Annotated in this window: 51 protein-coding genes (1 of these 51 running past the window's edge); 24 read left to right on the top strand and 27 right to left on the bottom strand. The window is 62.7% G+C overall.

Annotated elements, in window-relative coordinates:
- The 3 genes from G5V57_RS32725 to G5V57_RS32715 form a co-directional block, all read left to right on the top strand.
- Nucleotides 1-343, top strand: the 3' portion of a protein-coding gene (locus tag G5V57_RS32725) for a hypothetical protein (RefSeq protein ID WP_165173280.1). 95 nt of this gene lie to the left of the window's left edge; only the last 343 of its 438 coding nucleotides appear in the window; its start codon lies beyond the left edge, outside the window; the stop codon is at nt 341-343.
- Nucleotides 344-358: 15 nt separating this feature from the next.
- Nucleotides 359-1,303: a carbohydrate kinase family protein gene (locus tag G5V57_RS32720; RefSeq protein ID WP_165173278.1), complete on the top strand. Its 945-nt coding sequence runs from the start codon at nt 359-361 to the stop codon at nt 1,301-1,303.
- Nucleotides 1,304-1,413: 110 nt separating this feature from the next.
- Nucleotides 1,414-2,460: an IS5 family transposase gene (locus tag G5V57_RS32715; RefSeq protein WP_165167114.1), complete on the top strand. Its 1,047-nt coding sequence runs from the start codon at nt 1,414-1,416 to the stop codon at nt 2,458-2,460.
- Between the two features lie 295 nt (nt 2,461-2,755).
- Here the strand turns inward: G5V57_RS32715 and G5V57_RS32710 are convergent, their stop codons facing one another.
- On the bottom strand, nt 2,756-3,508 hold the full coding sequence (locus tag G5V57_RS32710) for a DJ-1/PfpI family protein (RefSeq protein WP_165173276.1): 753 nt from the start codon (nt 3,506-3,508) through the stop codon (nt 2,756-2,758).
- Nucleotides 3,509-3,638: 130 nt separating this feature from the next.
- On the opposite strand from G5V57_RS32710, the gene G5V57_RS32705 reads away from it, so the two are divergent.
- Nucleotides 3,639-4,388, top strand: a complete 750-nt coding sequence (locus G5V57_RS32705; protein ID WP_165173274.1) for an SDR family NAD(P)-dependent oxidoreductase — start codon at nt 3,639-3,641, stop codon at nt 4,386-4,388.
- 147 nt (nt 4,389-4,535) lie between these two features.
- Here the strand turns inward: G5V57_RS32705 and G5V57_RS32700 are convergent, their stop codons facing one another.
- Nucleotides 4,536-5,765, bottom strand: coding sequence for a hypothetical protein (locus G5V57_RS32700; RefSeq protein ID WP_165173272.1), 1,230 nt, complete (start codon nt 5,763-5,765; stop codon nt 4,536-4,538).
- A gap of 220 nt (nt 5,766-5,985) precedes the next feature.
- Here G5V57_RS32700 and G5V57_RS32695 point away from each other — a divergent pair, with 220 nt between their 5' ends.
- On the top strand, nt 5,986-6,810 hold the full coding sequence (locus G5V57_RS32695) for an alpha/beta fold hydrolase (protein ID WP_165173270.1): 825 nt from the start codon (nt 5,986-5,988) through the stop codon (nt 6,808-6,810).
- A gap of 155 nt (nt 6,811-6,965) precedes the next feature.
- Here G5V57_RS32695 and G5V57_RS32690 read toward each other — a convergent pair whose 3' ends face one another.
- Complete coding sequence (locus G5V57_RS32690) at nt 6,966-7,250, bottom strand: hypothetical protein (RefSeq protein WP_165173268.1); 285 nt, start codon at nt 7,248-7,250, stop codon at nt 6,966-6,968.
- Between the two features lies 1 nt (nt 7,251).
- Nucleotides 7,252-8,121 (bottom strand): NAD(P)-dependent oxidoreductase, encoded by an 870-nt coding sequence (locus G5V57_RS32685; RefSeq protein ID WP_165173266.1) that lies wholly within the window; start codon nt 8,119-8,121, stop codon nt 7,252-7,254.
- 505 nt (nt 8,122-8,626) lie between these two features.
- Here G5V57_RS32685 and G5V57_RS32680 point away from each other — a divergent pair.
- Nucleotides 8,627-9,013 carry a hypothetical protein gene (locus G5V57_RS32680; RefSeq protein WP_165173264.1) on the top strand — a complete coding sequence of 129 codons (387 nt, stop codon included), beginning with the start codon at nt 8,627-8,629 and terminating at the stop codon, nt 9,011-9,013.
- Nucleotides 9,014-9,108: 95 nt separating this feature from the next.
- Nucleotides 9,109-9,687, top strand: a complete 579-nt coding sequence (locus G5V57_RS32675; RefSeq protein ID WP_165165513.1) for a hypothetical protein — start codon at nt 9,109-9,111, stop codon at nt 9,685-9,687.
- A gap of 114 nt (nt 9,688-9,801) precedes the next feature.
- On the opposite strand, the gene G5V57_RS32670 is transcribed toward G5V57_RS32675, so the two are convergent.
- From G5V57_RS32670 to G5V57_RS32635, 8 genes are all read right to left on the bottom strand, one after another.
- Nucleotides 9,802-10,452, bottom strand: coding sequence for a response regulator transcription factor (locus G5V57_RS32670; RefSeq protein ID WP_165173262.1), 651 nt, complete (start codon nt 10,450-10,452; stop codon nt 9,802-9,804).
- Nucleotides 10,445-11,803 (bottom strand): sensor histidine kinase, encoded by a 1,359-nt coding sequence (locus G5V57_RS32665; protein ID WP_165173260.1) that lies wholly within the window; start codon nt 11,801-11,803, stop codon nt 10,445-10,447. The genes G5V57_RS32670 and G5V57_RS32665 overlap by 8 nt, the downstream gene beginning before the upstream one ends.
- Before the next feature lie 140 nt (nt 11,804-11,943).
- A complete protein-coding gene (locus G5V57_RS32660; RefSeq protein ID WP_165173258.1) occupies nt 11,944-12,588 on the bottom strand; it encodes a TetR/AcrR family transcriptional regulator in 645 nt (214 codons plus the stop codon).
- Nucleotides 12,589-12,654: 66 nt separating this feature from the next.
- Nucleotides 12,655-13,179 carry a hypothetical protein gene (locus tag G5V57_RS32655; RefSeq protein WP_165173256.1) on the bottom strand — a complete coding sequence of 175 codons (525 nt, stop codon included), beginning with the start codon at nt 13,177-13,179 and terminating at the stop codon, nt 12,655-12,657.
- The gene (locus G5V57_RS32650; protein ID WP_165173254.1) at nt 13,172-16,045 is read right to left on the bottom strand and encodes a sarcosine oxidase subunit alpha family protein; all 2,874 of its coding nucleotides are present in this window, start codon (nt 16,043-16,045) and stop codon (nt 13,172-13,174) included. Before G5V57_RS32650 ends, G5V57_RS32655 begins: the two co-directional genes overlap by 8 nt.
- Entirely contained in the window at nt 16,042-16,311 is a 270-nt protein-coding gene (locus G5V57_RS32645) for a sarcosine oxidase subunit delta (protein WP_165173252.1), read from the bottom strand. The genes G5V57_RS32650 and G5V57_RS32645 overlap by 4 nt, the downstream gene beginning before the upstream one ends.
- Nucleotides 16,312-16,324: 13 nt before the next feature.
- A complete protein-coding gene (locus G5V57_RS32640; protein WP_165173250.1) occupies nt 16,325-17,578 on the bottom strand; it encodes a sarcosine oxidase subunit beta family protein in 1,254 nt (417 codons plus the stop codon).
- 19 nt (nt 17,579-17,597) lie between these two features.
- On the bottom strand, nt 17,598-20,012 hold the full coding sequence (locus G5V57_RS32635) for an FAD-dependent oxidoreductase (protein WP_165173248.1): 2,415 nt from the start codon (nt 20,010-20,012) through the stop codon (nt 17,598-17,600).
- 188 nt (nt 20,013-20,200) lie between these two features.
- On the opposite strand from G5V57_RS32635, the gene G5V57_RS32630 reads away from it, so the two are divergent.
- From G5V57_RS32630 to G5V57_RS32610, 5 genes are read left to right on the top strand one after another with little or no spacing between them, the layout of a single operon-like run.
- Entirely contained in the window at nt 20,201-21,886 is a 1,686-nt protein-coding gene (locus G5V57_RS32630; protein WP_165173246.1) for a peptide ABC transporter substrate-binding protein, read from the top strand.
- Nucleotides 21,887-21,918: 32 nt separating this feature from the next.
- On the top strand, nt 21,919-22,875 hold the full coding sequence (locus tag G5V57_RS32625; protein WP_165173244.1) for an ABC transporter permease: 957 nt from the start codon (nt 21,919-21,921) through the stop codon (nt 22,873-22,875).
- Nucleotides 22,865-23,749 (top strand): ABC transporter permease, encoded by an 885-nt coding sequence (locus tag G5V57_RS32620; protein ID WP_165173242.1) that lies wholly within the window; start codon nt 22,865-22,867, stop codon nt 23,747-23,749. Before G5V57_RS32625 ends, G5V57_RS32620 begins: the two co-directional genes overlap by 11 nt.
- A complete protein-coding gene (locus G5V57_RS32615; protein ID WP_165173240.1) occupies nt 23,746-24,702 on the top strand; it encodes an ABC transporter ATP-binding protein in 957 nt (318 codons plus the stop codon). Before G5V57_RS32620 ends, G5V57_RS32615 begins: the two co-directional genes overlap by 4 nt.
- A complete protein-coding gene (locus tag G5V57_RS32610; RefSeq protein WP_165173238.1) occupies nt 24,699-25,655 on the top strand; it encodes an oligopeptide/dipeptide ABC transporter ATP-binding protein in 957 nt (318 codons plus the stop codon). Before G5V57_RS32615 ends, G5V57_RS32610 begins: the two co-directional genes overlap by 4 nt.
- Before the next feature lie 325 nt (nt 25,656-25,980).
- On the opposite strand, the gene G5V57_RS32605 is transcribed toward G5V57_RS32610, so the two are convergent.
- The 8 genes from G5V57_RS32605 to G5V57_RS32570 form a co-directional block, all read right to left on the bottom strand.
- Entirely contained in the window at nt 25,981-26,982 is a 1,002-nt protein-coding gene (locus G5V57_RS32605; protein WP_165173226.1) for a Gfo/Idh/MocA family protein, read from the bottom strand.
- 21 nt (nt 26,983-27,003) lie between these two features.
- A complete protein-coding gene (locus G5V57_RS32600) occupies nt 27,004-27,774 on the bottom strand; it encodes an SDR family NAD(P)-dependent oxidoreductase (protein ID WP_165173224.1) in 771 nt (256 codons plus the stop codon).
- Nucleotides 27,767-28,735, bottom strand: a complete 969-nt coding sequence (locus G5V57_RS32595; RefSeq protein ID WP_165173222.1) for a branched-chain amino acid ABC transporter permease — start codon at nt 28,733-28,735, stop codon at nt 27,767-27,769. The genes G5V57_RS32600 and G5V57_RS32595 overlap by 8 nt, the downstream gene beginning before the upstream one ends.
- Nucleotides 28,735-29,625 carry a branched-chain amino acid ABC transporter permease gene (locus tag G5V57_RS32590; protein ID WP_165173220.1) on the bottom strand — a complete coding sequence of 297 codons (891 nt, stop codon included), beginning with the start codon at nt 29,623-29,625 and terminating at the stop codon, nt 28,735-28,737. Before G5V57_RS32590 ends, G5V57_RS32595 begins: the two co-directional genes overlap by 1 nt.
- A gap of 334 nt (nt 29,626-29,959) precedes the next feature.
- Nucleotides 29,960-30,682 carry an ABC transporter ATP-binding protein gene (locus G5V57_RS32585; protein WP_165173218.1) on the bottom strand — a complete coding sequence of 241 codons (723 nt, stop codon included), beginning with the start codon at nt 30,680-30,682 and terminating at the stop codon, nt 29,960-29,962.
- Complete coding sequence (locus G5V57_RS32580) at nt 30,679-31,452, bottom strand: ABC transporter ATP-binding protein (RefSeq protein ID WP_165173216.1); 774 nt, start codon at nt 31,450-31,452, stop codon at nt 30,679-30,681. The genes G5V57_RS32585 and G5V57_RS32580 overlap by 4 nt, the downstream gene beginning before the upstream one ends.
- Before the next feature lie 177 nt (nt 31,453-31,629).
- Entirely contained in the window at nt 31,630-32,832 is a 1,203-nt protein-coding gene (locus G5V57_RS32575; RefSeq protein ID WP_165173214.1) for an ABC transporter substrate-binding protein, read from the bottom strand.
- Nucleotides 32,833-32,893: 61 nt separating this feature from the next.
- On the bottom strand, nt 32,894-33,982 hold the full coding sequence (locus tag G5V57_RS32570) for a histidinol-phosphate transaminase (protein WP_165173212.1): 1,089 nt from the start codon (nt 33,980-33,982) through the stop codon (nt 32,894-32,896).
- A gap of 432 nt (nt 33,983-34,414) precedes the next feature.
- Here G5V57_RS32570 and G5V57_RS32565 point away from each other — a divergent pair, with 432 nt between their 5' ends.
- From G5V57_RS32565 to G5V57_RS32540, 6 genes are all read left to right on the top strand, one after another.
- Entirely contained in the window at nt 34,415-35,467 is a 1,053-nt protein-coding gene (locus tag G5V57_RS32565) for an AraC family transcriptional regulator (RefSeq protein ID WP_165173210.1), read from the top strand.
- Nucleotides 35,468-35,760: 293 nt separating this feature from the next.
- On the top strand, nt 35,761-36,762 hold the full coding sequence (locus G5V57_RS32560; protein ID WP_165173208.1) for a UDP-glucuronic acid decarboxylase family protein: 1,002 nt from the start codon (nt 35,761-35,763) through the stop codon (nt 36,760-36,762).
- On the top strand, nt 36,762-37,748 hold the full coding sequence (galE, locus tag G5V57_RS32555; RefSeq protein ID WP_165173206.1) for a UDP-glucose 4-epimerase GalE: 987 nt from the start codon (nt 36,762-36,764) through the stop codon (nt 37,746-37,748). The genes G5V57_RS32560 and galE overlap by 1 nt, the downstream gene beginning before the upstream one ends.
- Entirely contained in the window at nt 37,745-39,586 is a 1,842-nt protein-coding gene (locus tag G5V57_RS32550) for a glycosyltransferase family 2 protein (RefSeq protein ID WP_165173204.1), read from the top strand. Before galE ends, G5V57_RS32550 begins: the two co-directional genes overlap by 4 nt.
- 30 nt (nt 39,587-39,616) lie before the next feature.
- Nucleotides 39,617-40,219, top strand: coding sequence for a DUF995 domain-containing protein (locus G5V57_RS32545; RefSeq protein WP_165173202.1), 603 nt, complete (start codon nt 39,617-39,619; stop codon nt 40,217-40,219).
- A complete protein-coding gene (locus G5V57_RS32540) occupies nt 40,216-41,181 on the top strand; it encodes a glycoside hydrolase family 26 protein (RefSeq protein WP_371744694.1) in 966 nt (321 codons plus the stop codon). The genes G5V57_RS32545 and G5V57_RS32540 overlap by 4 nt, the downstream gene beginning before the upstream one ends.
- Before the next feature lie 427 nt (nt 41,182-41,608).
- On the opposite strand, the gene G5V57_RS32535 is transcribed toward G5V57_RS32540, so the two are convergent.
- The 3 genes from G5V57_RS32535 to G5V57_RS32525 form a co-directional block, all read right to left on the bottom strand.
- Complete coding sequence (locus G5V57_RS32535; RefSeq protein ID WP_165173200.1) at nt 41,609-42,052, bottom strand: DoxX family protein; 444 nt, start codon at nt 42,050-42,052, stop codon at nt 41,609-41,611.
- 62 nt (nt 42,053-42,114) lie between these two features.
- Nucleotides 42,115-42,579: a tetratricopeptide repeat protein gene (locus G5V57_RS32530; protein WP_246737755.1), complete on the bottom strand. Its 465-nt coding sequence runs from the start codon at nt 42,577-42,579 to the stop codon at nt 42,115-42,117.
- 28 nt (nt 42,580-42,607) lie between these two features.
- Nucleotides 42,608-43,582: an MBL fold metallo-hydrolase gene (locus G5V57_RS32525; RefSeq protein ID WP_165173196.1), complete on the bottom strand. Its 975-nt coding sequence runs from the start codon at nt 43,580-43,582 to the stop codon at nt 42,608-42,610.
- A 311-nt stretch (nt 43,583-43,893) separates the two neighbouring features.
- On the opposite strand from G5V57_RS32525, the gene G5V57_RS32520 reads away from it, so the two are divergent.
- Both G5V57_RS32520 and G5V57_RS32515 read left to right on the top strand, forming a co-directional pair.
- Nucleotides 43,894-44,643 carry a sigma-70 family RNA polymerase sigma factor gene (locus G5V57_RS32520; protein WP_165173194.1) on the top strand — a complete coding sequence of 250 codons (750 nt, stop codon included), beginning with the start codon at nt 43,894-43,896 and terminating at the stop codon, nt 44,641-44,643.
- Nucleotides 44,640-45,446 carry an anti-sigma factor gene (locus G5V57_RS32515; protein ID WP_165173192.1) on the top strand — a complete coding sequence of 269 codons (807 nt, stop codon included), beginning with the start codon at nt 44,640-44,642 and terminating at the stop codon, nt 45,444-45,446. The genes G5V57_RS32520 and G5V57_RS32515 overlap by 4 nt, the downstream gene beginning before the upstream one ends.
- A 93-nt stretch (nt 45,447-45,539) precedes the next feature.
- Here G5V57_RS32515 and G5V57_RS32510 read toward each other — a convergent pair whose 3' ends face one another.
- Together G5V57_RS32510 and G5V57_RS34700 are read right to left on the bottom strand one after the other, a co-directional pair.
- On the bottom strand, nt 45,540-46,631 hold the full coding sequence (locus G5V57_RS32510; protein ID WP_246737453.1) for an LLM class flavin-dependent oxidoreductase: 1,092 nt from the start codon (nt 46,629-46,631) through the stop codon (nt 45,540-45,542).
- A complete protein-coding gene (locus G5V57_RS34700; RefSeq protein WP_165173188.1) occupies nt 46,628-47,869 on the bottom strand; it encodes a kynureninase in 1,242 nt (413 codons plus the stop codon). Before G5V57_RS34700 ends, G5V57_RS32510 begins: the two co-directional genes overlap by 4 nt.
- Nucleotides 47,870-47,952: 83 nt before the next feature.
- Here G5V57_RS34700 and G5V57_RS32500 point away from each other — a divergent pair, with 83 nt between their 5' ends.
- From G5V57_RS32500 to G5V57_RS32490, 3 genes are read left to right on the top strand one after another with little or no spacing between them, the layout of a single operon-like run.
- Nucleotides 47,953-50,046 (top strand): hydantoinase/oxoprolinase family protein, encoded by a 2,094-nt coding sequence (locus G5V57_RS32500; RefSeq protein WP_165173186.1) that lies wholly within the window; start codon nt 47,953-47,955, stop codon nt 50,044-50,046.
- Nucleotides 50,046-51,716, top strand: a complete 1,671-nt coding sequence (locus G5V57_RS32495) for a hydantoinase B/oxoprolinase family protein (protein ID WP_165173184.1) — start codon at nt 50,046-50,048, stop codon at nt 51,714-51,716. Before G5V57_RS32500 ends, G5V57_RS32495 begins: the two co-directional genes overlap by 1 nt.
- The gene (locus tag G5V57_RS32490) at nt 51,713-52,147 is read left to right on the top strand and encodes an SRPBCC family protein (protein WP_165173182.1); all 435 of its coding nucleotides are present in this window, start codon (nt 51,713-51,715) and stop codon (nt 52,145-52,147) included. The genes G5V57_RS32495 and G5V57_RS32490 overlap by 4 nt, the downstream gene beginning before the upstream one ends.
- Before the next feature lie 576 nt (nt 52,148-52,723).
- On the opposite strand, the gene G5V57_RS32485 is transcribed toward G5V57_RS32490, so the two are convergent.
- The gene (locus G5V57_RS32485) at nt 52,724-53,749 is read right to left on the bottom strand and encodes an aldo/keto reductase (protein WP_165173180.1); all 1,026 of its coding nucleotides are present in this window, start codon (nt 53,747-53,749) and stop codon (nt 52,724-52,726) included.
- 131 nt (nt 53,750-53,880) lie between these two features.
- Entirely contained in the window at nt 53,881-54,597 is a 717-nt protein-coding gene (locus tag G5V57_RS32480; protein WP_165173178.1) for a GntR family transcriptional regulator, read from the bottom strand.
- Between the two features lie 79 nt (nt 54,598-54,676).
- On the opposite strand from G5V57_RS32480, the gene G5V57_RS32475 reads away from it, so the two are divergent.
- Nucleotides 54,677-56,215: a UxaA family hydrolase gene (locus G5V57_RS32475; RefSeq protein ID WP_165173176.1), complete on the top strand. Its 1,539-nt coding sequence runs from the start codon at nt 54,677-54,679 to the stop codon at nt 56,213-56,215.
- Nucleotides 56,216-56,540: the final 325 nt, after the last annotated feature.

Genomic DNA, 56,540 nt, shown 5'->3' with positions numbered 1-56,540 from the left:
CTTCCAGCCCTTCAGCCTGACGCTCTTCGCCATCGGCTCCGGCCTCGTGGTGCTGGCCGGCCTCATCAACAATCTGCTGCCGCTCGCCAAACCCGGCGTGAATATCCGCAGCATCGTGACGGTGGCGCTCGTGGTGGCGATGATCTTTTGCTGCGTACTCCTGATTTCGATCACCGCCGCACATTTCTATGGCGTCTTCTTCCTCAAGCCGCCCGATCCCGCCACCACGGCCGGCAAGGTGCAGCTCGCAACGCCGCCTTTCTATATGCAGCCGCTGGTGTGGGCGCTCGCGATCGCGGCGGCCGGCTTCGCGGCGGCCGTCACCTATCTCTCCAAAAAATAAGTCAGAAGCCCATTCATGCGTTACGATGTCTCCGTCATCGGCCTCTATATCCTTGACGTGCTGGGCCGGCCCGTCACCCGCATTCCAGATCGCGGCAATGTCGATTTCATCGAGGAAATCAGGCTCACCGTCGCCGGCACCGCCGGCGGCACGGTGGTCGACACGGCGAAGCTCGGCCTCAGGAGCCTCGCCGTCGGCGCGATCGGCGATGACGAGAAAGCCGACTGGGTTCTGCTCACGCTCGAGAAGCACGGCATCGACACTTCGGCGATGCAGCGCCTCAAGGGTGTGCCGACGTCCGCCACCATTCTCAATGTCAGGCCGAATGGCGACCGGCCGGCGCTGCATGTGCGGGGCGCCTCCGATCATTTCGACGTGCCGGCGTCGGCTTATGACCAGGTGTTCGACGCGCCGATCATCCATCTGGGCGGCACCGGCCTCCTCAAGCGGCTCGACGGGCCGGCGAGCGCGACCCTGCTCAAGGAGGCGAAGAAGCGCGGCCGCACCGTCACCTTCGATCTGATCGCCGCCAGCGCCGAGACGCTCGGCATCGTCGAGCCGCTTCTGCCCCATATCGATTACTTCATGCCGTCGATCGAGGAAGCGCGCGACATGTCGGGTCAGTCCAGCCCCGAGGATTGCGCCCGCTTCTATCTTGACCGTGGCGCGGCCTGCTGCGTGTTCACGCTGGGCGGCGAGGGCGCCTTCTATGCGCATGGTAACGGCACGCGGCTCACGTCGCCGGCCTATGACGTGAAGGTCGTAGACACGACTGGCTGCGGTGATGCCTTCGATGGGGGCTTCATCGCGGCACTTCACCACAAGATGGATGTCGAGACGGGCTTGCGTTTCGCTCAGGCGTCAGCCGGGCTTGTCGCCACCGGTCTGGGCTCGGATGCAGGGATCGTGTCTTTCGAGCACACGCTGCAGGTGATGAAGGAGTGGAAGATCAAGGGGTAGGGCGGAGCCGCTCGGAAACGCTATCCTTCATTCCCCCTCTCCCGCTTGCGAGACCTTTGCAGAAGTGGGGCATCTGTGATTCTCTGGGGAGAGGAACAGGGGGTCGACGCATGCCGACACGCGTGACTGGTCAGTTTAGCCTGGCTGATGCTCTGGCGAAGCAGCCGAGCCGCTCGGGCGAGACACTTGATCGGGTGCAGAGCCTGATCGATTGGGGCCAGATCGACACCTTGCTCGCGCCGATGCGCGGCTCGCCCTATGGCGCGCCCGGCTACCCGCCACTGCTGATGCTGAAGGCTCTTTTGCTGCAGCAATGGTATTCGCTGTCGGATCCAGGCCTTGAGGAAGCGCTGATCGATAGATTGTCGTTCCGCCGCTTTGTCGGCTTGGCTTTGGGTGAAGACACGCCGGATCACTCGACGATCAGCCGGTTTCGCACGGAGCTGGCGACGAGGGGCCTGAGCGAGGCGGTGTTTGAAGTTGTGAACCTTCAGATTGATGCCAAGGGACTGCTGCTGCGCCAGGGCACGATCATCGATGCGACGCTGGTCGAAGCCCATGTGAAGCGGCCCGAGAAGCCGAAGGAAGACAAGACACCGGCGCCGGCACCCGCCAGCGATCAAGCCCCGCAGCAGGACAAGGCCGGGCCCAAAGGCGAACGGCCGGCAAGCAAACTCATCCTCAGCCCGACCGATCCTGAGGCGAGCTGGGCCAAGAAGGGCCACAAGCGCTACTTTGGCTACAAAGGCCATGTGGCGGTCGACCTGGGCTCGGGCATCATCCGTCGCTGTGTTCTCACCACCGCCTCGGTGGCTGATACGACTATGGGTGATGCGCTGATCATGGGCGATGAGCGGGCGCTCTACGCCGACAAGGGCTATGACACCAAGGCACGCCGCGCGGCCCTCAAGGCTGCCGGGGCCAATGATCGCATTGCTCACCGTCCCAACAGGCACCATCCGCTGAGCAAGCGCCAAGTTCAACGCAACAAGGGCATCTCGCGTCGTCGTAGCGCTGTCGAGCGGGTCTTCGCCATTGCCAAGCGTCTGATGGGATGGCGGCGGGTGCGCTACATCGGGCTTGTGAGGAACGCTGGTCACTTCGCGATGCTGTGTACCGCGATCAATCTCAAGCGCCTGGCGGTGCTCAGTGCATGACCCCGGCAACCAAAATACCTCATACGGGGCATCTCCCGCCGGGCATTGCAAGTTCCCACCGCCCAATCGGGCGCGCGAAAAAACTCCATTCCCCTCTCCAGCCGCAATCCGACCACTTCCGCAAAGGTCTCGCTTGCGGGAGAGGGTGCCCGATAGGGCGGGTGAGGGTGTTCGCTCAGGAAAAAGGACACTCTCTGAATTTCGATATTCATTTCACGAAGGACACCCTCATCCGGCCTTCGGCCACCTTCTCCCGCAAGCGGGAGAAGGGGAAACAACTGATAGGTTGGCGAAACTACTTCACCAGCTGCTTGACCAGCGCCTCGATCATGCGCGGGAGGTCATAAGGGAAGCGTGCGGTGATGAGATTGCCGTCGACCACCACCGGCTCGTCGATCACGGTAGCCCCGGCATTCTCCAGATCGATATGGATGTTCCATACCGCTGTCGCCTTTCTGCCCTTGAGCAATCTGGCGCTGATCAGCACCCAGGGGCCGTGGCAGATGCCGCAAACGGGCTTCCCAGCCTTGTTCATCTCCTGCACGAAAGCGATGGCGTTCTTGTCGGCGCGCAGGAAATCCGGATTCCAGCAGCCGCCCGGCAGGATAATGGCGTCATAGTCGGACGCCTTGGCGGTTTCGACATACTGGTCGATCTTGAGCCAGCCGCCATTTTCCATGAGGCGGATAGCCAGCACATGGGTTTCGGCGATGGGCGGCATTCGGACACCGTAAGAGGGCGGCAGCGGGCCGGCCTTGGGGGCCACGATGTGGACGGTCGCGCCGTGCTCGCTCAGCCAGCGGTGGGCGCCCAGGATCTCCACCTCTTCCACGCCATTGGTGCAGCAGATGGCGATCTTCCTGCCCTTGAGCAGGTCAGGGTCGGAAGGCGGGTCGAACAGAAAGCTGTTGAGCTCGCGGTTGAGGTCGCCCTCGGCGGTGGCGAGCAACTGAGTCGACAGCGAAGGCACACCCGCCGGGCTTTCGAATTGCTGGATGCGGACGACGCCGGCATCGCCCGCGGGGGCCGGATGGACGGGTTTATTCATGTGGTCCTCCCAATTGTCATACTTTTCAGCAGTTTCTCATATTCCGAAATGGCGGTCACGCGTTTAATCACTTGCACTAACCGCCGACGCATGAAATGTTCCGGCCACTTTTAACGGGACAGAGGATGCTATGCAGTTTGCCGGAAGATTCAAGGGACGCGTCGCGGTGGTCACCGGGGGAGCCTCGGGGATCGGCTTCGCCGTCGCCGAGCGCGTCATCGCGGAAGGCGGCTCCGCCGCGATCTGGGACGTCGATGCGGGGGCGGGGGCCGCGGCGGCGGGCAAGCTCGGCCAGGCGGCGTTCAGTGTCGCCGTGGATGTCAGCAAGGAAGAGAGTGTTGCGGCCGCCGTCGCCGAGACGGTGAAGAAATTCGGCCGCATCGATGTGCTGGTGACGAGTGCCGCCATCACCGGACCAAATGCCACGACCTGGGACTACCCGTCCGACAAATGGCGCCAGGTCATCGACATCAATGTTAACGGCGTCTTCTATTGCTGCCGCAACGTCGTGCCGGTCATGCAGAAGAACGACTACGGCCGCATCGTCAACATCGCCTCGATCGCCGGCAAGGAGGGAAATCCGAACGCGCCCGCCTATTCGACCTCCAAGGCCGCCGTGATCGGCCTCACCAAATCGCTCGGCAAGGAACTGGCGAAGACGAAGGTCACCGTCAATTGCGTGACGCCGGCAGCGGTCAAGACGCCGATCTTCGACCAGATGACGCAGGCCCATATCGATTTCATGCTGTCGAAGATCCCGATGGGACGCTTCGGCACGGTCGATGAGGTGGCGAGCCTCGTCACCTGGCTCGCCAGCGAGGAATGTTCCTTCTCGACCGGCGCCGTATTCGACGTGTCGGGCGGGCGCGCGACATATTGATCAGGAGTCCGCGGGCAGCGCGTTACAGCGTGATGGCTTAGGACGGGTCGCCATCACGCTCTATTTTCTTGATTGCGCATGATCTTTTCGGAAAACCGCTTCGCATGGTCGGGTCAAGCCCGACCACAAGCTTTTCGGTCCGATGCTCTAGACAACCATGGCCCAGACAGCGATCGCGCTGTTGACGCTCGTCCAGTAGCCATAGGTCTCGTAATACCAGACGGCCCAATGGGCCTGCATGTCGAGGTTGCGGCGCAGCTGGGGATCGACGCCCGGCGTATCGCGGTTCGGCAGCGTGCCGTTGATCTGCGGATCGGAGGCATTGCGGATCACCAGCCAGTTGGGCGCGGCGAGTCCGGCAGCCTTCATTTCCTCGACAACCAAACCGAGCACGGCATCGCCCATCTCGACGCCTGCTCCTTCCCGCTCGAGCTTGTTCGTCGATGTCCCGAATTCGAAGAAGTCGGTGGTCAGGATCGGATGGAACTCGGGGAAATCACGCCCGTCGATCTTGAGGTCTGGGGCATTCTTCAGGCCGGGGATGGGTTTGCGTTTGGGCCACGCGTAACCCGTATGCGGCGGACCGAATGCCGGCTCGGCGAGCTTGGAGGCGTTGACCTTCAAGAGCTTGGCCGCCGCGGCGAGCCGGCTCTGCGGAATTTTGAAACTCCGGCATCGGTAGTTCTTCCTGGCGAAGGGCTCCTTGCGAAACTCCTGTGACAAGCGGAATTTGGCGCTACGCGTAATGACAACATCGCCAAGCTGGTGCGGCGAGCACTGGATTCCCTTCAGGTACGTCTTGGCGCCGGGTGGAAAGGTGGCCCCGGCGGTGCCGACCGTTATCACCAATGCCGGCTTCACCTCATCGATGAGCTGACGGAACAGATCCTTGACGGGAAGCGTGGCGGTGCCCTCTCCGGTCCTGATACCGTCCTGATTGAGATGCAACTCCGACTTGAAGCAGATCAGTGTCTTGTCGGCGACCTTGCCGGCGCACCACGAGCCCAGACGGCCGGCCTGCAGCGCCGGCGCGCCATAGCGGATCAATGGGCGGTAGTGATCTTCGAATCTGCGGCGATACGGCGCCCAGGTCCGCGATGAAACGCCGGGGGTCATCACATCCGCCAGCGCCTGATGCTCTGCAAACGTCCAGGTCACCACGAGCACATCGCCTTTAGGCAACGGATTGTCGGGGTGCACATCGTCGGGGAAGGGAATGGGCGATGGCCTGGTTCCCTCGGGAAAGTTGAGGCCCAAATCTGCGGCGGCGAGAGGCTGCGCATCGGCGGCCATGGCCTCGCGGCCGGTCGGCTCGTCGTCTTGGGCGCCGTACTCGATGATATAGCGGGCGAGCGCTACGCGATCGGTCTCAGGCATGATCGGCTCCAACGAGACAGGTTCAGGATTGCCGGGTCCCTGCGGAGGCCGGCGGGACTACCTCGACATTGTATCATAGCTCATCGCCGCGAGGACCGCCGCGACCTGCGATCGGGGACAGGCCAGGATGGCTATCCCGGTCAGTTTTTCCCGGTCGACATGGTCAATGTTGCCCTGAATAATGTCAGTTCAGCCTCACAGCAGCGAAAGGATGCTCACCATGCCTACTGTCACAACCAAGGACGGCGTCGAGATCTTCTATAAGGACTGGGGCAAAGGGCAGCCAATCGTGTTCAGCCATGGCTGGCCGCTTTCGTCCGACGACTGGGACACCCAGATGAGCTTCTTCCTCGACAAGGGTTTCCGCGTGATCGCGCATGACCGGCGCGGCCATGGCCGTTCCACCCAGACGGCAGACGGCCATGACATGGACCACTATGCCGACGACCTCGCCGCCCTGACGGCGCATCTCGATCTCAAGGATGCGGTCCATGTCGGCCATTCGACCGGAGGCGGCGAGGTGGTGCACTATATCGCGCGCCATGGCGAGGCCCGCGTGGCCAAGGCGGCGATCATCGCCGCGGTGCCGCCCTTGATGGTCAAGACGCCGGCCAATCCGGGCGGTCTGCCCAAGGACGTCTTCGACGGACTCCAGGTGCAGGTCGCCACCAATCGCGCCCAGTTCTATTACGACCTGCCGGCGGGGCCGTTCTATGGCTACAACCGGCCGGGTGCCAAGCCGCAGCAAGGCATCATCTGGAACTGGTGGCGGCAGGGCATGATGGGTGGTGCCAAGGCGCATTATGACGGCATCGTCGCCTTTTCGCAGACCGACTTCACCGAGGACCTGAAGAAGATCAACGTGCCGGTGCTGGTGATGCATGGCGATGACGACCAGATCGTGCCCTATGCCGATTCTGGTCCGCTGTCGGCGAAGCTCCTGAAGAACGGGACGCTCAAGACCTATAAGGGCTTTCCGCATGGCATGCCGACGACGGAAGCGGCCACGATCAATGCCGATCTCCTGAGCTTCATCAAGGGGTAAGACGTAATGATTGCGGCTTCCTAGCGCGGGATGCGAAAAAGTGGGCACCGGTTTTTCGCAAAAATCCCGCGCTAACATATAAAAATCGATCACGTTTATGAGTTTGGATTGATTCAATCCAAACTCATCGTGATCTAGCGGGAGCCGCAATCGATCTAGTCGAGCGCCCGCACCAAGGCCTCCCACTCCTCGTCAAAAGTCCCGACGAATGGGCTCGCGCCGGCGCGGCGATACCAATAGCCGGCATTCGACGCATCGCCCTCCTTGCGATGAAGATAGGCATGAACGCGCATGCCGTCCTGATCATCGCGCTCCTGCGCGCATGCATGCGCCTTGTCCCAATCGCCCTTGGCGTCCCACCACAGCGCCTGCAATGCGAGGCTCGTGCCCTCGGGTGGATCGGGTTTCGCCAGCGACTTCCTGAAGGATGCAATGTCCATCTCACGTCGCCTTGCGCCAGTCATGTTGCGGCCTGTAACCCAGCATGCGCTGCGCCTTCTCGATCGAGATCAGCGATTCATGCGGCTTGAGCGGGCGCTTGCGCTTGGTGTCGGGGAATACGTCATCGAGCAACTCGTCGTTGGATGTCGTCATCACCGAGTCGCTGTTGGCGATGCCGAAAACATGGGCGCCGGTGATGCTCGCCTCGAGCGACAGGCGGATCGCCTGTGCGGCGTCGCGGGCGTCGATATAGGTCCACAGGTTGAAATGGCGTGCGCGCGGATCCTTCTGATAATCCGGGAAATTTGCATAGTCCTGCGGTTCCTGAACATTGGAGAAACGCAGGCCGATGATCTTCGTCCCGGCATCCCAGCGGGCGAACTGCTCGGCCATCTTCTCGCCCATAAGCTTGGAGAGCGAATAGGACCATTGCGGCAGCTCGATCTCCTCATCGACCGGCACATATAGGGGACCGCCTGGATAGGGGATGCCATAGACCGTCTCGCTCGACGCCCAGACGATATTGCGGATCTGAAGCCGGCGCGCCGCGTCGAAGACATTGTAGGTCGAGATCGTGTTGACCTCGAAGATCACATGATCGGCGGCTTCGCCCGGCGCCGCGATGGCGCCCAGATGGACGATGCCCGTCACGCCTGCCTCGACGCGCCCATTGATGCCCGACAGCGCCGCCATGACTTCGCCGAAGTCGGTGATGTCGGCACGCGTGAAATTAACGTCCGTCGGTTTCGGCGGATTAGACAGACCGGCCGGCCGGACCATGTCGATGGAAGCGACCTTGTAGCCATGCTCCATGAGATCCTTGACGCAGGCGCGCCCGACTTTGCCGCTGCCGCCCGTGACGATGATCATGCGACCTCCCCGACAGGTGATGAAGGAAGCGATCAATCTAGCGGCTTGCGCATGGGGAAATCAATTGCGCGGCGGAGACGTTCTTCATGGCGTCGGCAGTGGCGGCTGCGGGCTGGGCAAGGGGTCACTGGGTGGCGCCGGCCTCGGCAACGGGCCGGGCGGTTGCGGATCGGGAGGAGGCGGAGGATCGGGCGTCGGAACGGGTGTCATGGGTGAGCAACGCCCGCGCAAGGCTGATGGTTCCGTTGTTTCTTGGGCGAGCCGCCCCGCGCGCCATAGAGCCTTTCCCGTTTTGATCGAACCAATTAATTCGATCAAAACGGGATAAAATGGCTCGATTACATATATCTGGAGCGCTTCCTTGTCTCGAAAGTCGAGCAACTTTCGCGGGAAGCGCTCTAGGTCTTAGGTCTGATCGCCAAGGGCATTGGTCTCGGCCGGATAGGCAAAGCGGCCGCGTGGGGATTCAATGGCGGCGTTGAGTTTCAATGGAAGGAGAAAGCTCATGACTGTTCTTCACAAGGCAATTCTCTCCGCCAGCGCTGCCGGCTTCGCTCTCGTACTCGTACTGGGCGCGCCGCTGGTGTTGCCCAGCAAGTTCTTCGGCGCAAGCCTGGCGGAAGCACATGGCGGGAACAGCGGGCCTGGCGGAGGAGGCGGTTCCGGCGGTAGCGGCCATGGCGGGCGTGGGGGCGATGACGGTGGTCATAGCAACAGTGGACGTGGCAGCGCTCATAGCGGGCACGGCGCGGATGACCGCGGAAATGATGATGGAGCTGGCGGTGTCGATGACGATGATGGCACGCCAGACCAGGGGCACGGCGACAATCCTCCGGTCGTGGTACCGGGCGATGATGACGGGACGCCCGATCAGGGGCCCGGCGACAATTGATGACATAACCCGTCCGGGAACGCGCCACGCATGCGAAGGCGGCGCGATCCCGGATGAGGTGAAGGGCGCGGCCGTCGCAAGACTTGGCGCGGGAGATGATATATAACGCCTGGATGCAATGGGCTGTGCGTTTCATGCCGAGACCGGAGATCACCTTTCGCAAATCCTTGTTGATGGCCGGCGCGCTCGCCTTTGTGTTTCTCACAGTGGCCATCGATCTTCAGGCCATGCGCGGTTCGGCCCATGCCAGCGAAGGCGGCGGAAATTCCGGACCTGGCGGGGGAGGTAATTCCGGGCCTGGCGGTGGAGGCAATTCCGGCCCCGGCGGGGGAGGTAATTCCGGCCCCGGCGGTGGAGGCAATTCCGGTCCCGGTGGCGGCGGCAATTCGGGCCCAGGGGGAGGCGATGATAACGGCAAGAACGACGACGGTGCCCGGGCCGGCAGCGCCACCGAGCGCGAGGGGCTCAAACGTTATCTCGAGGCTTTGAAACGCCACGGGAAGGTCAGCACCACCTCAAGCTCGAAATCGTCCATCAGCGTGAGCTATACCGACGGCTGGCGCGAAACGATCGCGAATGAAAGGTATCAGCTGTTCGACAATCTGGGCCGCCGGGTCGTCGATCGCAAGGCACGGCAGAGCGACTATGCGCGACTGCGTGCCGCCGCGCACTAGATCACGATCACTTCAGATCGGTTCGGTCTGAAGTGATAAACGTGATCGATTCCTTTATGTTTGCGCGGGATTCTCGCGAATAACCGGTTTCCACTTTTTCGCATCCCACGCTGATCACCCGTTTCGCTCAAAATAGGCCCGGGCCTTGATCGCGACCTCGACCCGGTTGCGGGCGGGCAGTTTCTGCAAAAGCTGCGTCATATAATGCTTGATCGTCTTTTCCTGAAGGTCGAGTGATCTGGCGATTTCCTTGTTGCTCAAGCCGCGCGTCAGGAGAAGTGCAATTTCCATTTCGCGCGTCGATAACGATTTGAATACCTGATCCGCCTTGCTTTCGGGATGGCCGCCGGCATTGCGCAGAAGCCGGCCAGCGAGGGTGGGGGCCACATAGGACCCGCCCTCGACGATCGTGTGGATCAGCGAGGCGAGGTCGTTGCCGCCAATGCCTTTCAGCGCATAGGCGGCCGCGCCGGCCTCCAGCGCCTTCAAAACAGCGCTTTCGTCTTCCGATGCGGTGAGGATGATGATCCTGCACGGCGCGTTCCCGCTCTTGATGTCAGCGGCCGCCTGCAAGCCGCCGCCGGGCATCGAAATATCCAGCAAGGCGATGTCAGGAGAAAGTTCGTGCACCAGATTCACAGCGTCTTTTGCCGATGTCCCTTCGCCGACTACCTCGATGTCCGCGAAGTCCCGAAGCGTCGAGACAACGCCTGAACGATAAAGCGGGTGGTCGTCCACCACGATAACGCGAATGGGTTCAGTCATCAGCATGTTCCGACATCAGGTTCAAACGCATTTCAAGCACCGCCTGCTTAGCCCCGATCACGAAGGAGAAGCTACCGCCCAGGCTCTGCACGCGGTCGCGCAAGCCTGGCAATCCCATCTTCTCGCGCGGCGTTCCCGGTGGTGTGACAGCCTTTACGACCTCGTTCGTGACGCGGAGAACCAGGCTGTCATCCTCCATCGTGGCGGTCACGGCCTGTCCCCTTCCCGCGGCGTGGCGAAAGGCATTGTTCAAGCCTTCCTGGATAAAGCGATAGGCGCAAATTTTCACCGCTTCCGGCGCGTCGCGTTTCGCCAGGTCCAGCATGCGGCCTACCGTCGTGTGGGTGCGCGCCTCATGCGCGGCGACGGCGCGCTCGATAACATCCACAAGTGCCAGGTCGCGCAGTTCCGGCAGCACGAGGCCACGGCTGATCTGGCGCAGCTCCGACAGGGCCGTCTGGAGCGTATTCGAAATTTCCTCATAGGCGGCATGTTGCGCCTTGCCCGACAGCCGCCGCCATGCATCGAGGCGCAAGGCGACGAGGCCGATAAGCTGGGCCGGGCCGTCGTGGAGATCGGCGCCGACGCGGCGCAGATTCGCCTCCGACAGTTCGCTGAGGCGTCGTGACGCCCGCTCGACCTGGCGGCGCAGCTCCAGATTCTGGCTGGCGACGGTTTCGACTTCAGCGAGCCTGGCGGCAAGGGCCTCACGTTGCCGCGCGATAGTCCGGCTGCCGCGACGCACTATGCCGAACAGCGACAGGCAAATCAGCGATGTGACGGCAGCGGTGACCAGCCATCCCTGCAGGCGCGCGCGCTCGAGCTGGTCAGAGAGTTCGGTCGCATTCTCATAGAATTCCGCGACCCCGATAATGTCCCCCGACCAATCGGCGCGGATCGGGCTATAGACCTCGAGCAGCGGAATGCCGCTGCTCTGCTCGTCCCGGCTCTCAGCCTCATCGAGTTCGTTCAGCTCAGCGATCGTCTTTCCGGCAAGCGCCCCTTGAAGCCCGGCAGATAGTGGAAAGCTGCGGCCGATCAGATCGACATCGCGGGCATAGGCGATACGGCCGGAGGGCTTCCAGATCTTCACCGACACCACGCGGTCGCGCAGCTCGGGACCATCCAGAATCTCGTCCAGCGCACGAATGGGGCCGATCGAAAACGTGTCCGCCGATTTGAGTTCCTGCGCCAGTGGCGCGATGAAACTGTCCATGAAGCGCGCCGTGTTGGCGGCTTCGTTGGCGATTGCATCGTTGCGAACCCGGCTCACGACCCAACTTCCGATGGCCAGCATGGAGAGGAGGGCGACCAATCCTCCAGCCATCATGAACTGCCGGGAAAGGTCCATTTCATGGAACCTCCAGCTGACCCCGGTCATCCATCCGGTCAAGACTCCAGGCCGCATGAACGGAGACTAGGGTGATTTCCGTCAGCATCCAAATGTCCATAAGTAAGGCGCCGATCAGACTTAGGTCTTATCAGCCTGATTCAGGAACCCGTCGCCTCGAGATAGCGCGCAAAGGCTTCGACCTCGCCCTCCAAAGGTTCGCGACCGGTGAAGCCGCGCAAATAGGCCGGGACCAGCGACAGCCGACTGGCCATGGGTTCGACGATCTCCAGGGAGTAATAGCCGATCTGCATGAAATAAAGGACGCGGGCCCTGACGAAGGCGTCCTCCTCGCTGTACCCATAACGGGCGAACATATCGCGCAAGGCCGCGATACGTTCATTGTCGGCGCCGTCTATGATCTTACGAACGGCCGACGAACTTCTTGCCCAGGCGCGAATGGCGAAATCGAGCCTCGGACTGTACAGGTTCTCGTCGACCCAGCACTCGAAGACATTGAGCACGGCCTGCGTCACCGAGTGAGCCGGTCGCTTGGCCCGTTCGATAATGAAGCGGGTATTCTTGTCGCGCCAATATTCCAGAAGCTGATCGAGAAGATCCTGACGGCTCTCGAAATACCAGTAGAAGCTCGATCGCGACACGCCGAGCTTGTGTCCGAGCGCCAGGATGCGCACGCCCTCCACGCCGTCGGAAATAAGGGTTTCGAGCGCGAGGTCAAGCCAGTCCTCGCGGGTCACCTTGATATTGCCGGCAGGGCCGGCACGCTGGGCTTCCGATTTCCTCATGCGATCCGCTGAAGGTTTAGGGGCCGTCCGGGCACGGGTTCGGCGAATGATTCTGGCCATAGGCTCTTACAACAAAACCGTCCGTTCAAGCCATCTCCAGAGATAGGGCGCCAGCGCGCGATCAATATGGAGCCGCAGCCGGTCACCATGGCCGTGGCGACAGCACAGAACGGCGGTGCCGGCAAAAAGCAGGCCGGCGCTTGCCGTCGCGCCTTCGGGGTCAAGGGTGGTCGCGCGCGCGAACAGAGACGGCGTGGCGGGCCCCTCGATATCGAACATGTGCAGACCGGCGTCGAAGGCGGTCACCGCAAAGCCTTGTTCGTGCCAGCCCGGCTCGATAGCGAGCACCGAGGTCGATACCACCAGAATGCGGTCGCGGGCGACGCGCAATGCGTAAGGGTCGCCCTGGACGATCGTAAGGGCTCCAGCCGCCGCGCCGTCCAAGCCCGCTTGCTCGTACCAGGCGCCGAGATTGCCGCTTATGAGATACTGGCTGAAGCCGGCGAGCGAGCGGATGGCGAGACCGGGTGCAGTGATGGTGGCGGTTCGCCAATCGGGCGCCGGTGACCATTTTTCGGCGAGATCACGCATTGAGCCGCTCTCCAGAAGGATCGAAGGCGCACGGGGCGGCAATCGTCGCACGCCGCCTTTGCCCCATATGCTGGAAGTCGATCGTCTCGCCATGACGCGCAGCACCGCGCTCGATGAGACTCAAGGCGATCGGCCGCCCCAGGGTCGGGCTGTTGTAACTCGAGGTCACGAAGCCCTGGCTGCGGACAGCGCCGTTGACGTGTTTGATGCCATGGGCACCCACCGCGAGCAGCGGCTCTCCGTCCGCCACGGCGAGACCCACCAGCTGCAGACGATCGTCTCTTCGCGCGACATCGGTGAAGAGCGAGCGGCGTCCGACATATTCGCTCCGGCGCTTCATGCGCGGGCCGTCGATGCCCAGATCATGCGGCAGCGTCGTGCCGTCGGTATCCTTGCCGATGACGATATAGCCTTTCTCGGCGCGCAGGATCATCAAGGCTTCGAGGCCGATCGTGACGGCGTCGAAGGCCTTGCCGGCCTCCTGCAAGCGCTCCCAAAGCGTTCCCGCCCGGTCGGCGCGGATCGATAGTTCATAGCTGCGATCGCCGGTGAAGCTGACGCGCGCGACCCGCAGCCGATCTTTGCCGAACCTCGCCTCCTTGACCGCCATGTGCGGCAGATCGGCGTCGTCGAGCGCGAGATCGAGGCCGAGCGAGGCGATGAGATGGCGCGCGGCGGGCCCCGATACGGTGAGCGTCGCCATTTCGGAAGTGGCGTTGTGGATATAGACCGCCCGGCGCCCGAAACGGTCCTGCCGCCATTCCTCCAGACGCGCATGCACGGCGGCGACATGCGAGGTGGAGCAGGAGACGATGAAGCGATGTTCGTCGAGGCGGACAAGAATGCCGTCATCGAAGACGACGCCGTTTTCCGACAGCATGAAGCCGTAGCGGCAGCGTCCGGGTACGAGTGTCGACATGGTGTTGTAGTAGATGAAGTCGACAAAGGCTGCAGCCTCAGGGCCGATAACTTCGATCTTGCCGAGGGTGGAGCCGTCGAACAGGGCCACTGAAAGGCGGGCGCGCCGCGCCTCGTCCTGGATCGCGCCATCGGCGTCCGCGCCGCCATAGTGAGCCGGACGCAGCCAGCCGCCATATTCCTGGAACACCGCACCGCTGGCGCGATGCAGGTTTTCAAGGGGCAGGCGGCGCACCGGCGCCATCAGCTCGCCGCCCCGCAGGCCGGCAAAACTCGTCAAGGGCACCGGCGTGAAGGGTGGACGGTAGGTCGTGGTGCCGGTTTCGGCGATCGGGCGGCCGGCGATGTCGGCCATCAGGGCCAGGCCGGCGAGATTCGAGGTCTTGCCCTGATCGGTCGCCATGCCGAGCGTGGTGTAGCGCTTGAGATGTTCGACCGAAACGAAGTTCTCCCGCGCTGCAAGCTCGACATCCTTGGCCGTCACATCACTCTGATAGTCGATCCATACGCGCCCTTTCGATCCCGGAGCGGGCCATGCCGCTACGATGCCGCCGGTCGTCTCGCGGCCGGTGCTGACGGGAGCTGGAGATTTGGCTTCACCGAGCGTTGCCGTTGCCCGCGCGGCATCGGCGAAGACTTCGGAAAGCGAGACTGTTCCATTGGCGGCACCCGCGACCCAAATCCCCTCTATCGGATCCCCCGGCAGAAAGGCCGAGCGTGTCTCGCTCCAGACAAGCTTGCCGCGCGCCTGGCAGAACAGATGGATGGTCGGCGTCCAGCCGCCGGAAACCAGGACGCTGTCGGCGGCAAGCGATATGCCGTCGTCGAGCGTGACACCGGTGACGCGCAACTTGCCTTGAGCAACAGCGATCTGACGTCCGACGAGACGCTTAACGCCCGCCGGGGTGGTCGGGGATCCCTCCTTGCGCATATCGACCAGCGTGACCTCGGCACCCGCCTCAGTCAGCGCGCCTGCCACCTCATAGGCGCTGTCATTGCTGGTGGCGACGATCACCCGGCGCCCGACACGCACGCCGTAGTGGCGCAAATAAACGAGCGCCGCATCGGCCGACATGATGCAAGGAAGGTCGTTGTTGGCGAAAGCCAATGGCCGCTCGATGGCACCGGTCGCGAGTATGATCCGGCGCGGCCTGACCCGCCATAGCGTGTCCGGCCGTCCATCATGATGGCGCTGGTTGAGGGCGACGAGATGGTGATCATAGATGCCGAAGGCGGTGGTCGAGGGGAGGACGATATGGCCGGCCCCGCTGAGCGCCGCGACCGTGGCCTCGGCCCAACGGGGGCCAGGTTCGCCGTCGACTGCGCCGTCGCGATGGCCAAGCGAGCCGCCGGGCACAAATTGCTCGTCGACAAGCATGACCGATCGGCCGGCGCCTGCCGCCAAACGTGCAGCGGCGAGACCCGCCGGCCCGGCACCGATGATCAGCACATCGCAGTGATGATTGATCTGGTCCGCCGGCCTGGGCTCCGCCCAGGCCGGATCGATCGTGCCGAGCCCCGCCATGGCGCGGATACCGGGCTCGAAGCGATGCCAGTCCGGCCACATGAAGGTCTTGTAGTAGAAGGCGGCCGGAATGAAGCGCGCGAAGCGGTCGAGGAACACGCGGCGATCACGGGCGGCATCGGGCGAGGCATTGACGCTGCGCACGATGATCTCGTGCCGGGCGGGCTCCGTCGTGGCGCGCATATTGGGGCCGCGGCCGGCGATATCGACGAGAGCATTGGGCTCCTCGACGCCGGAGCTCCATATGCCGCGTGGCCGGTGATACTTGAAGCTGCGGCCGACAATCGCGACGTCGCTGGCGAGGAGTGCCGAGGCGATCGTGTCGCCGGCGAAGGCTTCGAGCTCGCGCCCGTCGAAGCTGAAGGAGATCGGGCGCGAACGGTCGATGGCGCTGCCACCGGATGAAAGGCGTTCGGCGCTCATTCGGGGTGCTTTCCATCTGTGAGCGCGTGCGTCGCGGTGACGGTGTGGCCGACGCTGTCACGCTCCATCACGAAGAATTCGCCGCAAGCCATGTGGACCCAGACCTCGCGGGCGGCACCCTTCGGATTATTGCGCATGTAAAGGTAGTCCCCCCAGCGTTCGGCCGGCACATCGGCGCCTTCGGGGCGCGCATTGCCGGCATCGCCGCCATAGTGGAATTCGCTTTCCTCGCGCGGGCCACAGAAGGGACAAATGAATATCTGCATGGTCTGTCCTGCCTTAATGCGCGATGCCGGAGCCGGCCGCCTCGTCGATGAGCTTTCCGGTGACGAAGCGGTCGAGATCGAAGGGGCGGCTTATGTCATTGTGCCGGCCGGTGGCGAGAAGATGCGCGAGCAGCGTGCCGCCGGCCGGAATGGCCTTGAAGCCGCCGGTGCCCCAGCCGCAATTGAGGAACAGGCCCGGCAAGGGCGATTCGCCGATGATCGGCGAGGAGTCGGGCACCACATCGACAATGCCGGCCCATTGCCGCATCAGCTTGAGCTGGCCGAAAGCGGGAAACATCTCGAGGAGGCCCGCGATCACGCCTTCGAGCGTGGGCAGATTGCCGCGCTGGCCGTAAGAGGGAATGCGGTCGAGCGCGCCGCCGATGACGATCTCGCCCTTGTCCGATTGGCTGACATAGACGCCGGTGCCGGGCGAGAGAACGACGGTGTCGAGGATCGGCTTGACCGGCTCCGACACGCAGGCCTGCAAGGCATAGGAATTGATCGGCAGGCGAAAACCGGCTTTGGCGGCGAGTACCGAGGAGTGCCCGGCGACGGCCATACCGATGCGCTCGGCACGCATCTCGCCCCGTGTGGTCTCGACACCGCGGCAACGCCCGCCTGCGACGATGAAATCCGTGACTTCGCAATTCTGGATGATGTCGACGCCAAGGCTATTCGCGGCGCGCGCATAGCCCCAAGCCACCGCGTCATGGCGCGCTGTGCCCGCTCGACCCTGCCAAACGCCCCCAAACACCGGAAAGCGCGCCGCAGGCGAAAAATTGAAGATCGGCGCCACCCGGCGCACATCCTCCACCGAATAAAGCTCCGCATCGGTGCCGTTGATCTGCATGGCGTTGACCGTGCGCGCGGCGATTTCCATCTCGATCATGCTGTGGCAGAGCGAGATCATGCCGCGCTGCGAGAGCATAATGTTGTAGTTCAGCTCCTTCGCCAGGCCCTCATAGAGCCGGTGCGCCAAGCCGTAGAGCGCCACGCTTTCGGGATAATAGTAGTTGGAGCGCACGACGGTGGTGTTGCGCCCGGTATTGCCGCCGCCGATCCAGCCCTTTTCCAGAACCGCGACATTGGCGATGCCATGCGTCCTGGCGAGGTAATAGGCCGTGGCGAGGCCGTGGCCGCCGCCGCCGATGATGATCGCATCATAGGTCTTGCGGGGGGCAGGCGACCGCCAGGCGGGTTCCCATCCCGTCTGGCCGGCCAATCCCTCCTTGAAAAGTGAGAAGGCGGAATAGCGGCGGGTCATCTGGCGGGTGTCCTGGCGCTCATGCGCGCAACTTCCTTCCTTCCGGATCATAGGGGGAGGCGGGAATGACACGCGCGGCCCGTTCGACGCCGACGATATGGGTGGACAGCCCTCGGCCGATTTCGGCCGCCTCCTGCTCGACCAGCGCCATCGCCAGGCTCTTGCGGACGGTATGGCCATAGCCGCCCGAGGTGATGAAGCCGACCCGGTGTCCCTTGTCCCAGACCGGCTCATAGCCACCGGCGTCGGCATCCTCGGCATCGATCTCCAGCGTGACGAGCGTCCGCCGCGGCTTGCCGTCCTCTCTTTCCTTCAGAGCGGCGTCGCGGCCGATGAATTCCCCCTTCTCGAAAGCGATCCAGCGGTCCATGCCGGTTTCAGCGGCCGTATAGCCTTGGGTGAATTCACGCGACCAGATGCCGAAACTCTTTTCGAGCCGCAAGGCATTGACGGCGCCGAAGCCATATTCGACGACGCCAAGATCGTGGCCGGCTTCGAGAAGCGTCCGCCTCAGTGTCGCATGCTCGTTGGCCCGGCAGCTGATCTCGTAGCCAAGCTCGCCGACGACCGAGAGCCGGCCGACCTTGGCGCGGATCAGCCCGACATCGAGGGTGCGGCAGGCGAGGAAGCCGAAAGCCTTGTGCGAGACATCCTCATGCGTCACGCGTTCGAGCACCTGGCGCGCGGCGGGACCTGCCAGCGAGAAACCTACTACATCGTCGGAAATGTCGCGCACGGCGACGCCGTCGGCCAGATGCTGCTCGAACCAGCGCATATGCCATTGCCGGAGATAATAGGAGCCCATGATCCACCAGGTGCCGTCGCCCCAGTTGAAGACGGTCAGATCACCCTTGAGCCTGCCGTTCTCGCCCAGCATCGGCGCCAGCCGGGCGCGACCGGGCTTGGGCAGTTTGCACGCAAGGAGGCGGTCGAGCCAGCGCGCGGCACCGGGGCCCGTCACTTCGTAGCGGGAGAAGGCCGTGATATCGAGAAGGCCTACGCCGGAGCGGACTTTGCGGCATTCCTCGCCGACAAGATCGAAAGCGGCGGAGCGCTTGAGGGTCGGTGGCTCCTCGAAATCCCTGGGCGCGAAATAAAGGGGCACTTCCATGCCCCAGGAATTGCCCCAGCGGGCGCCCGCGGCGGTCATCGCGTCATGCGCGCCCGCCGTCTTCAGCGGCCGGCCAGCCGGCAGCTGCTCATTGGGATAACTCATGACGAAGCGGCGCGAGTAGAACTGGCCGGTCGTCTGGCGGATATAGTCGCGGTTCGCGGCGAAGTCGCCATAGCGGGCGACGTCCATGCCGAAGACATCGGCCTCCGGCTCGCCATGGATCATCCATTCGGCCAGCGACTTGCCGACGCCGCCGCCTTGCAGGAAGCCGGCCATGACGCCGCAGGCGACCCAGTAATTCGGCACGCCGCGCACCGGCCCGACCAGCGGGTTGCCGTCCGGCGAGAAGGTGAAGGCGCCATTCACCCAGCGCTTGATTCCCGCCGTCTCAAGACAGGGATAGCGGCTGAAACCCAAAGCCAGCTCATCGGCAATGCGGTCCTTGTCCTCCTGGATCAATTCGATGCCATAGTCCCATGGCGCACCGTCCATGTTCCAGTGCTTGTGATTGATCTCGTAAATGCCGAGCAGCATGCCTTTCTGCTCCTGGCGCATATAGGTGAAGCCTTCGAGGTCGACGATCAGCGGCAGCTCTTCGTCGAGCGCCTTGATCTCGGGGAGGGCCTCGGTAACAAGATAGTGGTGCTCCATCGGCGAGACAGGCAGTTCGATGCCTGCCATGCGTCCAACCCGCTTGGCCCACAGGCCGGCGGCGTTGACGACATGCTCGGCGACAATCGTTCCCTGTTCCGTCACCACGTCCCAATGGCCGTCGGGCCTGAGCTTGAGCTCGATTACACGATTGTGCTCGATCACCGTTGCGCCACGACGGCGCGCGGCCTTAGCATAGGCATGCACGGTTCCGGACGGATCGATATGGCCTTCCCTTGCCGCATAAAGCCCGCCCAGCACGCCTTCCGTGTTGAGGATGGGGCAGCGCTTGCGGATCTCGTCGACGCCGACGAGATGGACGTCGTCGATCCCCATGGTCTGGAAGATGCGGTAGGAAGCCTTGAGCCACTCCCAGCGTGCAGGCGCGGAGGCAATGGAAATACCGCCCGTCATGTGCATGCCGATGTCCTGGCCGGATTCCTTCTCGACTTCCGAGAGGAGGTCGATCGTATAGGCCTGGAGTGCTGCGATATTGGGATCGGCGTTCAAAGCATGAAAGCCACCGGCGGCATGCCAGCTCGAGCCGGCGGTCAGCACCTCACGCTCGACCAGGACCACATCGGTCCAGCCGAATTTCGCCATGTGATAGAGGACGGATGCTCCCACCACGCCGCCGCCGATCACCACTGCCCGATAATGCGATTTCATGCCGTATCTCCTTCACCGGAGCGGCAGGCTAGGCTTAGTAGACACATATGTCTAGTACTCTGCTTAGCACCTGCAATATGCTGCGCCGCAACTGAAGGAGTTAGTGTACATGCTTGTCTAGTTATGTTTGATGAGTTAGCTTTGGGGTTTACCTACGGTCGGCAAGACCGCAAAACAAAGGGAGTGAAATGATGAGTGACGTCGCCGATGAACTGCCAGTCGCTTCGCTCAACCGCCGGGAACTTTTGCGCTCCGGCAGCCTGCTTGGCCTGACGCTGCCTTTCGCCGGCGGCCTCGGTGCCGCGGCTTTGTCTGGTCTTGGCGCGCAGCCCGCAAATGCCGCGGCAGCCGGTCAGTTGGTGATCGGCGTCACCCAGGAAGCAGTGAATTTCAACCCGCTGCTCTATGTGAATACCGGGGTCGAGACCTCGGTCGAATTCATCGTCTTCGATGCGCTATGGAAATTCGACCCCGAAGGCAAGCTCATCGCCAATCTTGCCGCCGAGATTCCGACCCAGGAGAATGGCGGCCTGTCCGCCGACGGCCTGACCTGGACGATCAAGCTGCGCCCCGATGTCAAATGGCATGATGGCAAGCCCTTCACGGCCGCCGACGTGATCTTCACGCTCGACGTCATCCGCGATCCGAAGGTGGTGGTGCGCAGCCGCAACGGCCATGAGCATGCCGAAAGCTACGAAGCGGTCGACGACCACACCGTGCGCGTCAAGCTCAAGGAGAGCTATGCCCCCTATGTGGTGTCGTGGCAAAAGACGAGCATCATTCCGAAGCACATATTGAGCGGCATCGACATCAACACGGCGCCGTTCAATACTTCGCCGATTGGCACGGGGCCGTTCAAGTTCAAGAACCGGGTCGCCGGCAGCCATATCGAGTTCGAGCCCAATCCCGATTATCACGGTGGCGCGCCGAAGCTCACCTCGCTGATCCAGAAATATGTGCCGGACCAGCAGACGCTCTATGCCCAGTTCCAGACCGGCGAGGTCGATATTTATGAGCTGCAGGGCATTCCGCCCTTGCTCTACGCCAAGGCCAAGACGCTGCCCAACTGCAAGGTCTCGCCGAGCGCGTCGCCCTTCGTCGAGTTCATCTATTTCAACTGCGGCAAGCCGCAATTCGCGGACAAACGCGTGCGCAAGGCGATCTATATGGCGATCGACAAGAAGGGCTGGATCGACGCCGTTTATTACGGCGTGCCTATTCCGACGCTGAGCTATCTGCCGACTACCCACTGGGCTTACAACAACAAGCTGGTTGATCCAGGCTTCGACCCCGCCAAAGCCGCGGCCCTTCTCGATGAGGCGGGCTGGAAGGTTGCAGATGACGGGGTCAGGGCCAAGGACGGGGTGCGCCTCTCCTTCACCATGTCGACCACAGCCGGCAACAAGGCACGCGAGCAGGCCCAGCAACTGGTCCAGCAGAACCTGAAAAAGGTCAATGTCGAGATGACCATCAAAAATATGCCGGCTTCGGTGGTCTGGGGCGATTACACAGTGAAGAGCGAGTTCGACACGCTCATGGTCGGCTGGGATACCTTGCTTTATCCCGATCCCGATTACGGCGATCGCATCATCTCGACGTCGATCCCGGCCAAGGGCGGCAGCGGCTCCAATTATGTCCAGTACCAGAATCCAGAGATCGACGGGCTCTGCGCCAAGGGAGCGGCGACGGTCAAACAGGACGACCGCAAGCCTATCTATGACCGCATCCAGGAAATCCTTCTGGACGAAATGCCCTTCGCGCCGATCTTCGCCTATCAGACCATCGTCGGGGTGAGAGACCGCGTCGGCGGTTATGTTCTCAATCCCTATACGCCGATCAACACCTGGAATCCGGCGGACTGGACCGCGAGTTGACCTGAGCTGAACGAAGCCAGATTATCCGGGGAATGGCCCGTTTCCTGATCAACCGGCTCATCCAGTCGGCGGTCCTCCTGCTTGGCGTCTCGATCGTCGGCTTCGCGCTGATGCATCTGGCGCCGGGAGGGCCGCTGGCCGTCTATACGCTGAACCCCACGGTCACCGCCCAGGATATCGAGCGGGTCAAGGTGCTGTTCGGCCTCGATAAGCCGGTCTATGTCCAATATCTCAAATGGGCAGGGGGGCTCGTCACCGGCAACTGGGGGTACAGCTTCTTCGGCGGCCAGCAGGTGCGCGAGATCGTTCTGGACCGCCTGCCGGCCACTTTCCTGCTGATGGGGTCGAGCCTGGCATTGGCGCTGGTGATCGGCGTCGCCGCTGGCACGCTGGCGGCGGTGCGCCGCAATTCGGTCTTCGACTATGCGACCGCCATTGGCGCCATGATCGCTTTGTCGCTGCCGACCTTCTGGTTCGGGCTGCTCGCCATCTTCTTTTTCGCGCAGACGCTTGGCTGGTTTCCGGCAGGCGGCATGATGAGCATGAGCGGCGGCGGCTTCCTAGATCTGCTGCACCATATGGTGCTGCCGGTCGCCGTCCTGGCCCTGGTGCTTGTCGCGCAATGGAGCCGCTATACGCGCTCCTCTATGATCGACATCCTCGACCAGGATTTCGTGCGCACCGCGCGCGCCAAAGGGCTCAAATCCTCGCGCGTCCTGGTGAATCACGGGCTCAGGGCAGCGCTGGTGCCGCTGGTGGCGCTGGCCGGCCTGCAATTGCCGCTCCTCGTCGGCGGCGCGCTCGTCACGGAAACAGTGTTCAGCTGGCCCGGCATGGGGCTGCTGTTCATCTCGGCGTTGAGCACCCGCGACTATCCGGTCCTCATGGCGATCCTGATGGTCGGCGCCGTCGTCGTCGTGCTGGGCAATCTGCTCGCTGACATTGTGGTCGCCTTCGTCGATCCCCGGGTGAAGCTCCATGACGACTGACGCCGTCCTCGAAACCCAGGCTCTGGCACCGCCGCGCCGCGTCAGCGCGTTGCGGCGTCTGCTGCGCCATCGTCTGGCGCTGCTGGCGCTGGTGATCCTGGCTATTCTGGTGATCGGGTCGGCGGGCGCGCCCTGGCTCGCGCCGCATGATCCCGAAGAGCTCGACATCGCCAACCGCTATGCGCCGCCTTTGACGGAGGGCCACATACTTGGCAGCGACGATCTCGGACGCGACGTGCTGACCCGGCTTATGTATGCGGGCCAGATCTCGCTTTCGGTAGGGATCGCCGCGATGCTGGTCACGGTCATTGTCGGTTTTTCGGTCGGCGCCTTCGCCGCCTATTACGGTGGTTGGATCGGTGTGCTGCTGATGCGGCTCACCGACATCATGCTGTGTTTTCCGAGCGTGTTCCTGCTTCTGTTCGTGGCCGCTTTCGTAACCCCGAGTCTCGCTTCAATGGCGCTGATGATCGGTCTCACCTGCTGGATGGAGATCGCGCGCATCGTCTATTCGCAGATCCTGGTGCTGAAATCGGCCGACTTCATCGCCGCTGCACGCATGATCGGCACGCCGTCCTGGCGCATCATCCTGCGCCAGATCCTGCCCAATACGCTCGCACCCGTCCTGGTCGCGGCGACCCTCAATACGGCGAATGCCATCCTGCTCGAAAGCTATATCAGCTTCCTGGGCTACGGCATCCAGCCGCCCGAGGCGAGCTGGGGCAACATGCTGACCAATGCGCAGAGCGATTTCCAGGTCGATCCCTGGCTCGCCGTCTTCCCCGGCCTGGCCATCACGCTGGCGGTGACGAGTTTCAACTTCCTCGGCGACGGCCTGCGCGATGCGCTCGATCCGCGGATCCGCGACCGATGACGGGCGAGGGGCCCATCCCATTGCTCAGGGTCGAGAATCTCCTCGTCGCCTTTGGCCGATCGAACGCCGTCGACGGTATTTCTTTCGATGTCGCGCAAGGCGAGATGCTGGGCCTCGTCGGTGAATCGGGCTGCGGCAAGTCGACGACGGCGTTGGCGCTGATGCGGCTCCTGCGCGATGCGCAGCTCGGTGGCGCCGCCTTTCTGGAGGGCGTCGACCTTCTGAGCCTCGACGAGGCGGCGATGCGGGCGCGGCGCGGCGCCGACATCGCCATGATCTTCCAAGATCCGGCAACGGCCCTGCATCCGATGATCCGGGTCGGCGACCAGATCGTCGAGGCCCTGATGGCGCATCTGGAAATATCTCGTCACGAGGCGCGCGGGCGTGCCATCGATCTGCTGCGCAAGGTCGGCATCGCCGCGCCCGAGGAGCGCTTTTCGGTCTATCCGCATGAGATGTCGGGCGGGATGTGCCAGCGCGTGGTGATCGCCATGGCGATGGCCTGTGCACCGCGCCTGCTTCTGGCGGACGAACCAACCACGGCGCTCGATGTCACCGTGCAGGCGCAGATCCTCGAATTGTTGCGCGGCCTCGCCCGCGAGGCTGGCATGGGCGTCATCCTGATCACCCATGATCTGGGCGTTGTCGCCGGCATGACCGACCGCGTTGCGGTCATGTATGCGGGGGCGATCGTGGAAATGGCGGCCACGGAGGAGCTGTTCGCTAACCCGGCGCATCCCTACACGCATGGACTGCTGCGCTCCATTCCGCAGCTCGACAGCGGCTGGGACGAGCCGGTGCCAACCATTCGCGGTAGCGTCGAGGGAGCGGAGTACCAGACGGGCTGCCGCTTCGCGCCGCGCTGTACGAACGCGAACGAAGCCTGCCTGGTTCCGCCGTCGCTGCGGCAGATTGGCGAGGGCCATTTCGTCTCCTGCTGGAATGCGCCATGACGGACATGCTGATCCAAGCGAAGAATCTCGTGCGCCATTACCCGCTCGGCCGGCATCGTATCCTGCATGCGCTCGACGGCGTCGACCTCGGCGTGGCGCGCGGCGCCACATTGGGGCTGGTCGGCGGATCGGGCAGCGGCAAGAGCACACTTGGCCGCATACTGGTCGGTCTGCAGAAGCCGAGCCTGGGCAATGTCCTGTTCGAAGGGAAGGATACGGCCACGCCCGAGCGTTCCTTCGTGGCGCGCCTGCGCCGCGAGCGCCAGATCATCTTTCAGGACCCGTCCGGCGCCCTCAATCCACGTATGACAGTCGGCGCCACGGTGGTGGAGCATCTGCGCGTCCAGGGCTGGTCGCGCGCCGATGCTCGGCGGCAGGCCGCGGCCGCCATCGAGCAGGCGGGCCTCGCCACCGCCTTCATGGCGCGCTACCCACATGAAATATCGGGTGGCCAGCGCCAGCGCGCCGTGATCGCGCGCGCCATCAGCACCGATCCGGCCTTCATCGTGGCCGACGAGCCTGTTTCGGCATTGGACGTCTCGACCCGGGCGCAGATCATGAACCTGCTGCGCCAGCTCCAGGCCGAGCGCGGGCTCACGATGCTGTTCATCAGCCACGATCTGAGCGTCGTCGCCCATATGTGCAGCGATGTCGCCGTCATGCATCTGGGCCGCATCGTCGAGCGCGCCCCGCGCGCCGTCCTGTTCAGGATGCCGCGCCATCCCTATACGGCTGCGCTGCTTTCGGCGATCCCGATCCCCGATCCGGCGCGCGAGCGCCGGCGTGCGCGCATCATCCTGAAAGGCGAGACGCCCAATCCAGCGGACAAGCCCAGTGGCTGCAGCTTCCACACGAGATGTCCGAGAGCCACGGAGCTCTGCCGCGGCATCGATCCGCCGCTGCAACCTATCGGCTTGAACCACCAGATCGCCTGCCATCATCCCCTCGAGTGAGTCGGGCGGGTTCGCTCGCGAACTAAGCCGTTGCACCATGGGTCAATGGCCATAGACGGCGTCCGACGCGATGTTGAAATGAGCGTGATACATAGAGCAAGGTGCCGCTTTTCCTTATTTCTGTGCGACTTCAAGAACGTCTCACGCTAGGTAATTTTTCTCAGTAGCGATCGTTGCGATATTGAAACAATGCGCTGCAACTCTGCAATAGATGTCGGACAGGCGCCATTCATTCTCCGGGTAGCTGCCACCGATATCGGTTGGTGCCGGCGAACCCTAGCTGCTGAAACCGCAACAATGCGGGAGGGCGCTGGAGCGGCTGCGTTCACGCATAAAGCGCCGGCCTTGGTTCCATCGTGATCCGGGAGGGCAGCCCCTCGGCAAGGGCCTTGAGGCCAGCTTCCGCGGCGGTCGATGCGGCATAGCCGTCCCAGGCGCTGGCGCCGACCGCGACGCCCGTCGTGACGGAATTTACCCAGGCCTGCAGCTGCTGCCGGTAAGCTTGAGCGAAGCGCTGCCGCCAGTCCGGCGCGTAGCTTGTCCCGCGTACCAGGTTGATGCTGATCTCACTGTTGACGGGAGAATGAAGCGAGACGGAACCCTTTTCGCAGGCGAGCTCGCCGCGCACATCATAGCCATAGCCGCCATTGTTGTTATTCTCCACATTTACGATCCGCCCTTGAGCGGTCGTGATGACCAGGAAAACCGGCGAGACCTCTCCGAGAGGATCCGAGGTAGAAGGCCGGAAGACCTGAATGCTCTCAAGCTCATCTTCGAGCAGCCAGCGCGCGATATCGATTTCGTGGACCGCCGAGTTGGTTATGGCCATCCTGGAATCGAACCAAGGCGGGGCCGACAGGTTGCGATGAATGCAATGGAAGAAAAGCGGCCGCCCCAATCGGCCGGATTGCAGTGTGGCCTTCATCTCGACATAGGCCGGATCGAAGCGCCGCATATAGCCGACCTGCACCAGACGACGGCCGAGCGCCACTTCCGCCGCTAAAACATCAAGGCATTCGCGCGCGGTAGGCGCCAGAGGCTTTTCGCACAGCACGGGTTTCCTCGCCGCCAGGCAAGCAAGCGTGAGCTCACGATGGGTCTGGTCGGGGGAGGCGATGAGAATGGCGTCGACGCCCGGGTCATTGATGAGGGCCATCGGATTGGCCGCTACATGATCGGCGCCGGTCGCATCGGCAACGGATCTGGCGCGCCCGGGATCGGTATCCGTCACCGCATGCAAGCGGACGCCCGCCACTTGCGATGCGAGGATGCGTGCATGATCGGCGCCCATCACGCCTGTCCCGATAATGCCCACCGAAATCGTCATGCCATGCTCCGCGGAGCTATCTCAAAGCGCGGTAAACCCGCCGTCGATCAGGATCGTCTCGCCGCAGACGAGGTCCGAGGCATGCGAGGCGAGGTAAAGCACGAGATCAGCCACTTCCTGCGGCTTGCCAAAGCGGCCGAGCGGCGTCCTGTCGAGCATCGGCTTGCCCTTGGCTGGATCCCCCCAGACCTGCTCGCCCATGGGGGTAAGGATAATCGTCGGGCAGATGGCGTTGGTCTGGATATTGTGCCTGGCCCATTCGCAGGTCATGACCTTGGTCAGCATGTTGAGGCCGCCCTTGGAGGCTGAATAGGCGGCATGGCCGTCGATGGCGACGATGCCGGCCTGCGACGAGATATTGATGATCTTGCCGGCGCGCTGGGCGATCATCTTGGGCGCCAGCTCCTTGGCAAGTAGGAAGGGCGCGCGGAGATTGACCGCCATGGTCTTGTCCCAGTCGTCGATCGACGCTTCGAGCAGCGTGTCGATCAGGGCGATGCCGGCATTGTTGACCAGGATGTCGATGGTGCCGAAGCTCTGCAGCGCCGTGCGCGCCGCCTCGATAGGGCCCTCGGCGCTGGCGAGATCGGCCGCGATCGTCACGCATTTGCGCCCCAGGGCTTCGACCGCTCGGCTGACCTCGGCGAGGCCCGCCTCGTCACGCCCCACGGCGGCGATATCAGCGCCGGCATCGGCCAGAACCTTGCAGATGTCGAGACCGATGCCCTTGGTGGCGCCGGTGACGAGTGCCGCCTTGCCGGTGAGCGAGAAGCGTTTGATCCAGTCAGCCATGGGTCTTGTCTTTGTCCTTGTCAAAAGCGATGCCGGGCGAACGTTCGGGCAGAAGCCCTGAGCGGTATCTCTGCAGAACAACCTGCAACAATAGGCCGATCAGCAGCATGCGGATATAAGACGATCGTGTGGCGAGCTCCGCCGGAAAGCGGTTGGTCAATATCTCGGTCAGAGACCAGATGGCCCAGACGGCGAGCGCGCCCACGATGGCGCCCTTGTTGTTGCCGCTACCGCCCATCATCAGCATCACCCAGACCAGAAAGGTGATGAACAGCGGCTCGGTCGCCTCGGGGGAGAGGAAGCGGAAATAATGGGCGCTGAGGGCGCCGGCGATGCCCATCAGCGCCGCGCCGATGACGAAGGTCTGCAGCCGGAAGGCGTCGACATCCTTGCCGACGGCGCGGGCGGCGTCCTCATTGTCGCGCACGGCGCGCAAGGTGCGGCCCCAGGGGCTGTCATAGAGGCGGTTGCAGATCAGATAAACGATACCCACGACCAGCCAGACGAAGACGAGAAAGAGGATGTCGGCGGCGCGGCCCTGGACCAGCCCATCGAAGGGGCGCGGGATGTTGGTGATGCCGAGGCTGCCATTGGTCAGCCAGTCCTCATTGACGATCACCATGCGCAGGATCTCGGCAATGCCGATCGAAGCCATAGCGAGATAGTCGCTCTTGAGCCTGATGCAGATCTTGGCGACGGCCCAGCCGGTGAGGCCGGCGGTCACCGCGGCGGCGATGATGCCGACCACCACGGGAAGCTCATAGCCGCCCAGATGCGTCGCGGCCGGAGCGGCGGTTAGCAGGGCCGATGTATAGGCGCCGACGGCGAAGAAGCCGGCAATGCCGGCATTGAAAAGTCCGCCATAGCCCCATTGCACATTGAGGGCGAGGCAGAGAATGGCATAGATGCCGCCCATGATCAGGAAGGCGACGAGATAGAACAGGAGGCCAACCGGATCCATCAGAAGAGCCTCCCCTTGAGCAGGCCCTGCGGGCGAAAGATAAGCAGGATCACCATGATGAGGAAGGCGGTCGCGGTCTTGTAGCTCGGATTGATCAAGGGCTCGTCGGTGATCCAGGGATAGGAAGACAGCTCCTCGATCAGTCCGATGACCATGCCGCCCAGAAGCGCCCCCATGGGCTTGCCGATGCCACCCAAAACAGCTGCCGCGAACATCGGCAGAATGAGGTTCCAGCCGAGATTGGGCTGGATGTTGGTGTCGAGGCCGGCAAGAACGCCGGCGATTGCCGCGAGGCTGCCGCCGATGATCCAGGTCGAGCGCACGACCTTCTCGGTGTCGAGCCCCGCCACCCGGGCGAGTTCGGCGTTGTCGGAGACGGCGCGCATGGAGCGGCCGGTCCGGGTGCGCGACAGGAAATAATGAAGCGCGATCGCGACCACTACGATGATCGCGATCGACTCGATGTGGAGCAGGGAAACGCGAATCAAATCAAAGAGAACGACTGGTTTCTGCACACCCCGGATGAACACTTCGTTCTGCGAGCCCCAGATGAGCTGGATGAGCGAGCGGAAGATCAGCGCGACGCCGAAAGAGGCGATCACGGTGTAGATGGTCGGCAGGTCGCGCAGCGGCTTGTAGAAGACCTTGTCGACGGCGAGCACCGCCAGCACCACCAGCACGATGCCGACGGGGAGCATCAGCAGCGGATGCAGCCCTGACATCCAGACAGCCGTCAGCGTGCCATAGGCGCCGAGCGTCATCACATCGCCATGGGCGAAGTGAGCGAAGCGCAATATGCCGAAGATCATCGAGATACCGATGGCGCCCAACGCATAGACCGAGCCGAGCGCCAGGCCGGGGATCAGGTAGAAGTTGATGAACTCCATCATGACGGGCGCTCATCGCTCAGGGAAATTACGGCGGGTATCGCCTCAAATTTTCCGCCTTGCGGGAGAGGGTGGCCGAAGGCCGGGTGAGGGTGTCTTTCCACAGGCGATATTCTTAAAGGCCTGCTGCTGCACCGAATGCAGTTCTGTGACAGCGCCGTTTGCCCGACCAGCACCCTCATCCGTCCTATCGGGCACCTGACCCGGCCTCCGCTTGCGCTCCGGCGCTCGGTACTCAAAAAGGTCCACTGGACCTTTTTGACGGCTTCGCCGTCGTACCTCGCCCCGCAAGCGGGAGAAGGGGAATACGGAGGGGTTAGCTTAAAGAGGCTATCCATCATGACGGGCGAGCACCTCCCAGGAAGGAGCGGCGGATCTCGTCATTGGCGAGGAGACTGGCGCCGGTGTCGGAGGCGAAGTTGCGGCCATTGACCAGGACATAGGCGCGGTCGGCGATGCTCAGCGCCTGTCTGGCATTCTGCTCGACCATCAGGATGGTGATGCCGGTCTCGCGGATATCGAGGATCAGATCGAAGATGCGCTCGAGATAGGCGGGCGACAGGCCGGCGGTCGGCTCGTCGAGCAGGAGCAGCTTGGGCTCGCTCATCAGCGCGCGGCCAAGTGTGACCATCTGGCGCTGGCCGCCCGAGAGCTCGCCCGCCGGCTGGTCGAGCTTGGCCTTGAGGTCGGGGAAGAGGGTGAGAACGCTCTCTTCGACCTGCGCCCGGTTGCGCGGCGGCGCCGCATAGGTGCCGATATCGAGATTTTCCCTCACGGTGAGGGAAGGGAAGATATTGCGCGTCTGCGGCACGGCGGCGATGCCCATGGGCACCAGTTTCTGGGTCGCCAGCCGTGAAATCTCCTGGCCCGCAAACTGGATCGAGCCTGAGATGATGCTGGTCAACGCGAAGACCGACTTGAGCACCGTCGACTTGCCGGCGCCATTGGGCCCGATGACGACGATGATCTCCTTCGGCGCCACCCGGAGATTGATTTTGTCGATGATGGGCAGGCCGCCATAGCCGGCGGTGAGGCGGTCAATGGCGAGAAGGGCACTCACAGGCCGACCTCGTATTTGCCGCCGCCGAAATAGGCCTCGATGACGTCCTCGTCCTGACGCACCTCCTCGATCGTGCCGCGGGTGAGGAGGGACCCTTGCGCCATCACGATGACATCGGAGCAGAGTCTAGAGACATAATCGAGGTCATGCTCGATGAGGCAGAAGGTAAAGCCGCGCTCGGCATTGAGGCGCTTGATCTTCTCGGCAATTTTGCCGAGCAGCGTGCGGTTGATGCCGGCGCCGATCTCGTCGAGCAGGATCAGGCGCGGCTCGCGCATCAAGGTGCGGCCGAGCTCGAGCAGTTTCTTCTGGCCGCCCGAGAGATTGCCGGCCTTCTCGTTCTTCACAGGGGAAAGCTCGAGGAAGTCGAGCGTATCGCGGGCGCGCTCATAGACGGCGCGCTCCTCGCGCAGAAACAGGCCTCGGCGCAGAACGGCGTTGAAGGCATTCTCACCCTGGCTGGTGTCGCCGGAGACCATCAGATTCTCGAGCACGGTCAGGCCGCCGAATTCATGCGGGATCTGGAAGGTGCGGGCGAGGCCCTTGCGGCTTCTCACATGGGGAGGAAGATGGGTGATGTCCTCGCCTTCGAGCAGCACGCGGCCGGAAGTGGGGAAAAGCCGTCCGGCGATGATGTTGAAGAGCGTCGTCTTGCCGGCGCCATTGGGGCCGATGAGGCCGGTGATCACGCCCTTGTCGATGGCAAAGCTGACATCATCGACGGCATGGAGGCCGCCGAAGCGCATAACGATGTTTTCAAGCGTGATCACGAGGCCTCTGGTCCGAAATCCCCTCTCCCCCTGCGGGGGAGAGGGTTAGGGTGAGGGGGAACCTGTGCGCAAGTCAGGATGAGCTGTTGGGTAGCCTTCTCGGCTGATCCCCCTCACCCTCCCAATGCTGCGCATTGGATCCCTCCCTCTCCCCCGGCGGGGGAGAGGGGAAATACATCACTGGAATATGGCGATCTGCTTGTAGGTGTCGCCGTCGACGATGAACTTGCCGATATAGCCCGTCACATCGCCATTGGCGTCGAACTCGTAGGAGCCGCCAGCCCCCTCATAGTTGATGTCCTTGCCGGCCTTGATCAGCTCCTTGGCCTTGGCCCATTCGCCGGGGCCGATCACCTCGCCGGGCGCGGTGGCGACGTCGCGCAGGGCCTGGCTCATCTTGGTGCGGTCGGTGGAGCCCGCCTTCTCGACGGCGAGGGCCGCAAGGAAGGTCGCATCATAGGTCTGGTCGACGAAGGGCTTGTCGGCGCCCTCCTTGAATTCGGCGTTGAAAGCCTCATGCAGCTTGGCGGAAGCCTCGTTCTTGTCGGGCGATGTCGGCGCGGAGAAGAAGGAATCCTTCAACGCGTCGGCGCCCACTTCCTTGATGAGCTGGTCGTCGCGTAAGCCGTCAGTTCCGATGAAGCGCTGGAAGAAGCCGCCTTCTATCGCCTGCTTGACGATCTTCGAGCCCGAGCCCGAGGCATAGGCGATGACCACCAGGGCCTCCGGTCCGTTCTTGGCAAGCGTGGCGATCTCTGAGCGGTAGGAGTTCTTCTTGTCTTCATGCTTCTCGAAAGCCGTCACCTCGCCACCCGCTTTCTTGAAGGCGGCGTTGAAGGTGTTGGCGATGCCGACGCCATAGTCGTTGTTCACATAGGTGATGGCGACCTTCTTGATGCCCTCGTCGAGCACGATCTTGGCCAGCACGTCGCCCTGGTAGTTGTCGCTCGGCACGAGACGGAAGAGATGGTCACCGTCCTTCATATCGGTCATGGCGGGTGAGGTGGCAGTCGGCGAGATCTGCACGACGCCGGCCGGAATGGTGACCGCGGTGGCGGCGGCGATGGTGGAGCCCGAAGCCAGCGCCCCCATGACAATCGGCACATTCTCGACATTGATCAGCTTGTTGGCGGCGTCGACCGCCGGCTGCGAGGCGGCCTGGCTGTCGCCGACCACCAGCACGGCCTTGCCGTCGAGAAGGCCGCCGCCGTCATTCACATTCTTTATGGCGAAGTTGGCGGCATTCATCAAAGGCGGGATGAAGCTCGCCAGAGGGCCGGTCACGTCCATCAACGCGCCGATCTTGACGTCCTCCGCCTGCGCCATGGCGGTCGAGGCGACGAGGCTCGCCATGGCCGCCATCACGATAGATTTCCTCATTATATTCCTCCCTGGTTTTTAGATTTGCCCATACTACTTTGGCCCCGATGAGCCTGTCAGCTCATTTCAGGAACTTCTCCAGGAGCCCGATCAGGAGCTCGTTCTCGACCCGGTTGCCGAGGCCGATGCGGCTCCAATTGGCAAAGCCCGGCTCGCCCACCGGGCGCAGCCATATGCCCGCCTCAAGCATGGCGAAATCAATGAAGCGGGCGGCCGACCGGCTTTCCTCGTCGGGGAAGCGGGTCAGCAGAAAATTGCCGAATCCGGGCAGAAAATGCAGGCCGAGCCGGCTGTAATGCCTGGCCATGAAAGCCCTCTCGGCGGTGGTCTCGGCGACCACACGGTCGACAAAGACCTGGTCGGTGACGGCCGCTGCAGCCGCCGCCTGGGCGATGGCGTTGATATTGCCCACCCCCCTGATGAGGTTGAGGCCTGGCGTCATCCAGTCGGGCGCCACCGCCCAGCCGACCCGCAATGCGGCCAGCCCATAGGCCTTCGAAAAGGTGCGGGTGACGACGATATTAGGATGCGACCCGCCATAACGCATCAGGCGGTCGAGATCGACCTTGTCGATGTACTCGCCATAAGCGAGATCGAGGACGAGGACGACATGCGGCGACAGCTTCTGGTGCAGCCTGATCACCTCGTCCACCGGGAGAAGCACGCCGGTCGGGTTGTTGGGCACGGCGAGGAAGATCAGCTTGGTCCTGGTCGTGATGAGGCCCAGCAAGGCGTCGATATCGGTGATATAGTCGCGTTCGGGTGCCCGCAGGAGCTCGGCGCCGAGGCGGGCGGCCACCACTGCAAACTGGAAGAAGCCCGAATGCGACATGACGATCTGATCGCCGGCACGCACGAACATGCGGGCGACGACGTCGAGCAGTTCCTCCGAACCGTTGCCGCAGACGAGGCGCTCGGGGTCCAGCGCGAATTGCCCGCCGATGGCGCGGCGCAAGTCGGCGCTCGAGGGATCGGGATAGCGGTTGGGATCGCCGAAGCGCGCCTCCGCCGCAGCCTGAGCCTGGCGCGAGCAGCCATAGGGGCTCTCATTGATGGCGAGCGAGATGAGCTTCTTGCCTTCGGGCGGGGTGGGCAGCACGAAAGGCAGCCGGCGCGGCGGGTTGAAATAGGCGTGGGGCAGGGTGGTCATGTGGAGACCTGCCACGCATTGCTATTATCTCCCTCCACCATGCGAGGAGGGGCGACCCGAAGGGTCGGGGTGGGGCTTCGGCAGACCGGCAGTGCCGGTGAGCGCGCAAATGAAGCCAACGATCGAGAGTCCCCGGCCCCCACCCTGCGGGCTGTCTCTCCCCGGAACGAAGGAGAGCATTGATCCCACTGAATTCTAAACATTGTTTTCATTATAGAACTTCGACTTAACGTACAACGGGTCCAGGCAAGGTAGCAAATAGAAATCAGAAAGGCCGGCCAGGGTCCGATTGCCCGATCACCAGCGTCTTATCCTTCATTGCCTCGCCGGCCGATGCCGTAAGCGGAAGACCGAGCGACAAAAGTTTGCGCTTGGCTACCGTAAGTCTCATATTGTTCGGCGGAGCGGCGTTCCCATTGGCAGATGTCGGTGATGGAACAAAACCAGACGATTTCGCAGACGCTGACCGCCACGCCGAGGACGGCGGGCTTGGCTCTCAGGTTGGCGCTGGCTGAACTCAAACGGCGACACATAGACCCGGCTCGTTTGCTCTCGCAAGCGGGTGTGCCTGCCGCGGCCCTTGCTGATCGCCTTGGCATCAGCGTCATTTCGCAGATCAATTTCCTGGAATTGGTCTCCCGTGCGACAAAGGATGACTGGATCGGGCTGACGCTGGCGCGCGATTTCGACCTGCGCGAACTGAGCATGCTCTATTATGCGGCTGCGTCATCCTATCAACTTGGTGACGCGGTCAAGCGTCTCGAAAGATATGCGCGGCTTGGCAACGAAGCGCTCATGGTGCGGCTGAGCAAAGGCAAGCTATTCAGCGTATCCATTTCGTACACCGGGGTTCCTCGGCACCTGGATCGGCACCAGATGGAATTTCTGACATTCGCATTCGTGCGGCTGTGCCGGGAGTTGGTTGGACGAAGGATCGCGCCCGTCTCCGTAAAGTTCGCGCATCATCGATCCGGCGAGCTGGTCGAGATACAACGGCTGTTCGGTTGCCTTCCTGAGTTTGGCGCATCGGTTGATGAGGTGTGCTTTGATGGTGAAGTATTCGATATGCCACTCATCAACGCCGACCCGTTCCTGAATGAGTTGATGGTAAGGAATTGCGAAGAAGCGATTGCGCAGCGACCATCAAACGTAAGTCCATTCCGCACGCTGGTCGAAAACACGATCGCACCTCTCCTGCCACATGCCGATGCCCAAGCAAAGACAGTCGCGCGGCAGCTGGGCTTAAGTGAAAGGACCTTTGCTCGTCGGCTGGCGATGGAAGGTCTGAGCTTTGGGGAGATCCTCGACGATTTTAGACGTGAACAAGCTGAGCGCTATCTCGAGGACCAGCGGCTGCCCGTTTCAAAGATCGCGTGGCTCTTAGGATTTCAGCAACCCAGTTCGTTCAGCCATGCTTGGCGCCGCTGGACGGGCAAGAATCCATCAGAATTTCGCAAGGCTCGAGCGCACGCCCTCGCCAACTAAAAGTAGCCCAAAAGCGACGAACTGCGATCAGGCACGCGTGGCGCCCGTAGGCGGACGGCTGGCGCCGGCGTCAAAATCATCCTCGTACCCAACGGCATAGCGAATTCAGGCCCTTAGTTGGCCGCCAAGCGCAAGCATATGGCGCCTAAGAGCAAGTCAGAGGACTGGTTCGACCAGGATAGGGACACCAACTATCCGCCGTTAGGTCGCGCATGGCGCGCCCGTGTCACCGATTGAACAGCGCCATCGCCCAACGACAACCAGCGGCAATGAGAAGGTCTATTGGAGGCTAAATGTCGAACCTGCATTCAGTATCTGTGACACCTGCTTCCCAGCGTGTTTTGATCACGGGTGGCGCCGGCTTTCTGGGGTCGCATCTGTGCGAGCGATTGCTCGCGCAGGGGCATGAGGTGCTGTGTGTCGACAATTTCGTAACCGGCCGCCTCAGCAACATCCAGCATCTCGCGAGTAACCCCAAGTTCAGGCTCGTCCGACAGGACATCGTCCTGCCGGTGGTTGCCGAGGTCGACGCCATTTACAATCTGGCTTGCCCCGCGTCGCCGCCGCACTACCAGGCCGATCCCATACAGACCATGAAGACCAACGTGCTTGGCGCGCTCAACCTGCTCGAACTGGCCAGGCAGCGCGGCATCAGGATCTTCCAGGCATCCACATCCGAGGTCTATGGTGATCCGCATGTTCATCCGCAGCCGGAATCCTACTGGGGCAACGTCAATCCGTTCGGTCCGCGCTCCTGCTATGACGAGGGTAAGCGGTGCGCGGAAACTCTGTTCTTCGACTTCCACAAGCAGCACGATGTCGAGATCAAGATCGCCCGCATATTCAATACCTACGGACCTCGCATGCGTCCCGACGATGGCCGTGTGGTCTCCAACTTCATCGTGCAGGCGCTCCAGAACGAGGACATCACGATCTATGGCAACGGTTCGCAGACGCGTTCCTTCTGCTTCGTCGATGATCTGATCGACGGGTTCCTGAAACTCATGGCGTCAGATCGGTCGCTGACAAGTCCCGTCAATCTGGGCAACCCGGTGGAGTTCACGGTTCGGGAGTTGGCCGAGCAGGTCATCGATCTCACCGGCTCGCGTTCGAAGCTCGTGCTTCGTCCATTGCCCATCGACGACCCCCAGCAGCGCCGGCCCGACATCTCGCTCGCGACGCGCGAACTTGGCTGGACACCGAAGGTGGCGTTGACGGATGGCCTCAAGCAGACCATTCAGTACTTTGATGGATTGCTCACTCAGGAAGCGCGTGAACTCGCGGAGACGGCGTGATGTCCGTGCAACGAATCCTGGTGACGGGTGGCGCCGGTTATATCGGCAGTCACACCGCCAAGCTTCTGAGGTCCGGCGGCTTCGAGCCGGTCGTCTATGACAATCTGGTCAGCGGCAACCGAAAGTCGGTTCGCTGGGGGCCTTTTGTTCAGGGCGACATTCTTGACACCAGCTATCTGGCGGATGTCCTGGCTAAGTACGCACCCGCCGCGGTCATCCACTTCGCGGCGTCGGCTTATGTGGGGGAGTCCGTCGAGGATCCCTCAAAGTACTACAAGAACAATGTCGCGGGAACTCTCTCGCTCCTCGACGCCTGCCGCCAGGCCAGTGTCGACAAGATCATCTTTTCTTCCAGCTGCGCCACCTATGGGGTCCCTGCCTCGCTGCCCATTACAGAGACGACGCCGCAAAATCCGATCAACCCCTATGGGCGCACCAAGCTGATCGCGGAACATATGCTGAAGGACTACGCGGCCGCTTACGGCCTGCGTTACGTCGCCTTGCGCTACTTCAATGCCTGCGGTGCCGACCCTGATGGCGAGCTTGGCGAGTGGCATGATCCCGAAACACACCTCATTCCAAAGGCCTTGCTTGCAGCCGGCGGCAGGATTTCGCATCTGCCGGTCTTCGGCGATGACTACGAGACGCCTGACGGAACCTGCGTCCGCGACTACATCCATGTCAGCGACCTCGCTCGCGCACACCTGCTTGCGCTCGAACATCTGAAAGCAGGTGGTGAAAACCTGGCCGTCAATCTGGGAACCGGAAAGGGATCATCCATACGCGAGATCCTGGATGCCGTCGCCAGAAGCACAGGACGGCAGGTTCCCATCGAGCTGCATCCGCGTCGTCCCGGCGATCCGCCGGCACTTTACGCCGATCCGGCCTTGGCGCAGCGGACCTTGGGTTTTGCAACCCAATGTTCTGACCTCGACACGATTGTGCGGACCGCCGCGCCGTTCTTCGGGCTGGAAGCGCGCGCATGATCCCGCAATCCGATAGCTCAGCGCATGTCAGCGCCGCCGAGCCGCGGATGGTGCCGCTGCTTACCGGCTCCCGCCGCGTCGAGCATCTGGCCGGCGCTTGCCTCTGGCTGCTGGCTCTTGCCTTTTTCTGGACGTGGTGGATCAATCCATCACACTATCTGGGGCTCTTCGGCTTTCTGACGGTTACGCTTCCGCTGGCCTGGGTCACGTTTCTGCCGGGCTATTTTATCGCCGTCACCAGTCGTGGTCGCAAACCGGATGGGCCGCTGCAGCTGCCTGCCGGCAGCCGCGTGGCGATGGTCGTGACCAAGGCGCCCTCCGAACCGTTTTCGGTGGTGGCAGCGACGCTCGAGGCGATGCTCGCTCAGGACGTGCCGCATGATACATGGCTTGCCGACGAGGATCCCTCGGTCGAAACCCTGAACTGGTGCCGGGAGCACGGCGTCTTCGTCTCGACGCGCAAAGGCAGGGCCGACTATCACCGCGCGACCTGGCCGCGCCGCACGCGCTGCAAGGAAGGCAACCTAGCGTTCTTCTACGATCACTACGGTTACGAGCGCTACGACTTTTGCGTCCAGCTCGATGCCGATCATGTTCCGGAACCCGATTATCTCCGCCAGATGCTGCGTCCGTTCGCCGACCCGGCCGTAGGATATGTCTCGGCGCCCAGCATCTGCGATCGTAATGCTGCCGAAAGCTGGTCCGCGCGCGGACGCCTTTATGCCGAGGCGAGCATGCACGGTACGCTGCAAGCCGGGTACAATGGTAATCTTGCCCCCCTGTGCATCGGATCCCACTATGCGGTCCGCACTGCGGCACTGAAAGACATTGGCGGGCTTGGTCCGGATCTCGCCGAGGACCATTCGACCACGCTCTTGATGAACGCCCACGGCTGGCGCGGCGTCCACGCGCTCGATGCGATCGCCCATGGTGATGGACCGCGCACATTCGCGGATCTTGTCATCCAGGAGTTTCAGTGGTCGCGCAGCCTCGTCACGCTGCTGCTGCAATACTCCCCGATCCTTGTTCCCCGCCTGCCGTGGCGGTTGAAATTCCAGTTTGTATTTTCACAGCTCTGGTATCCGCTGTTCGCCCTTTTCATGGCTCTGATGTTCGCGATGCCGATTATCGCGCTCGTCCGCGGTGAGAACTTTGTCAACGTCACCTATCCGGACTTTCTCCTGCATTTCGCGCCGCTCTCCGCCGTGCTGGTCCTCTTGGCCTATAGGTGGCGAGCCAACGGCTCCTTCCGTCCGGTGGATGCAAAGATCCTCAGCTGGGAGTTCTCTCTGTTTCTGTTCGCGCGCTGGCCATGGGCGGTGGCGGGAACGATAGCCGCCGTTCGCGACTGGCTGACCGGCTCGTTCGTGGATTTCCGCATCACGCCGAAAGGGGCGTCAGAGGTCGACTTCCTGCCCCTGCGGGTCCTGGCACCCTATGCGGCGCTTTCGATTGCCTCCGTGCTGCCGGCGCTCCTTATCGCCAACGCCGGCGATTCCCGCGGATTTTATATCTTCGCCATCATCAATGCCGCTCTTTATGCGGTGCTGCTTCTCGTCGTCGTCGTCCAGCATGCGCGCGAGAATGTCGTGAGGGTTTCGCGACGCGCCTATCAGCCGGCATTGGCGGCAAGTATCCTTTCACTCTTCCTGCTGCCGGGGATCGCAACTACCCAGCACGGTCTGGAGGGAGCCGAGTCGCTGGCATTCGGGTTCAGCCGCTTCAGTCTTTTCCACGAGAAATACTCTGTGGCAGGTGCCGGACTTGGTGAATCGGGTCTTCGCACGATCACGTTCAGTCCCAGATGGCGTAGCGAAGCGCCAAGTCCCAACAATTGAGTCAGAAGGACGCAACAGGAGTTGGCAACCATGAATAGTGCAAATGTCGGAACCAACGATGTATACTGTATCGGCAGACGTGTCGTGAGCGGGCGTCGCCGCCTTGCGGTATATGCTTGTCTTGGAGCCTTCTCGCTCCTTGCATTCGCAGGCGGCAGCCGGGGGGCGGAAGCGCCACCGCCCAACGCAAAGGCCATGACAGCCACTGAGCTCTACAACCTGTATCGCGATAAGTCCTGGCAATGGAGCGATGGCGCGGGCCTGATGCAAGCGGACGGACGCCGTTTTACGGCTTGGGCCGGATCCGGCGATAAGGCTACCTGGGCGGAGGGACGATGGACCGTGAATGACAAAGGCCGGATGTGCTTCAAGGCGCTGTGGCATTCGTCGTCCGGCGTCGCCCCTGCCAGAACCTGTTTCAGCCACAAGCGGGTCGGCGACACGATCTATCAGAAACGAGATCCGTCGCAGAACTGGTACATCTTCAAGCATTCCCCAGTCGCCGAAGGCGATGAGTTCAACAAGCTTGTGTCGCGGGATCTGGTTTCCCTGAATTTGTACAAGCTCAGAATCGCGATCAAGCCGGCAACGTCCCGTCCCAAGGGCAAGATCAGCAGGAGTAAAAAGAAATGATCAAGTGCAGGAAAAACGCCATTCTGATGGCGGCGCGCTCATGCGTGCTGGCATTATCAGTCGCCGTGTCGGCGGTAGGCATGTCGCGTAGCGTTCTGGCCGACGATGTCCAGGCGCCAGGTGGGGTCACCGACGAGCGGCCGGTCATTACCGACAGCTCCATCGCGTTTGGCGCCTACGATCCTCACGGCGATTTCAGCAACGATCGCAACGTGAAGATCGAGCATCTCTTCCTGCCCTGGGAGGACGTCGATCTGTCGACCCTGGCGCTTGCCGATGCATATGCGCTGCAGCGCGGCCGGTCGCTCATGATCACGATCGAACCCTGGTCCTGGTCGGTCGATTGGCGGAAGAGCCCGGATGAACTCCTGAAGGGGATTTTGGCCGGTAGCTATGACAGCAACATGGCGGCGGTCTGTTCGGCCGCGGCCGATCTGAAGAGTCCGGTCATCATTCGCTGGGCCCAGGAGATGGACGACACCAGCGGCCAGTTCACCTGGTCAAACTGGTCGCCAAAAAACTATGTCGCGGCCTACCAGCGCATGATCACGGAATGCCGCAAGCATCTCAAAACGGCCCAGTATATGTGGTCGCCGAAGGGCAATTCCAACATGCAAGGCTACTATCCGGGCGATGCGTATGTCGACATCGTCGGCCTCTCGGTGTTTGGCCTTCAGGCGTATGACAAAGCCCATTTTGACAAAGAGCGGACATTCGCCGAAGCCCTCGAACCAGGTTATCGCCTGGCCGAAGGCTTCGACAAGCCGATCGTGGTGTCTGAGCTTGGCTACGAAGGCGATGATGCCTATGCGTGCAAGTGGGCGAAGGATGTCGCGAAAGCGCATGCTCAGTTTCCGCGGTTAACTGCCGTCGTGTACTTCAATGATCGTGAGGTCCACCCATGGCCGGACAATTACGGTCTGCCGAACTGGCGTATTGGCGATCATCGTTGCTCAAGCTAGCTTCGCCGCGGGTTGAACAGGCGTGGAAGAGGGGGCATGGTAGCCCCCTCTCTTCGCTGCGCCGGAGAGAGGGATGCTGCGTTCGTGAAGTAATGCGTCTCGCTGCAATACCCTCTCCCCGCTGCGTGCTATCGAATTTACACATCCTGTGTCGCGTGGGCTTATACCCTCGCCTCGCATGCCAATACCCTCGCCCCGCGAGAGCGGGGAGAGGGAGGGACCCATTGCGCAGCAATGGGAGGGTGAGGGGCAACCGGACTCTTTCTGAGAAGTCAGTCCGCTGTGAGACCTGCTTCAGGATAAAAGGGGTAACAGGGATGCCCCTCACCCTCCCAACGCTGACGCGTTGGGCCCCTCCCTCTCCCCGCTGCGCGGGAGAGAGGGAGCCGGCGTGGCCTCGATAATTTCAAGGAGGCTGCCGCCTAGACTAGAGCAGCGCGGCGACCGAGGGAGGCAAAGCTGTCGACCGGCTGCGGATCAAGCCACCGATCGATAGCGATCCCGGCCCGGATATCGCAAGAATGAACATGCCGCCGGCGATCGCCAGGTCCTTCTCGAAATGCAGCAATTCGTTCTGGCTCGAGAGGTTCGTGTGGAAGAGCAGGGCGGTCGCCAGGCAGAAGAGTGCCAAAGCGATGGCGCCGAGCCGGGCGAAGAGGCCTGCCGCGATCGCCAGGCCGGCGCCGAGCTGAAGCGCGATGACGACAAAGGCCACCGGCATCGGCAGGCCGAGTTTGGAAAAGCTTGCCAATGTCGAGCATAGGCTGGCGGCGAGCGACAGACCCTCATGCAGAAAGATCAGAGACAGCAGCAACCTTCCGAGAAGAAGAACGAGATCGGCCAGATGTCGCCGGCTTGTGACAGTATCCATCCTATCCTCCCTGTGGTGGGGAGGGAGCGTCCTCCTCGTCCGCTCCCACGTACCTCCAGTTTTCAGTTGCCCGTCTTGGCGGCAATGGCCTTCTGCAGGTCTGCCAGTTCCTCGCAGCCGGCCGGGCATAGGTTCTTCAGCGTCGCCACCTGCTCCTCGGCCTTGGCCATGTCGCCGGTTTCGACATAGAGCTCGCCCAGATATTCACGGGCGGCCTTGTGGTCGGGCTGCAGTTCCAGCGCCTTGGTGTAGTAGGTCAGCGACGTGCGGTAGTCGCCGGTCTTGCGAAGCGTGAACCCCAACAGATTATAGACATCCGCCTGCTGGTTATCCTCAGCGAGACCGCGGAGCTCGGCGAGCGCCGCGGCATAATCCTTGGCGGCGATCTTTGCCCGTACCGAGGTCAGGTCGGGTGCACCGGTCGCTTCAATATTGTCGACGGCAAAGGCCGGCAGTGTGGAGATCGCGGTAAAGCCGGCTGATGCGGCACAAAGGCCGATGGCGCTGAGAATAACGTATTTCCTGATCTTGATCATGATCGTCTCCTTGAGCCTTTTAGTCCTGGATCGTGGGCGTGAAGGCATAGGCATTGCCGTCCTTGACGAAGGTGCCCGAGCCGGGGAAGGGGAAGTGCGAACCGCAGATCGCGATGTTGTCGGCGATGATACGGTCGATCAGGCGGCGGCGCGTACCGACGGCCATCGGCCCGTCCTGGTCGTAGGCGCCTTGCCATTCGGGATGCGGTGCCAGCAAAGCCGGCACATACATGATGTCGGCAGAGACGAGCAGCTGCTTGCTGCCCGACGTTACGAGATAGGTGGAATGTCCGGGCGTGTGGCCAGGAGCTGACAGAAGCTGCATGCCGGGGGCGACTTCCGCGCCGTCGGCGACGAACTTCCAGTTCTTCCATTTGGGAAAGACTTCGGCGATGCGTTTCCCTGCAGGCTTTCGGCCTTCGGCGAGCTTTTCGACACGACCGGGCGCGGTCCACCAGTTATATTCGTCAGCATTGACGATGAGCTCGGCATTCGGGAAGACCGGATTGTTGGTACCCTTTTCCATCAGCCCCCAGACATGGTCGGGATGGAAATGCGAGATCATGAGCGTATCGATCTTCTTGTAGTCGATGCCGGCGGCAGCCATGTTCGCCGGCAGATGTGTGGCGTTTTGCTGCCACTGGCCGACGCCGGAGCCGGCATCCATCATGATCAGGCGGTTGCCGAGCTTCAGGACGACGACCGTCAACGGGATCGGCATGAAGTCGGTGGTGAGCCCCGCTTTCGACAGGGCTTCCTTGGTATCCTCGATCGAGGCGTTCTTGATGAAGGCCGGGTCGTGCGGCTTCTTCCAGATGCCGTCATAAATTGCCGTGACCTCGATATCGCCGACATTGTATCTGTAGAAGCCGACGGACGGTTCCAGCGGCGTTGCCGCGAGTGCCGGCATGACGAATTCGAGCTTGGACGACAGGCCGAATGCCGCGGCAGCGGCGGCTGAACCGAGAACTGTGCGACGTGACATCGTAAACATGACTATGCCTCCTTTTGGTGATGGCATTCGTGGCAGCGAGGAGCGGCTGTATGGTTTACTGCCCTCACTGACGACCTAGACCGAAGGCAGCGGGCGCTTATTCCCAAGTTCGCGCATTATTTTTCCAAGTGCTTGGGATGGATCAGTTATTTCGGTCGTCCGTCCGCCACGGCGCGGTCGGCGCAAATTAAATCTGCGGCGGTTTGGAATAAAATGCGGCGCCAATCGGTCTAGATGGACAGAGACCCACAATGCGTATTTCGTTTGAGCCGGCCTCATGTCCCAATTTGGCTGCTGACGAGGCAGGAAAGATGATGACACGAGCTCGGATCGCACATTCCATCGGTGCCAATGATTGGCTGTTCCCGCCAATCTGGCAGAGACTCCCGCGCCAAACGCGACCGTCCTTTTCGAAGAGGCTTTTCGAAGGTGCAGTGCTGCTGTTCCATCTGATGGCCGCGGCGAAGGAGGACAGTCAGCAAGCCGCCGCCGGGGCTGTGGCGCGCAGTGAGCTGACGCAGCGTTTTCACGACGTGATCGTTCCGCATCTCGATGCGGCCTATAATTTCGCCCGCTTTCTCAGCCGCGATGCGGATGCTTCCCAGGATATCGTGCAGGAGGCGTTCCTGCGCGCCTATCGCAGTTTCGACACCTACCAGGGCGGCGATCCCCGCGCCTGGCTCTTTGCCATCGTGCGAAACTGCTGCCATGTCTGGCGCCAGACCGATCGCCGCAAGGCCCGTTTCGAGCAGCATATGGGCGATGGCGGCGGCAGCGATGCCGATGACGCGGGAGACTATGAGATCGCCTCTGAGGAGGACACGCCCGAGACGGCGACCATACGCCGACGCGAGCAGGAACGCGTACGCGCCGTCATCGGCGGGTTGCCCGAGCCGATGCGGGAGATCCTGGTGCTGCGCGAGCTGGAGGACCTTTCCTACAGGGAGATCGCCGAGATTATCGAGGCGCCGATCGGCACGGTCATGTCGCGGCTAGCCAGGGCGCGGCGCGAATTCGGCGAAGCCTGGGGCGCATGCAGCCAGAGCGAGGTGGCACGATGAGCGAGGTGCTGCGAATAGGCTGCCCGGAATGGCGCGTGCTGCTGCATGGTTTTGTCGACGGCGAGCTCGCCGCTCCGCATGCATCGCGGTTTCAGGATCATCTTGCTGCCTGCCCGGGCTGCCGGGCGGAGATGGATGAGGTGCGGGCCGCGAGGAAGGTCATTCATCAGGAAGGGGTGAAATGGCGCCCGCCCGAGGCATTGCGGGCACAGGTTCTTTCGATGCTGGCCTTCGAGGAGAGCGCGGCCGCATCACACCCGCCGCAGCGGCCGCAGCCGCAGAAATCCGCCTGGCGGCGTGCGCTCGATCTCTTCAAGCAGTGGAGCTTCCTGCCCGCGGCTGCCGCGCTTGCGGCAAGCCTTTTCCTCTTTGCGATCACGCCGTCCCAGACGCTCGTTCTGCAGGACGAGATTCTGGCGAGCCATATCCGCTCGATGATGGCCGATCACCTGACCGATGTGCCGACCTCCGACCAACATACGGTCAAGCCGTGGTTCAACGGCAAGATCGATTTTTCTCCGCCGGTGATGGATCTCGTGAAGGATGGTTTCCCGCTGGTCGGGGGGCGTGTCGACTATCTCGGCGGGCGCGCGGTCGCAGCGCTTGTCTATCACCGCAATCGCCATGTCATCAATCTCTTCATCTGGCCGGCGAACTCGACGGCGCAGACAGCGGCCGTGCATGACGGTTACAATATGGAGCAGTGGTCCGATGGCGGGCTGGTCTTCTGGGCGATCTCGGACGTGGCACCTGGCGAGCTCGTCAGGTTCAGGGACGTCTTTCGCAGCGCGTCGAAGGGCTGATGCGGCTGTCGTGGATGAGCCGAGAGCTCCGATGCCACGCCATGCCAATACCCTCTCCCCGCTGCGCGGGAGAGAGGGGTTGGCGCATGCTCATCACTTCACCCTGAGCCCGGCCTCGCCCATCAGGGGCAGGACTTCCTTGGTGAAATAGGGCAGCTCGTCGAGGTAATTCACGAAAGAGACCGTCGTGCCGGCAAAGCCCGCGTCCTTCATGCGGATCATCTCGTCGACGATCTTGCGCGGCGTGCCGATGAGCGGATAGGTGCCCGCACCGCCGGCGAAGCGCTTGGCATGCAGGCGGAACGTCGCCTCGTCATGTGAGCCCGCGAATTTCTGCTTCTGCGTCATGTGGTAGTCGACAGCCCCCTTGTCGGCCTCGCTGACCGCGTAGCGCTCGTAATAGGCCTCGGCTTCGTCCTGCGAGGCGCGGCAGACGACGTGGCTGGTCGCGACGACGCCGAGGCTGTGATTGAGCTTCTCGGCTCTCGCCGTGATGTCGACGATATGGCTCTTGCCGGCGTCGATCTCGGAAAAGGTGGTGAGCAGAAAGTCGCTCGCCTGAGCGGCGAAATCACGACCCGGCGGCCCGAAGGCCGCGTTGAAAATGACGGGGCGCGGGCGCTGCACCGGCTTTGGTTTTCCGGAGACATTCTTCAACTGATAATACTTGCCAGCGAAATCGAAGGGCCTGTCTTCGAGATAGATCCGGCTGATCACCTGGTACCATTCGAGCGCCTGGGCATAACGCTCGGCCTCGGCATGGATGCCGAACATGGCGAACTCGTCCGGATTCCAGCCCGCCACGACATTGAGACCGGCGCGGCCGTTGCTCACATGGTCGACAGTCGCTAACGCCTTGGCCGCATAGACGGGATGGATCATCGGCACATGGATGGTCGAGAAGATGCCGATCTTCGTCGTGACCGCGGCCAAGGCCGATGCAAAAGTGAAGGTCTCGAAGGAATGCTCGCGCGAATTGGTGGTGCCGCCGAAACCCTTCCAGCGCGCGATGGGCAGGAAGAACTCGAAGCCGGCATCGTCCGCCATGCGGCAGAGCCTGGTGATGTCGCTCCAGCGCGCCTGCCAGCGCTCCGGCACCGTGGTCAGAGTGAGGCCACCATCGGCATTCGCCGAGAAGATGCCGAGCTTGAAGGGATTGGGGCCGTAGATGGGGTGGGCGCTCACACGGAAACTTTCTTGTATTTGGGCTCTTGCCAGATGTTCTCGGCCAGTATGCGCTTCAGGCGCATGACCGCTTCGTGAATGTCGACATGCGAGATGACGAGCGGGCTGACGCCGAAGCGGATGGCGTCGGGCTTGCGGAAGGAGGAGACGACGCCCTGGTCGATCAAGGCCTCGACGACCGAACCTGCACCCGGCGAACGGAAGGAGACATTGCCGCCGCGACGGCCGTGATCGCGCGGCGAGGTGACCTCGATTCCCAGCGGCGCGCATTCCTGATCGAGCAAAGCGATGAGGAGGTCGGTGAGCGATTTGTGCTTGGTCCAGAGCTTCTTGGGATCGATCTTCGGCCAGATATCGAGAATAGGTTTTGCCAGCTCATTGGCGGCGACCGCGGGTGTTCCGGCGATGAAGCGCTTGACGCCCGGATGCGGCACGAAATCGCGGGTGAAGCCGAAGACATCGGCGTGGCCCATCCAGCCGGCAAGCCGTGGCCAGACGGCGTCGGCGATGTCCTTGCGGGCATAGATGTAAGCGGGACCGCCGGGGCCGGTGCAGAGGTATTTATAGCCGCAGCCCACCGCCATGTCGGTGCGACTGCCCTTCAGATCGACCGGAACGGCGCCCGCCGAATGCGAGGTGTCCCATACGGTGAGGGCGCCCTTGGCGTGGGCGGCTTGCGTTACCCGCTTCATGTCCCAGCGCTCGCCCGAGCGGTAATCGACATGGCTCAAGGCCGCGACCGCGACCGTCTCGTCGAGCGCCGCCACAGCCTCTTCCTCGCTGTCGACGAAGCGCAAGGAGAGGTGGCCGCCCGAGGCCTCGACCAGAGCCTGGAGAACATGCACATCGGTCGGAAAATTGCCATTCTGGCTCAGGATGACCGAACGCCCGGCATTTACGCCGAGGCAGTGGCTCACCGCCTTGAACTGGTTGATGGTCGTCGAATCGCACACGACGACATCGCCGGGACCGGCGCCGATCACCGGGGCTATGGCATCGCCGAGCTTCGAGGGCATGTCGAGCCAGTCGCGGTTGCTCCAGCCGCGCCGGCGCAGATTGACCCAGTCATCGAGAAGGCCTTCCGCCTGCCGGCGCACCGTCTTCGGCATCGGCCCGATCGAATTGGCGTCCATGAAGATGGTGCCGGCCTTGCTTTCGAAAAGATCCGCGATTCCCGCCAAGGGATCGGCGGCATCGAGGGCCTGGGCATGCTTCAAAGTGAGCGATTTAGCGAGCATCGGAGGATTATTTCATACCTAAAATAATGCGGCAACGGGGATTTGCTCTTGCGGAATTCTCAGGCGCCGAGCTAGGGAGGAACATGGCCGCAAAACAAGATATTCGACTTGCCGCCGATATCGGGGGCACATTCACCGACATCGTCCTGGAAATACCAGGCCGCCGCCACAGCTGCAAAGTGCTGACGACGACCTCAGCACCCGAGCTCGGCGTGCTGGAGGGCATCGACATCGTTCTCGCCGAGGCGAAGCTCGATCCCGGTGAGGTCGACGTCTTCATCCATGGCACGACGCTCGCCACCAATGCGCTGATCGAGCGCAAAGGGGCTAAGACCGCCTTCATCACGACCGAAGGTTTTCGCGACGTGCTGGAGACCGGCTATGAGAAGCGCTTCGATCACTACGACCTGATGATCGACCGGCCGGCGCCGCTGGTGCCGCGCACGCGGCGCTACACGCTCAGCGAGCGGCTCGCCGCCAATGGCGATGTGCTGGTGCCGCTCGACGAGAGCGCCATCCCGGCGCTGGTCGAACAATTGCATGCCGACCAGGTCTCCGCCATCGCCATCGGCTTTCTCCACGCCTATGCGCATGACGCGCATGAGAAGCGCGTGCGCGATCTGCTGGCACCGCATTTCGGCGATGACGTCACCATTTGCCTGTCGAGCGAGGTGACGCCGGAGATCCGCGAATATGAGCGCTTCTCGACCACCTGCGCCAATGCCTATGTACGCCCCCTGATGGCGGGCTATCTCATGCGCCTGCGCGATGAGCTGTCACGGCGCGGGCTCAAGGCGCCGCTTTTCCTCATGATGTCGGGCGGCGGCCTCACCACGCTCGAGACCGCGGCGCGCTTCCCCATCCGCCTTGTCGAGTCAGGACCGGCAGGCGGCGCCATCCTCGCCAGCACCATCGCGCGGCAATTGGGACTCGATGAGGTGCTCTCCTTCGATATGGGCGGGACCACCGCCAAGATCTGCCTGCTCTCCGACGGCGAGCCGGAACGGGCGCGCAAATTCGAGATCGCGCGCGCCTATCGCGACATGAAGGGCTCAGGCCTGCCGGTGCGCATCCCGGTCATCGAGATGGTCGAGATCGGCGCCGGTGGCGGCTCGATCGCGCGCGTCGACAGGCTGGGGCGCATCACGGTCGGGCCCGACAGCGCCGGCTCGACGCCGGGACCCGTCTGCTATGGCCGCGGCGGAACCGAGCCCGCGGTAACCGACGCCAATGTGGCGCTCGGCAAGATCGATCCCGCTTACTTCGCCGGCGGCAAGATGGCGCTCGACGAGGAGGGCGCCAAGGCCGCGCTGCAGAAGGCGATCGGCGATCCGCTCAAGCTCGACGGCATCTGGCCGGCGGCGGGCGTCACCGAGATCGTCGAGGAGAACATGGCCAATGCGGCGCGCGTCCACGCCATCGAGCGCGGCAAGGATATCGGCGCCTGCACCATGATCGCCTTCGGCGGTGCGGCACCTCTGCATGCCTGTCCGCTCGCCGAAAAACTCGGTGTTGAGCGCATTATCGTGCCGAGCGGCGCCGGCGTCGGCTCGGCGATCGGCTTCCTGCAGGCGCCGATCGCCTATGAGATCACCCGCAGCGCGGCACTCAATCTCGCGAGCTTCGATGCGGCGAAAGCCAATGCGCTCTTGAAAGCGATGGAGCGCGATGCGCGCCGGGTGGTCGAGCCCGCCGTCGGCAAAGAGAAACTGCGCGTCATCCGCATCGCCGATTTCCGCTATGTCGGGCAGGGCCATGAGATCCGCGTCGCGCTGCCCGACGGTCCGCTCAAGGCGACCGACGGGCCGAAGCTGCGCCAGGCCTTCGAGAAACTCTACAAGGTCCTGTACGGCCTCATCATCCCCAATATGGAGATCGAGGCGGTGACCTGGTCGGTGACCGTCTCCTCGACGCCGCCCAAGGTGAAGCGCGCCGGCAAACCGCGCGCCGCCACCGCGCCGAAGCCCCGCAAGCAGCGTCAGGTCTATGACCAGGCGCTCGGCAGGACGGTCGCGATGCCGGTCTATTGGCGTTTCGACATGAAGCCCGGCTCGCGCATCAAGGGACCGGCGATCATCGCCGAGAACGAGACCTCGACGCTGGTCGGTGCGCGTTTCCAGGCTCACCTCGACAGCCTCGGCTATATCGTCCTCGAAAAAGTGAAGGGAGGCCGCTGATGTCCAAACAGGCCCTCGCCGCGATCCGCACGCAAGTGATGTGGAACCGGCTCATCGCGGTGGTCGAGGAGCAGGCGCAGTCGCTGTTGCGCACCGCATTCGGCACCATCACGCGCGAGGCGGGCGACCTCTCCGCCGGCGTCTATGACACCAAGGGCCGCATGCTGGCCCAGGCGATGACCGGCACGCCCGGCCATGTGAACACCATGGCGACGGCGGTCGAGCATTTCTTCCAATGGTACCCGGTCAAGGACATGAAGCCGGGCGATGTGTTCATCACCAACGATCCGTGGCTCGGCACCGGCCATCTCTTCGACTATGTGGTGATGACGCCGGTTTTTCTCGGCAGGAAGCCGGTGGCGATCTTCGCTTCGACCTGCCATGTCATCGATGTCGGCGGCGTCGGCATGTCGGCCAGGGCCTTTTCCTCCTTCGAGGAGGGGACCCTCATCCCGCATCTCAAATTGCGCAAGGCGGGCGAGATCAATGAGGAGCTGCTCTCCATCATCCTCGCCAATTCGCGCAACCCGATCGAGGTCCGGGGCGATCTCCTGTCGCTGGTCAGCGCCAATGACACGGGCGCCCGCCGCCTCATCGACATGATGACGGAATTCGGCCTGAGGGACATCGACAGGCTCGCCGAGCACATCCTGACGCAATCGGAGAAGGCGACGCGCGAGGCGATCCGGGCGCTGCCGCAAGGCCAGTGGTCCTATGAGATGCCGCTCGACGGCTATGAGGCGCCGATCCTGATCAGGTCGAAGCTCACCGTCAAAGGCGGCAATATCACCATCGACTTCACCGGCTCGTCGCCCGCGTCGATCCGCGGCATTAACAGCCCGCGCACTTATACGCATGCCTATTCGGTGTTCGGGCTTAAGGCAGTGATCGCGCCGCATGTTCCGAACAATATCGGCGCGCTCTCCTGCTTCGATCTCGTCACCGAGGCCGGCACCTGCGTCGATCCGATCCGGCCGAGCCCGGTCACGGCGCGCCATGTCATCGGCCAGATGCTGGCCGATGCGACCTTCGGCTGCCTGGCGCAGGCGCTGCCCGGCAAGGTGCAGGCGGAAAGTGCCGGCAGCATCTGGATCCTGTCGCTGTCGAGCGCGCATGAGCAGGTGCCGGCGAAGGAGACGGCCGGGGCACAGCGCTTCCAGGTGACGAATGTGGGCTTGGGCGGCATTGGCGGCAGGCCCGGCAAGGACGGGCTGTCGACCACGGCGTTTCCCTCCGGCATCGGCGCCATACCGGCGGAGATCACCGAGGCGCAATGCCCGCTCTATTTCAAGCGCAAGCAGTATCTGCCCGATTCAGGCGGGGCCGGCGAATATCGGGGCGGCCTCGGCCAGGTGATCGAGATCGCCAATCGCGAAAAGGCGCCCTTCATCATCTCGGCGGCGACCTTCGACCGCATCCACAATCCGGCGCAGGGCCGTGAGGGCGGCAGCCCGGGGCGCAAGGGGAGCGCCTCTCTGGGCAGCGGGCCTCGGCTCAAGGACAAGGGCAATCACGTGGTGCCGGCGGGCGACAGCCTGGTCGTCGAATTGCCGGGCGGCGGCGGCTTCGGCCGGCCGCAGGCGAGGAGCGACGCCGCGATCAAGGCGGATATCGCGGCCGGCCTGGTGAGCGAGGCGGCAGCCGAGCAGGACTATGGATTTGCCTCATGAAAGCCGGACAGTCGCATATCACTTCAGCGGTGGTGAAGGCGGAGGCGAGGAGCGTCTTCGCCCGGATGGCGGATGCTCAGAAGCTGCATCGCTGGTCCTTCGGCACATGGAAGACCGAGATCGGCGAAGACGGGCTGGTGCGCGGCACGAGCCTGTTCGACGGCAGCAGCATTCACCTGCGCATCGATGCCTACGAGACGCGTCATATCATCGACTATCATCTGGGCGTCGATCCGCAGAAGCTGGTGCCGCGCATTCAAGTGCGCGTCGTGCCGGGCGAGCATGTCGGGCTCGACAGCGGACATTCGGTGCTGACCTTCATCGCTTGGCGCTCGGAGGCAATGGATGACGACCGCTGGCGCCGCCTTACCGCGAGCCATGAGATGGAAGTGATGTTGATCAAGGCGATGATCGAAAGCGGGCAGTTCTGATCGCATTTGACCTCGCTTTTCCCGGCCATGATGAAAATAGAGGGAAAATACAGCGAAACTGAGAAAAGCGCCTTCCCCGGTCCCGGCCTTCGTCGAGTCTCATAGCGATTTCAAAGCTTTGCGAAATATATTGTTATGGCTCGGGCAGGGAAGATCGAGTGGTTCGCTTCTCGCGCGTGCATTCACTTTTGCTTGCTTTGACGAGGCCGCATCTGGCGGGCGCCGTCCACCACATGGCCGAAATCGACTGGCCACCGGCCTGCGGCTTTGCCCCTCGCCCTGCAAGCGAAGCACAGCGGGGAGAGGGAAGGGGCCCGACGCGCAGCGGCGGGAAGGGTGAGGGGCACGGCCATCGACGCAGTGAGGTCCTACTTGTCGCGAGAGCGTTCGGTTGCCTGAGGTCGAACTCAATCTCGCAAAGGCCCCTCACCCTCCCATTGCTATGCAATGGGTCCCTCCCTCTCCCCGCTAAAGCGGGGCGAGGGTAAGGGCGCATCCCTCATGAGATGTGTGCATATGATAGCGGCTTTCGCCGGGATGACGGAAGTGAGCGGGGCGTTGCCTTCGCATCGTTCTCTATTTCGGCACCGGTGCGCGTTCATCCATAAGGCCTTCGGCCTTGAGGTCGCGCCACATCGCCTTGGGGATCTTGGCGGCGAGAGTCTTCACATTGATCTTCACATGCTCAGGCGTGACGCCGCCGGGGATGACCGAGACGACAGAGGGATGGGCGAGGGGGAAGCGCAGGGCGGCTTCCGGCAATTTCACCTTGTGGCGCCTGCACACCGCCTCGATGCGGCGCACGCGATCCAGAATATCCTTGGGCGCCTTCGAATAATTATAGGTGGCGTCGGGCTTCGCGCCGGTCGCCAGGATGCCGGAATTGTAAGGCCCGCCCAGCACGATGCCGATGCCGCGCTCCTCGCAAAGGGGGAGGAAGCTCGCGAGCGCCTTCTGCTCGAGCAGCGTATAGCGGCCAGCGAGCAGGAACAGGTCGAAGTCGCCGCGCCTGGTCAGGGTCTCGCAGACCTCCCATTCATTGACGCCGCCACCGAAGGCCTTGATCACCTTTTCATCGCGCAATTTGACCAGCGCCTTGTAACCGCTCTTCATCAGTGTCTCGACATGGGCATCGCGCGCCGCCGCGGTGCCGTGGTTGAAGATGTCGATGTCGTGCACGAAAAGAATCTCGACGGAATCGAGCCCCAGACGCTCGAGCGAGAATTCGAGCGAGCGCATCACGCCGTCATAGGAGTAGTCATAGATCTCGCGGCGCGACGGGATATCGAAGAACTTACCGATGCCGAGCCGTTCGGAGGGCTTGCTCACCTGGAGCAGGCGGCCGATTTTGGTCGAGACGATATAGTCGGAGCGCTTCCTGCCGCGCAGAAAGTGGTTGAGGCGCGTTTCCGAAAGACCGGCGCCATAGAGCGGCGCGGTGTCGTAATAGCGCATGCCGGCCTTCCAGGCCGCCTCCAGCGTGTCCTGCGCCGCCTTCTCAGTGACGGTGCCGAGAAGGTTGCCGATCGGGGCCGTGCCGAAGCCCATCTCGGTGAATTTGAGCGTGGCGCCCGAAGGCGCCTTGAAGGTTTTGGTCCGCATCACATCCTGTCCGTTTTGTAGATCACGATGAGTTTGGATCGACGCGATCCAAACTCAATAAACGTGATCGATTCCCATGTGTAGCGCGGGATTCTCGCGAAAAACCGGCGTCCACTTTTTCGCATCCCGCGCTAATCCTGCCAATCGGTGAAGAGTTCGGGCTCGCGCCTGGCGAAGGACATGAGCTCCTTCATGACCTGATCGAGATGAGCGCCCATGGTGCGGGCGGCCTCAGCGCCATCGCGCTGTTCGAGGGCGGCGACGATGCGCTCATGCTCGGCCACCGTCTGGGCCCGGCGCAGCGGCGAGGCGAGGAGGAACCGCACGCGGTCGAGAGCGAGTCTGGCGGATTCGACCACCGCGCGGACGCGGGGAAAACCGAGCTCGGTCAGCAATATGTCGTGGAAGGCGAGGTCGAGCCGGTGGAAGCCCTGCTTGTCGCCGCCCACCACGGCCTTCCTCTGGGCGGCGAGGTTGGCCTTGAGCTCTGTCGCGGTCTCCTGGTCCATCGTGGCGGCGAGTGCCCGCACCGCCTCGGTTTCCAGCGCTTTGCGCAGGAACATGTTCTCGCGGACATCGGAAATCCTGATCAGCGAGACGGTGGTGCCGCGTTGCGGCTGGATGTCGACCAGACCCTGATCCTGCAGGCGGGCCAGGGCCTCGGAGACGGGAAAGCGCGAAACGCCCAGTCTTTCGCACAACCTCGCCTTATCGAGCGGCGCGCCTGGCTCGAAAGCGTGCATCACGATGGCGTTGCGCAGGACCTCGACGACCCGGGCGGTGGCGCCGCCGCGCTTCTCGCCCCGGATATTCTCCAGAAACTCGTAGGATTTTCCTTTGGCAATCATGCTAACATGTTAGTATGGCCGTGGAAACGCCAAGTCAAAGCCTTTTCAATCCACGCATTCTGATCGAGAATTGCCGGCCATGAAGATCGTCGAAACCCCAGCCAGAACCTCCCGCGTCATCCGACTCAATTCCGCCGACAATATTGTCGTTGCCGTCGACAATGTCGAGAAGGGCAAGGAAGCCCTCGGTGTTGTAGCAACGGCACGCGTGCCGCGCGGCCACAAGATGGCGGCGCAGCCGATCGCGCAAGGTGAGCCGATCCGCAAATTCGGCCAGATCATCGGCTTCGCCAAAACGCCGATCGCACCCGGCGACTGGGTGCATGAGCATAATGTCGAGATGCATGATTTCGCCCGTGACTATGCCTATTGCGCCGACGCGAAGCCGGAGGACATTCTGTCTGTCGGCCAGCAGGCGACCTTCGAAGGCTATCGCCGCGCCAATGGCAAGGCCGGTACGCGCAACTATGTCGGCATATTGACGAGCGTGAACTGCTCGGCCTCGGCGTCGAAATTCATGGCCGAAGAGATCAACCGGTCCGGCATCCTCAAGGACTATCCCAATATCGACGGCGTCGTGGCGCTGACCCAGGCGAATGGCTGCGTCATTGATTATCGTGGCGTGATCTTCGATACGCTGAAGCGCACCAGCTGGGGCTATGCGACCAATCCCAATATGGGCGGTGTCGTGATGGTGGGCTTAGGCTGCGAGGGCTTCCAGATCCCGCGCTTCAAGGAAGCCTATAACGTCACCGAGAGCGACACGTTCCGTACCATGACGATCCAGGAGACGGGCGGCACCAGGAAGACGGTCGAGGCGGGGGTCGCGGCGATCAGGGAGATGCTGCCGATCGTCAACAATGTGAAGCGCGAGACCATACCGGCCTCGGAGCTGATGCTGGCGCTGCAATGCGGCGGCTCGGACGGCTATTCTGGCATCACCGCCAATCCGGCGCTGGGGGCGGCGGTCGATATATTGGTGCGCCATGGCGGCACCGCTATCCTCTCCGAGACGCCCGAGATCTATGGCGCCGAGCACCTGCTCACGCGCCGGGCCGCCGATCGCGCGGTGGGCGAGAAGCTCGTCGACATCATCCACTGGTGGGAGGACTACGCGAAGCGCAACCAGATGGAGATGAACAACAACCCGTCGCCCGGCAACAAGCTGGGCGGGCTCACCACCATTCTGGAGAAGTCCCTAGGCGCCGCCGCCAAGGGCGGTTCGACCACGCTGACCGCGGTCTATCGCTATGCCGAACCCGTCACCGCCAAGGGCTTCGTCTTCATGGACACGCCGGGCTACGATCCGGTCTCGGCGACGGGCCAGGTGGCGGGTGGCGCCAATATCCTATGCTTCACCACCGGGCGGGGCTCCGCCTATGGCTGCAAGCCGACGCCGTCGATCAAGCTCGCCACCAACACGCCGATCTATGAGCGCATGATCGACGACATGGACATCAATTGCGGCGACATCCTCGACGGCGTCACGATCGAGGCCAAGGGCCAGGAGATCTTCGACAAGATCCTGAAAGTCGCTTCCGGCGAGCGGTCCAAGTCGGAGCTGCTGGGTTATGGCGACAACGAATATGTGCCCTGGCAGATCGGCGCCACTATGTGAGGGGCGAGGGCCGGGGAACCCATCCGGCTTGGGGGCGTTTGACTTTTATGGCTACAGTCCCCTCACCACCCCAGCCCGATCCGCCCGGACCCGCGCCGGCGCCCATCCCGCCGCATGATCCCATCCCCAATCCACAGCCCCAGCCTGTGCCCGGGAAGCCGTTGTGAGGGTACAGGATGGGCGAAAGCGGGTGTTTCACGTCACCACCCGTCATGGCCGGGCCCCGACCCGGGGCCATCCAGCCCCGACACCATACAGCTGTTGCGTGGTTGGACTGGATGGCCGCCTCAAGGGCGGCCATGACGAGTTAGGCAGGCGGCCATGA

Origin of the sequence: Nordella sp. HKS 07, assembly GCF_011046735.1 — a bacterium.
Taxonomy (GTDB): Bacteria; Pseudomonadota; Alphaproteobacteria; order Rhizobiales; family Aestuariivirgaceae; genus Taklimakanibacter.
The sequence above is the reverse complement of the archived record's forward strand: the minus strand, read 5'-3'. Positions and strand labels throughout refer to the sequence as shown.

Bases quoted from the DNA above. Each gene is read 5' to 3' on its own strand.
- G5V57_RS32720 (WP_165173278.1), top strand. From the start codon at position 359: ATGCGTTACGATGTCTCCGTCATCGGCCTCTATATCCTTGACGTGCTG.
- G5V57_RS32715 (WP_165167114.1), top strand. From the start codon at position 1,414: ATGCCGACACGCGTGACTGGTCAGTTTAGCCTGGCTGATGCTCTGGCG.
- G5V57_RS32710 (WP_165173276.1), bottom strand. From the start codon at position 3,508: ATGAATAAACCCGTCCATCCGGCCCCCGCGGGCGATGCCGGCGTCGTC.
- G5V57_RS32705 (WP_165173274.1), top strand. From the start codon at position 3,639: ATGCAGTTTGCCGGAAGATTCAAGGGACGCGTCGCGGTGGTCACCGGG.
- G5V57_RS32700 (WP_165173272.1), bottom strand. From the start codon at position 5,765: ATGCCTGAGACCGATCGCGTAGCGCTCGCCCGCTATATCATCGAGTAC.
- G5V57_RS32695 (WP_165173270.1), top strand. From the start codon at position 5,986: ATGCCTACTGTCACAACCAAGGACGGCGTCGAGATCTTCTATAAGGAC.
- G5V57_RS32690 (WP_165173268.1), bottom strand. From the start codon at position 7,250: ATGGACATTGCATCCTTCAGGAAGTCGCTGGCGAAACCCGATCCACCC.
- G5V57_RS32685 (WP_165173266.1), bottom strand. From the start codon at position 8,121: ATGATCATCGTCACGGGCGGCAGCGGCAAAGTCGGGCGCGCCTGCGTC.
- G5V57_RS32680 (WP_165173264.1), top strand. From the start codon at position 8,627: ATGACTGTTCTTCACAAGGCAATTCTCTCCGCCAGCGCTGCCGGCTTC.
- G5V57_RS32675 (WP_165165513.1), top strand. From the start codon at position 9,109: ATGATATATAACGCCTGGATGCAATGGGCTGTGCGTTTCATGCCGAGA.
- G5V57_RS32670 (WP_165173262.1), bottom strand. From the start codon at position 10,452: ATGACTGAACCCATTCGCGTTATCGTGGTGGACGACCACCCGCTTTAT.
- G5V57_RS32665 (WP_165173260.1), bottom strand. From the start codon at position 11,803: ATGGACCTTTCCCGGCAGTTCATGATGGCTGGAGGATTGGTCGCCCTC.
- G5V57_RS32660 (WP_165173258.1), bottom strand. From the start codon at position 12,588: ATGAGGAAATCGGAAGCCCAGCGTGCCGGCCCTGCCGGCAATATCAAG.
- G5V57_RS32655 (WP_165173256.1), bottom strand. From the start codon at position 13,179: ATGCGTGATCTCGCCGAAAAATGGTCACCGGCGCCCGATTGGCGAACC.
- G5V57_RS32650 (WP_165173254.1), bottom strand. From the start codon at position 16,045: ATGAGCGCCGAACGCCTTTCATCCGGTGGCAGCGCCATCGACCGTTCG.
- G5V57_RS32645 (WP_165173252.1), bottom strand. From the start codon at position 16,311: ATGCAGATATTCATTTGTCCCTTCTGTGGCCCGCGCGAGGAAAGCGAA.
- G5V57_RS32640 (WP_165173250.1), bottom strand. From the start codon at position 17,578: ATGACCCGCCGCTATTCCGCCTTCTCACTTTTCAAGGAGGGATTGGCC.
- G5V57_RS32635 (WP_165173248.1), bottom strand. From the start codon at position 20,012: ATGAAATCGCATTATCGGGCAGTGGTGATCGGCGGCGGCGTGGTGGGA.
- G5V57_RS32630 (WP_165173246.1), top strand. From the start codon at position 20,201: ATGATGAGTGACGTCGCCGATGAACTGCCAGTCGCTTCGCTCAACCGC.
- G5V57_RS32625 (WP_165173244.1), top strand. From the start codon at position 21,919: ATGGCCCGTTTCCTGATCAACCGGCTCATCCAGTCGGCGGTCCTCCTG.
- G5V57_RS32620 (WP_165173242.1), top strand. From the start codon at position 22,865: ATGACGACTGACGCCGTCCTCGAAACCCAGGCTCTGGCACCGCCGCGC.
- G5V57_RS32615 (WP_165173240.1), top strand. From the start codon at position 23,746: ATGACGGGCGAGGGGCCCATCCCATTGCTCAGGGTCGAGAATCTCCTC.
- G5V57_RS32610 (WP_165173238.1), top strand. From the start codon at position 24,699: ATGACGGACATGCTGATCCAAGCGAAGAATCTCGTGCGCCATTACCCG.
- G5V57_RS32605 (WP_165173226.1), bottom strand. From the start codon at position 26,982: ATGACGATTTCGGTGGGCATTATCGGGACAGGCGTGATGGGCGCCGAT.
- G5V57_RS32600 (WP_165173224.1), bottom strand. From the start codon at position 27,774: ATGGCTGACTGGATCAAACGCTTCTCGCTCACCGGCAAGGCGGCACTC.
- G5V57_RS32595 (WP_165173222.1), bottom strand. From the start codon at position 28,735: ATGGATCCGGTTGGCCTCCTGTTCTATCTCGTCGCCTTCCTGATCATG.
- G5V57_RS32590 (WP_165173220.1), bottom strand. From the start codon at position 29,625: ATGATGGAGTTCATCAACTTCTACCTGATCCCCGGCCTGGCGCTCGGC.
- G5V57_RS32575 (WP_165173214.1), bottom strand. From the start codon at position 32,832: ATGAGGAAATCTATCGTGATGGCGGCCATGGCGAGCCTCGTCGCCTCG.
- G5V57_RS32570 (WP_165173212.1), bottom strand. From the start codon at position 33,982: ATGACCACCCTGCCCCACGCCTATTTCAACCCGCCGCGCCGGCTGCCT.
- G5V57_RS32565 (WP_165173210.1), top strand. From the start codon at position 34,415: ATGGAACAAAACCAGACGATTTCGCAGACGCTGACCGCCACGCCGAGG.
- G5V57_RS32560 (WP_165173208.1), top strand. From the start codon at position 35,761: ATGTCGAACCTGCATTCAGTATCTGTGACACCTGCTTCCCAGCGTGTT.
- galE (WP_165173206.1), top strand. From the start codon at position 36,762: ATGTCCGTGCAACGAATCCTGGTGACGGGTGGCGCCGGTTATATCGGC.
- G5V57_RS32550 (WP_165173204.1), top strand. From the start codon at position 37,745: ATGATCCCGCAATCCGATAGCTCAGCGCATGTCAGCGCCGCCGAGCCG.
- G5V57_RS32545 (WP_165173202.1), top strand. From the start codon at position 39,617: ATGAATAGTGCAAATGTCGGAACCAACGATGTATACTGTATCGGCAGA.
- G5V57_RS32540 (WP_371744694.1), top strand. From the start codon at position 40,216: ATGATCAAGTGCAGGAAAAACGCCATTCTGATGGCGGCGCGCTCATGC.
- G5V57_RS32535 (WP_165173200.1), bottom strand. From the start codon at position 42,052: ATGGATACTGTCACAAGCCGGCGACATCTGGCCGATCTCGTTCTTCTT.
- G5V57_RS32525 (WP_165173196.1), bottom strand. From the start codon at position 43,582: ATGTTTACGATGTCACGTCGCACAGTTCTCGGTTCAGCCGCCGCTGCC.
- G5V57_RS32520 (WP_165173194.1), top strand. From the start codon at position 43,894: ATGATGACACGAGCTCGGATCGCACATTCCATCGGTGCCAATGATTGG.
- G5V57_RS32515 (WP_165173192.1), top strand. From the start codon at position 44,640: ATGAGCGAGGTGCTGCGAATAGGCTGCCCGGAATGGCGCGTGCTGCTG.
- G5V57_RS34700 (WP_165173188.1), bottom strand. From the start codon at position 47,869: ATGCTCGCTAAATCGCTCACTTTGAAGCATGCCCAGGCCCTCGATGCC.
- G5V57_RS32500 (WP_165173186.1), top strand. From the start codon at position 47,953: ATGGCCGCAAAACAAGATATTCGACTTGCCGCCGATATCGGGGGCACA.
- G5V57_RS32495 (WP_165173184.1), top strand. From the start codon at position 50,046: ATGTCCAAACAGGCCCTCGCCGCGATCCGCACGCAAGTGATGTGGAAC.
- G5V57_RS32490 (WP_165173182.1), top strand. From the start codon at position 51,713: ATGAAAGCCGGACAGTCGCATATCACTTCAGCGGTGGTGAAGGCGGAG.
- G5V57_RS32485 (WP_165173180.1), bottom strand. From the start codon at position 53,749: ATGCGGACCAAAACCTTCAAGGCGCCTTCGGGCGCCACGCTCAAATTC.
- G5V57_RS32480 (WP_165173178.1), bottom strand. From the start codon at position 54,597: ATGATTGCCAAAGGAAAATCCTACGAGTTTCTGGAGAATATCCGGGGC.
- G5V57_RS32475 (WP_165173176.1), top strand. From the start codon at position 54,677: ATGAAGATCGTCGAAACCCCAGCCAGAACCTCCCGCGTCATCCGACTC.